This is a genomic window from Prauserella sp. PE36, assembly GCF_003311655.1.
GTDB classification, from domain to species: Bacteria; Actinomycetota; Actinomycetes; order Mycobacteriales; family Pseudonocardiaceae; genus Prauserella_A; species Prauserella_A endophytica.
On the sequence record NZ_QEQT01000087.1, the window covers coordinates 167708 to 224680 of the forward strand.

Annotated in this window: 53 protein-coding genes and 2 pseudogenes (2 of these 55 only partly in view); 38 read left to right on the forward strand and 17 right to left on the reverse strand. The window is 72.4% G+C overall.

The window, feature by feature from the left end:
* From DI005_RS26165 to DI005_RS26215, 11 genes are all read left to right on the forward strand, one after another.
* Nucleotides 1-304, forward strand: partial view of an MATE family efflux transporter gene (locus tag DI005_RS26165; RefSeq protein WP_112267243.1) — the 3' end only. 1013 nt of this gene lie to the left of the window's left edge; 304 of the gene's 1317 nt are visible here — the last part of the coding sequence; its start codon lies beyond the left edge, outside the window; its stop codon occupies nucleotides 302-304.
* A gap of 118 nt (nucleotides 305-422) precedes the next feature.
* Entirely contained in the window at nucleotides 423-1760 is a 1338-nt protein-coding gene (locus tag DI005_RS26170) for a nitrate/nitrite transporter (RefSeq protein WP_112267241.1), read from the forward strand.
* Nucleotides 1761-1790: 30 nt separating this feature from the next.
* Nucleotides 1791-2690, forward strand: a complete 900-nt coding sequence (gene truB / locus DI005_RS26175) for a tRNA pseudouridine(55) synthase TruB (protein WP_228714232.1) — start codon at nucleotides 1791-1793, stop codon at nucleotides 2688-2690.
* Between the two features lie 10 nt (nucleotides 2691-2700).
* Nucleotides 2701-3666 (forward strand): bifunctional riboflavin kinase/FAD synthetase, encoded by a 966-nt coding sequence (locus DI005_RS26180; RefSeq protein ID WP_112268264.1) that lies wholly within the window; start codon nucleotides 2701-2703, stop codon nucleotides 3664-3666.
* 132 nt (nucleotides 3667-3798) lie between these two features.
* The gene (locus DI005_RS26185) at nucleotides 3799-4278 is read left to right on the forward strand and encodes a helix-turn-helix transcriptional regulator (RefSeq protein WP_112267239.1); all 480 of its coding nucleotides are present in this window, start codon (nucleotides 3799-3801) and stop codon (nucleotides 4276-4278) included.
* Nucleotides 4275-4829, forward strand: coding sequence for a 2'-5' RNA ligase family protein (locus DI005_RS26190; protein WP_112267237.1), 555 nt, complete (start codon nucleotides 4275-4277; stop codon nucleotides 4827-4829). The genes DI005_RS26185 and DI005_RS26190 overlap by 4 nt, the downstream gene beginning before the upstream one ends.
* A gap of 84 nt (nucleotides 4830-4913) precedes the next feature.
* Nucleotides 4914-5183, forward strand: a complete 270-nt coding sequence (gene rpsO, locus DI005_RS26195; protein ID WP_110338799.1) for a 30S ribosomal protein S15 — start codon at nucleotides 4914-4916, stop codon at nucleotides 5181-5183.
* Nucleotides 5184-5412: 229 nt separating this feature from the next.
* Complete coding sequence (locus DI005_RS26200; RefSeq protein WP_112267236.1) at nucleotides 5413-7680, forward strand: polyribonucleotide nucleotidyltransferase; 2268 nt, start codon at nucleotides 5413-5415, stop codon at nucleotides 7678-7680.
* Nucleotides 7681-7772: 92 nt separating this feature from the next.
* Nucleotides 7773-9146, forward strand: coding sequence for a pitrilysin family protein (locus tag DI005_RS26205; RefSeq protein WP_113643945.1), 1374 nt, complete (start codon nucleotides 7773-7775; stop codon nucleotides 9144-9146).
* Complete coding sequence (gene dapB / locus DI005_RS26210; protein ID WP_113643946.1) at nucleotides 9143-9898, forward strand: 4-hydroxy-tetrahydrodipicolinate reductase; 756 nt, start codon at nucleotides 9143-9145, stop codon at nucleotides 9896-9898. The genes DI005_RS26205 and dapB overlap by 4 nt, the downstream gene beginning before the upstream one ends.
* Before the next feature lie 7 nt (nucleotides 9899-9905).
* Nucleotides 9906-10355 carry a tetratricopeptide repeat protein gene (locus tag DI005_RS26215; protein WP_113643947.1) on the forward strand — a complete coding sequence of 150 codons (450 nt, stop codon included), beginning with the start codon at nucleotides 9906-9908 and terminating at the stop codon, nucleotides 10353-10355.
* A gap of 107 nt (nucleotides 10356-10462) precedes the next feature.
* Here the strand turns inward: DI005_RS26215 and DI005_RS26220 are convergent, their stop codons facing one another.
* Nucleotides 10463-10978, reverse strand: a complete 516-nt coding sequence (locus DI005_RS26220; protein WP_113643948.1) for a hypothetical protein — start codon at nucleotides 10976-10978, stop codon at nucleotides 10463-10465.
* A gap of 218 nt (nucleotides 10979-11196) precedes the next feature.
* Between DI005_RS26220 and DI005_RS39180 the strand changes: the two are divergent.
* A pseudogene (locus DI005_RS39180) lies at nucleotides 11197-11583 on the forward strand (GtrA family protein); the annotation flags it as partial.
* Between the two features lie 27 nt (nucleotides 11584-11610).
* Here the strand turns inward: DI005_RS39180 and DI005_RS26230 are convergent.
* A complete protein-coding gene (locus DI005_RS26230; protein WP_112267232.1) occupies nucleotides 11611-12171 on the reverse strand; it encodes a GNAT family N-acetyltransferase in 561 nt (186 codons plus the stop codon).
* A gap of 68 nt (nucleotides 12172-12239) precedes the next feature.
* Here DI005_RS26230 and DI005_RS26235 point away from each other — a divergent pair, with 68 nt between their 5' ends.
* Complete coding sequence (locus DI005_RS26235; protein ID WP_369973622.1) at nucleotides 12240-13442, forward strand: winged helix-turn-helix domain-containing protein; 1203 nt, start codon at nucleotides 12240-12242, stop codon at nucleotides 13440-13442.
* On the opposite strand, the gene DI005_RS26240 is transcribed toward DI005_RS26235, so the two are convergent.
* Nucleotides 13432-14814, reverse strand: coding sequence for an MFS transporter (locus DI005_RS26240; protein WP_113643950.1), 1383 nt, complete (start codon nucleotides 14812-14814; stop codon nucleotides 13432-13434). The two genes, DI005_RS26235 and DI005_RS26240, sit on opposite strands and share 11 nt — an antisense overlap.
* A 48-nt stretch (nucleotides 14815-14862) precedes the next feature.
* Nucleotides 14863-17673: a helix-turn-helix transcriptional regulator gene (locus DI005_RS26245; protein WP_158559905.1), complete on the reverse strand. Its 2811-nt coding sequence runs from the start codon at nucleotides 17671-17673 to the stop codon at nucleotides 14863-14865.
* A gap of 151 nt (nucleotides 17674-17824) precedes the next feature.
* Between DI005_RS26245 and DI005_RS38320 the strand changes: the two genes are divergently transcribed.
* Nucleotides 17825-18043: a hypothetical protein gene (locus DI005_RS38320; protein ID WP_158559906.1), complete on the forward strand. Its 219-nt coding sequence runs from the start codon at nucleotides 17825-17827 to the stop codon at nucleotides 18041-18043.
* A gap of 70 nt (nucleotides 18044-18113) precedes the next feature.
* Here the strand turns inward: DI005_RS38320 and DI005_RS26250 are convergent, their stop codons facing one another.
* Both DI005_RS26250 and DI005_RS26255 read right to left on the reverse strand, forming a co-directional pair.
* Nucleotides 18114-19034, reverse strand: coding sequence for a DUF4097 family beta strand repeat-containing protein (locus tag DI005_RS26250; protein ID WP_113643952.1), 921 nt, complete (start codon nucleotides 19032-19034; stop codon nucleotides 18114-18116).
* Nucleotides 19035-19036: 2 nt separating this feature from the next.
* Complete coding sequence (locus tag DI005_RS26255; RefSeq protein WP_113643953.1) at nucleotides 19037-19564, reverse strand: toxin-antitoxin system HicB family antitoxin; 528 nt, start codon at nucleotides 19562-19564, stop codon at nucleotides 19037-19039.
* Nucleotides 19565-19688: 124 nt separating this feature from the next.
* Between DI005_RS26255 and thyX the strand changes: the two genes are divergently transcribed.
* The 5 genes from thyX (at nucleotide 19689) to DI005_RS26280 (ending at nucleotide 25292) form a co-directional block, all read left to right on the forward strand.
* Nucleotides 19689-20441: an FAD-dependent thymidylate synthase gene (thyX, locus tag DI005_RS26260; protein ID WP_112267222.1), complete on the forward strand. Its 753-nt coding sequence runs from the start codon at nucleotides 19689-19691 to the stop codon at nucleotides 20439-20441.
* Between the two features lie 3 nt (nucleotides 20442-20444).
* Nucleotides 20445-20840: an ACT domain-containing protein gene (locus DI005_RS26265; protein WP_113643954.1), complete on the forward strand. Its 396-nt coding sequence runs from the start codon at nucleotides 20445-20447 to the stop codon at nucleotides 20838-20840.
* 58 nt (nucleotides 20841-20898) lie between these two features.
* A complete protein-coding gene (locus DI005_RS26270) occupies nucleotides 20899-22440 on the forward strand; it encodes a serine/threonine-protein kinase (RefSeq protein ID WP_112267217.1) in 1542 nt (513 codons plus the stop codon).
* Nucleotides 22441-22572: 132 nt separating this feature from the next.
* Nucleotides 22573-23598, forward strand: coding sequence for a 4-hydroxy-tetrahydrodipicolinate synthase (gene dapA, locus DI005_RS26275; RefSeq protein WP_112267215.1), 1026 nt, complete (start codon nucleotides 22573-22575; stop codon nucleotides 23596-23598).
* Nucleotides 23595-25292 carry a ribonuclease J gene (locus DI005_RS26280; protein ID WP_112267213.1) on the forward strand — a complete coding sequence of 566 codons (1698 nt, stop codon included), beginning with the start codon at nucleotides 23595-23597 and terminating at the stop codon, nucleotides 25290-25292. The genes dapA and DI005_RS26280 overlap by 4 nt, the downstream gene beginning before the upstream one ends.
* A gap of 198 nt (nucleotides 25293-25490) precedes the next feature.
* Here the strand turns inward: DI005_RS26280 and DI005_RS26285 are convergent, their stop codons facing one another.
* On the reverse strand, nucleotides 25491-26471 hold the full coding sequence (locus DI005_RS26285; protein WP_113643955.1) for a DMT family transporter: 981 nt from the start codon (nucleotides 26469-26471) through the stop codon (nucleotides 25491-25493).
* Nucleotides 26472-26512: 41 nt separating this feature from the next.
* The gene (locus tag DI005_RS26290) at nucleotides 26513-27346 is read right to left on the reverse strand and encodes a 1-acyl-sn-glycerol-3-phosphate acyltransferase (protein WP_112267209.1); all 834 of its coding nucleotides are present in this window, start codon (nucleotides 27344-27346) and stop codon (nucleotides 26513-26515) included.
* A 117-nt stretch (nucleotides 27347-27463) separates the two neighbouring features.
* Between DI005_RS26290 and DI005_RS26295 the strand changes: the two genes are divergently transcribed.
* Nucleotides 27464-29971 (forward strand): DNA translocase FtsK, encoded by a 2508-nt coding sequence (locus tag DI005_RS26295; RefSeq protein ID WP_112267207.1) that lies wholly within the window; start codon nucleotides 27464-27466, stop codon nucleotides 29969-29971.
* A gap of 80 nt (nucleotides 29972-30051) precedes the next feature.
* Here the strand turns inward: DI005_RS26295 and DI005_RS26300 are convergent, their stop codons facing one another.
* Entirely contained in the window at nucleotides 30052-30492 is a 441-nt protein-coding gene (locus tag DI005_RS26300; RefSeq protein WP_112267205.1) for a phospholipase, read from the reverse strand.
* Nucleotides 30493-30597: 105 nt separating this feature from the next.
* Entirely contained in the window at nucleotides 30598-31113 is a 516-nt protein-coding gene (locus DI005_RS26305) for an amino-acid N-acetyltransferase (RefSeq protein WP_112267203.1), read from the reverse strand.
* Between the two features lie 63 nt (nucleotides 31114-31176).
* Here DI005_RS26305 and rimO point away from each other — a divergent pair, with 63 nt between their 5' ends.
* From rimO to DI005_RS26340, 7 genes and pseudogenes are all read left to right on the forward strand, one after another.
* Complete coding sequence (gene rimO, locus DI005_RS26310) at nucleotides 31177-32619, forward strand: 30S ribosomal protein S12 methylthiotransferase RimO (RefSeq protein ID WP_112267201.1); 1443 nt, start codon at nucleotides 31177-31179, stop codon at nucleotides 32617-32619.
* A gap of 80 nt (nucleotides 32620-32699) precedes the next feature.
* The gene (gene pgsA, locus DI005_RS26315; protein ID WP_112268261.1) at nucleotides 32700-33251 is read left to right on the forward strand and encodes a CDP-diacylglycerol--glycerol-3-phosphate 3-phosphatidyltransferase; all 552 of its coding nucleotides are present in this window, start codon (nucleotides 32700-32702) and stop codon (nucleotides 33249-33251) included.
* Nucleotides 33251-33712, forward strand: coding sequence for a CinA family protein (locus DI005_RS26320; protein ID WP_112267199.1), 462 nt, complete (start codon nucleotides 33251-33253; stop codon nucleotides 33710-33712). The genes pgsA and DI005_RS26320 overlap by 1 nt, the downstream gene beginning before the upstream one ends.
* A gap of 94 nt (nucleotides 33713-33806) precedes the next feature.
* Complete coding sequence (locus DI005_RS26325) at nucleotides 33807-34262, forward strand: helix-turn-helix domain-containing protein (protein ID WP_170200628.1); 456 nt, start codon at nucleotides 33807-33809, stop codon at nucleotides 34260-34262.
* A 200-nt stretch (nucleotides 34263-34462) separates the two neighbouring features.
* On the forward strand, nucleotides 34463-35311 hold the full coding sequence (locus DI005_RS26330; protein WP_112267195.1) for a PspA/IM30 family protein: 849 nt from the start codon (nucleotides 34463-34465) through the stop codon (nucleotides 35309-35311).
* Between the two features lie 22 nt (nucleotides 35312-35333).
* Nucleotides 35334-36327, forward strand: a pseudogene (locus DI005_RS26335) (hypothetical protein).
* 202 nt (nucleotides 36328-36529) lie between these two features.
* Nucleotides 36530-37873, forward strand: a complete 1344-nt coding sequence (locus DI005_RS26340) for an amidase (protein ID WP_113643956.1) — start codon at nucleotides 36530-36532, stop codon at nucleotides 37871-37873.
* On the opposite strand, the gene DI005_RS26345 is transcribed toward DI005_RS26340, so the two are convergent.
* From DI005_RS26345 to DI005_RS26355, 3 genes are all read right to left on the reverse strand, one after another.
* A complete protein-coding gene (locus tag DI005_RS26345; RefSeq protein WP_113643957.1) occupies nucleotides 37839-38897 on the reverse strand; it encodes a quinone-dependent dihydroorotate dehydrogenase in 1059 nt (352 codons plus the stop codon). The two genes, DI005_RS26340 and DI005_RS26345, sit on opposite strands and share 35 nt — an antisense overlap.
* Before the next feature lie 576 nt (nucleotides 38898-39473).
* Nucleotides 39474-40277: an Fpg/Nei family DNA glycosylase gene (locus DI005_RS26350; RefSeq protein WP_112267187.1), complete on the reverse strand. Its 804-nt coding sequence runs from the start codon at nucleotides 40275-40277 to the stop codon at nucleotides 39474-39476.
* Between the two features lies 1 nt (nucleotide 40278).
* Nucleotides 40279-41184: a ParA family protein gene (locus DI005_RS26355; RefSeq protein ID WP_112267185.1), complete on the reverse strand. Its 906-nt coding sequence runs from the start codon at nucleotides 41182-41184 to the stop codon at nucleotides 40279-40281.
* 83 nt (nucleotides 41185-41267) lie between these two features.
* Here DI005_RS26355 and DI005_RS26360 point away from each other — a divergent pair, with 83 nt between their 5' ends.
* The 3 genes from DI005_RS26360 to DI005_RS26370 all read left to right on the forward strand — a co-directional run bounded on the left by DI005_RS26360 (nucleotide 41268) and on the right by DI005_RS26370 (nucleotide 43991).
* A complete protein-coding gene (locus DI005_RS26360; protein WP_113643958.1) occupies nucleotides 41268-42029 on the forward strand; it encodes a bifunctional 2-polyprenyl-6-hydroxyphenol methylase/3-demethylubiquinol 3-O-methyltransferase UbiG in 762 nt (253 codons plus the stop codon).
* Nucleotides 42030-42135: 106 nt separating this feature from the next.
* The gene (locus DI005_RS26365; protein ID WP_112267182.1) at nucleotides 42136-43377 is read left to right on the forward strand and encodes a DNA polymerase IV; all 1242 of its coding nucleotides are present in this window, start codon (nucleotides 42136-42138) and stop codon (nucleotides 43375-43377) included.
* Between the two features lie 209 nt (nucleotides 43378-43586).
* Nucleotides 43587-43991: a DUF3040 domain-containing protein gene (locus DI005_RS26370; protein ID WP_113643959.1), complete on the forward strand. Its 405-nt coding sequence runs from the start codon at nucleotides 43587-43589 to the stop codon at nucleotides 43989-43991.
* Nucleotides 43992-44159: 168 nt separating this feature from the next.
* Here the strand turns inward: DI005_RS26370 and DI005_RS26375 are convergent, their stop codons facing one another.
* The 3 genes from DI005_RS26375 to DI005_RS26385 all read right to left on the reverse strand — a co-directional run bounded on the left by DI005_RS26375 (nucleotide 44160) and on the right by DI005_RS26385 (nucleotide 49066).
* A complete protein-coding gene (locus tag DI005_RS26375) occupies nucleotides 44160-46646 on the reverse strand; it encodes a DUF3488 and transglutaminase-like domain-containing protein (protein ID WP_113643960.1) in 2487 nt (828 codons plus the stop codon).
* Nucleotides 46643-47875 (reverse strand): DUF58 domain-containing protein, encoded by a 1233-nt coding sequence (locus DI005_RS26380; protein WP_233520325.1) that lies wholly within the window; start codon nucleotides 47873-47875, stop codon nucleotides 46643-46645. Before DI005_RS26380 ends, DI005_RS26375 begins: the two co-directional genes overlap by 4 nt.
* A gap of 120 nt (nucleotides 47876-47995) precedes the next feature.
* Nucleotides 47996-49066, reverse strand: a complete 1071-nt coding sequence (locus DI005_RS26385) for a MoxR family ATPase (protein ID WP_112267176.1) — start codon at nucleotides 49064-49066, stop codon at nucleotides 47996-47998.
* A 261-nt stretch (nucleotides 49067-49327) separates the two neighbouring features.
* On the opposite strand from DI005_RS26385, the gene DI005_RS26390 reads away from it, so the two are divergent.
* The 8 genes from DI005_RS26390 (at nucleotide 49328) to DI005_RS26425 (ending at nucleotide 56553) form a co-directional block, all read left to right on the forward strand.
* The gene (locus DI005_RS26390; RefSeq protein WP_112267174.1) at nucleotides 49328-49693 is read left to right on the forward strand and encodes a hypothetical protein; all 366 of its coding nucleotides are present in this window, start codon (nucleotides 49328-49330) and stop codon (nucleotides 49691-49693) included.
* 4 nt (nucleotides 49694-49697) lie between these two features.
* On the forward strand, nucleotides 49698-50264 hold the full coding sequence (locus DI005_RS26395) for a DUF3558 family protein (RefSeq protein ID WP_112268260.1): 567 nt from the start codon (nucleotides 49698-49700) through the stop codon (nucleotides 50262-50264).
* Nucleotides 50261-50863, forward strand: a complete 603-nt coding sequence (locus DI005_RS26400) for a PE-PGRS family protein (protein WP_112267172.1) — start codon at nucleotides 50261-50263, stop codon at nucleotides 50861-50863. Before DI005_RS26395 ends, DI005_RS26400 begins: the two co-directional genes overlap by 4 nt.
* A complete protein-coding gene (locus DI005_RS26405) occupies nucleotides 50860-51600 on the forward strand; it encodes an ESX secretion-associated protein EspG (RefSeq protein WP_112267170.1) in 741 nt (246 codons plus the stop codon). Before DI005_RS26400 ends, DI005_RS26405 begins: the two co-directional genes overlap by 4 nt.
* Before the next feature lie 683 nt (nucleotides 51601-52283).
* A complete protein-coding gene (gene mraZ / locus DI005_RS26410; protein ID WP_113643962.1) occupies nucleotides 52284-52715 on the forward strand; it encodes a division/cell wall cluster transcriptional repressor MraZ in 432 nt (143 codons plus the stop codon).
* A gap of 195 nt (nucleotides 52716-52910) precedes the next feature.
* The gene (gene rsmH, locus DI005_RS26415; protein ID WP_113643963.1) at nucleotides 52911-53867 is read left to right on the forward strand and encodes a 16S rRNA (cytosine(1402)-N(4))-methyltransferase RsmH; all 957 of its coding nucleotides are present in this window, start codon (nucleotides 52911-52913) and stop codon (nucleotides 53865-53867) included.
* Nucleotides 53867-54595 (forward strand): hypothetical protein, encoded by a 729-nt coding sequence (locus tag DI005_RS26420; protein ID WP_113643964.1) that lies wholly within the window; start codon nucleotides 53867-53869, stop codon nucleotides 54593-54595. The genes rsmH and DI005_RS26420 overlap by 1 nt, the downstream gene beginning before the upstream one ends.
* Before the next feature lie 35 nt (nucleotides 54596-54630).
* Nucleotides 54631-56553 carry a penicillin-binding protein 2 gene (locus DI005_RS26425; RefSeq protein ID WP_113643965.1) on the forward strand — a complete coding sequence of 641 codons (1923 nt, stop codon included), beginning with the start codon at nucleotides 54631-54633 and terminating at the stop codon, nucleotides 56551-56553.
* 52 nt (nucleotides 56554-56605) lie between these two features.
* Here DI005_RS26425 and DI005_RS26430 read toward each other — a convergent pair whose 3' ends face one another.
* Nucleotides 56606-56973 carry the 3' portion of an ABC transporter permease gene (locus DI005_RS26430; protein WP_112267162.1) on the reverse strand. It continues 448 nt past the right edge of the window, so the window shows 368 of its 816 coding nt (coding positions 449-816); the start codon falls outside the window, past its right edge; the stop codon is at nucleotides 56606-56608.

The window sequence follows — 56973 nt, forward strand, 5'->3', positions numbered from 1 at the left end:
CGGCGTGCTCGGCGAGATGCCCGGTGCGTGGTGGTTCTTCGTCGCGCTGCAGCCCGTCGCCGGCGTGGTGTTCGCGCTCGACGGCGTCCTGCTCGGCGCGGGAGACGCCGCGTTCCTGCGCAACGCCACGCTCGCCAGCGCGATCCTCGGCTTCCTCCCGCTGATCTGGGCCTCGCTCGGCTTCGGCTGGGGACTCGTCGGGATCTGGTCGGGCCTGTCGCTGTTCATGCTGCTGCGGCTCGGGTTCGTGCTCGTGCGCTGGCGCTCTGGCAACTGGGCCGTCGAGGGCGCGGTGCGCGTGTGAGTGTGGCCAATCGCACCGCGCGGGACGGTATGAACGGCCATTGGTTAGCCGATACAAGTAACTGGGACGGCATCCGTCCCTTCCGCCTGTCCGTGATCACGAACACCAAGGGGGTTTCTTGCCGTCCCGGAGTCCGGCGGCCGCGCGAGCCAGCGCGCGGTCGTGGCTGATCTGGTTGACCGCCGCCTTCGTCTACATCCTCGCCGTCTTCCACCGCACCTCGCTCGGGGTCGCGGGACTCGAGGCCGCCGACCGCTTCGGCGTCGGCGCCGCCGCACTCGGCACCTTCACCGTCCTGCAGGTCGGCGTCTACGCCGCCATGCAGATCCCCACCGGAGTGCTCGTCGACCGGTTCGGACCGCGCGCCGTACTGACGGCAGCGCTGCTGTTCCTCGGATCGGGGCAGATCCTGCTCGCCGTCGCCCACACCTACGCGCTCGGGCTGCTCGCCCGCGGCGTGCTCGGCGTCGGCGACGCGCTCACGTTCGTCTCCGTGCTCCGCCTCGCCGCCAACCACTTTCCCGCCCGCCAGTACATGCTCGTCACGGCGTTCACCAGCGCGCTGGGCTTCCTGGGCAACCTCGCCGCGACGCTGCCGCTGACGCTGCTGCTCGCCGGTCCGGGCTGGCTGCCGACGTTCCTCGCCGCCGGGCTCGTGACCGTGCTGTTCGTCGCCGTCGTCCAGTGGCGCGTCCACGACAGCCCGGTCGCGCGCACCACCGAGTCCGAGGCCGTCTCGATGCGCGAGGTCGGCGGGCAGGTCCTCACGGCGCTGCGGGTACCCGGCACCCGGCTCGGCTTCTGGACGCACTTCTCCACGATGTTCAGCCAGAACGTGCTCGTGCTGCTGTGGGGTGTGCCGTTCCTGGTGCAGGGGCAGGGCTACGCCGCCACCACGGCGAGCTCGCTGCTCGTGGTGTTCGTCGCAGGCTCGATGATCGGCGGGCCGCTCGTGGGCGGGCTCATCGGCCGCAGGCCCGAGGCCCGCATGCCGATCGTGCTCGGCTTCCTCGCCGCGTCCGCGGCCACGTGGGCGGTACTGCTGAGCTGGCCCGGCCGCATCCCGCTTGGCGTGCTCGTGCCCGCGTTCGCCGTGCTCTCCTTCGGCGGTCCGGTCTCGACCATCGGCTTCGCGCTGGCCAGGGACTACAACCCGCTGCCCCGCGTTGGCACGGCGACCGGGGTGGTCAACGTCGGCGGCTTCGTCGCCACCACCGTCACCGCGCTGCTCATCGGGGTGCTGCTGGAGGCGACGGGCGGGAACTTCCGGATCGCGCTGCTGTCGGTCGTGGCCGTGCTCGCGGTGGGGACGTGGCGCATGGCCGTGTGGTACCGGCGGGCGCGGGCGGCGGTCTTCGCGGCGCAGGAGCGTGGCGAACCGGTGCCCGTGCGGTTGCGCAGGCGGCCGTGGGACGTGCGCGCGCCCCAGCGGGACCGGGTGGCCGCCCCGGCGTGAGGTGACGGCGTTTCGTTACAGTGTGCTGCCGTGCCCAAACCGCCTCCTCCGCCTCCCGGCCTGCTGATCGTCGACAAGCCCAGCGGGATGACGTCACACGACGTGGTCGCCAGGGCCCGCCGCATCATGGGCACCCGCAAGGTCGGCCACGCCGGCACACTCGACCCGATGGCGACGGGAGTGCTCGTGCTCGGCATCGAGCGCGCCACGAAGCTGCTCGGGCACCTGGCGCTGGACCGCAAGACCTACCTGGCCACGCTCGCCCTCGGCGCGGCGACCACCACCGACGACGTCGAGGGCGAGCCGCTCTCCGAGGCCACTCCCGAGCAGGTCGCGAGCGTCACCGACGAGGCGATCGCGGCGGGGGTGGCCGAGCTCACCGGCGAGATCCAGCAGGTGCCCAGCGCGGTGAGCGCGGTGAAGGTCGACGGCAAGCGCGCCTACGCGCGGGTCCGCGCGGGAGAGGACGTGAACCTCCCGCCGCGCCCCGTCACCGTGTACCGCTTCGACCTGCTCGCCACGCGCCGGGAGACCGGTCGGATCGAGCTCGACGTGATGATCGACTGCTCGTCCGGCACCTATGTGCGGGCACTCGCGCGGGACCTCGGTGCCGGGCTGGGCGTCGGCGGGCACCTCGCGGCACTGCGCCGTACCACGGTCGGACCGTTCACGCTCGCGGCCGCGCGCACGCTGGAGTCGATCGAGGCCGAACCCGGCCTTTCGCTGACGCTGGACGAGGCCGTCGCCGCGGCATTCCCCCGGCGCGACGTCGACGCCGCCACCGCGAGGGCCGTGCGGCACGGGCAGGCCATCCCCGCGGCCGGGATCGCCGGCACCTACGGGGTGTTCGATCCCGGCGGCCACGTGCTCGCGCTCGCCGCCGACGCGCGGGACGTCACCCGCCCGGTCGTCGTGCTCGCCCCGGCATAGGGTGGGCACCGTGCAGCGTTGGCGGGGTTTGACGGACTTGCCCGGTGGCTGGGGGCGGTGCGTCGTCACGATCGGGGTCTTCGACGGGGTGCACCGGGGGCACCAGGCATTGATCAGCAGGACCGTGGAGGCCGCCCGGCAGCGGGACGTGCCGAGCGTGGTGCTGACGTTCGACCCGCATCCGTCCGAGGTGCTGCGCCCCGGCAGCCACCCTGCGCAGCTGACCACGTTGCGGCGCAAGGCGGAGCTGGTCGAGGAGCTGGGCGTCGACGTCTTCGCCGTGCTGCCGTTCACGCCGGAGCTGTCGCGGCTGACCGCCGACGAGTTCGTGCACGAGATCCTCGTCGACAAGCTGCACGCCGCCGCGGTGATCGTGGGCGAGAACTTCACGTTCGGGCACAAGGCCGCCGGCAACGTCGAGACCCTGCGCACGCTCGGCAGGCGGTTCGGCTTCGTGGCGCACGGCGCGCAGCTGCAGGGTCGGACGCTGCCCGGTGACGCGCAGGACGACGGCGAGATCACGTTCTCCTCCACCTACGTGCGCTCGTGCATCGACGCCGGTGACGTCGCCGCCGCGGCCGAGGCGCTCGGCAGGCCGCACCGGCTCGAGGGCATCGTCGTTCGCGGCGACGGGCGGGGGCACGACCTGGGCTATCCCACGGCGAACCTGTCGGCCCCACGCTTCGCCGCGATCCCCGCCGACGGGGTGTACGCGTGCTGGTTCATCCGCTCCACCAAGCCGGACGAGAGGCTGCCCGGTGCCGTGTCGGTGGGCACGAACCCGACGTTCTCGGGACGGGAGCGCACCGTCGAGGCGTTCGTGCTCGACGTCGACGAGGACTTCTACGGCCAGCACGTGGCGCTCGACTTCGTCGCCCGCCTGCGCGGGCAGGTCAGGTTCGACAGCGTCGAGGGGCTCGTCGCGCAGATCGGCGACGACGTGGCCCGCACGCGGGAGCTGCTCGGTATCGCCTGAGCCGCTCCCCGGCCGGGTGCAAATGCGAACGGCTGGTCCATTCCGGCCCGGCCGCCGGACCCGACCTGGCAAGATGCTTTCACGAACCGCCGACGAGGTCTGCACAGAAGTGCCGAGGGGAGCAGGCTGACAGTGGAGGACCACAGGATCGTCCAGCGCAACATCGCGTTGCAGCGTGAGTGGTACGGGGAACCACTCGGTGACCGGGTGCGCAGGCTGGTGGTCGCCTTCGACGTGTCGCAGGCCTATCTCGCGGAGGTGCTGGGCATCAGCGCGCCCATGCTGAGCCAGGTGATGAGCGGTCGCCGCGCCAAGATCGGCAACCCCGTGGTGCTGTCCCGCCTCATCATGCTCGAGCGCAAGGTGCTGACCCCCGAGGTCGCGGCGGGCAGCAAGGAGGCCATCCGGGCCGCGCTCGAGGACGTCAAGACCGCACGGCCCACCGTGAGCAGGGACAACTTCCCCGTGGGGGCGGTTCCCGACGACCAGACCGTGCTCGCCGCACTGCGCGAGGTCGCGGAGGACGAGAGCCTCCTCGACGCCGCCGAGCTGCTGGACGCCGACTTCCCCGCCATCGCCGACCTGCTGCGCAGGGCGGGCAAGTCGGGGTGAGCGAGCCCGGCGTCGCGCGCCTGTTCAGCGCGCTGGTGCCGCCGCAGGAGGTGCTGGCCTCGCTGCGGGCGGAGCTGGCCCGGCACCCGAAGGGGCCCGGTTCGCGGAGACTGCGCTGGGCGGCGCCGGAGAGCTGGCACGTCACGCTCGGCTTCTACGGCCTCGACGACATCGCGGCCAGGACGGACTGGCTTCGGCGGCGGCTGGCCGGCCGCTCGGCCCCGGTCCTCCGGCTGGAAGCCGGGGGCACGTTCCGCGGGGTACTCTGGACAGGGGTACGGGGGAGCGGCCTCGGCGAGCTGGCCGAGGCGGTCAGGCCCGGCGAGAGCGTTCCAGCCGAACAGGCCTTCCACGGTCACCTCACGCTGGCGAGGGGGCACGCACCGGCGGTGCTGGTGGCGTGGGCGCGGCTGCTCGCGGAGTACCGGAGTCCGGAGTGGATCGCGGACGAGGCCGTGCTCATGCGCAGCGACCCGGGCGAACGGGGGCCCGCCTACACCACGGTCGTGCGGTTCCCGCTCGGCCGACCGGTCGACGGGGAGCCCTCCTGATACCCTCGATAGTTGAGTCCGGCTGCGGTCCGTGGCGGCCGAGACTGTCCTTACCTACACGGCACATAACCAAGGAGTATGCGAGTGGCTCTGTCCACCGAGGAGAAGAAGCAGATCCTGTCCGAGTACGGCGTGCACGACTCCGACACCGGATCGCCCGAGGCGCAGGTGGCCCTGCTCACCAAGCGGATCATCGGCCTCACCGAGCACCTCAAGGTGCACAAGCACGACCACCACTCCCGTCGCGGCCTGTTGCTGTTGGTCGGCCGTCGTCGCCGGCTGCTGAACTACGTGATGAAGGTGGACGTCGAGCGGTACCGGTCGCTGATCCAGCGACTCGGCCTCCGCCGCTGACGAGCTCCGAGGGGGAGTGACCCGCCGGGTCGCTCCCCCTCGGTACAAGAAGCAAGAGAAGTACAGGACGGACGCAGCGCGCGCGAGGACGCCACAGCCGGTCCTCGGTAGTGGCTCCCGGGACATCCCCGAGGGCTTCGATCGATGACCGGCCTCGTACCTCGAGCGTCGCCCCCGACGGGTGGGGGCTGTACGCCGTCCGAGAGGTAATACGAGGAGTAATTCACCCATGACAGAAGCAAGCGGCATCACCGTGCACGAATCGGAAGCCGTGATCGACAACGGCCGGTTCGGCAAGCGCACGGTCCGCTTCGAGACGGGCAGGCTGGCCAAGCAGGCCGCCGGCTCGGTCGTCGCCTACCTGGACGACGAGACCATGCTGCTCTCGGCCACCACGGCCTCGAAGCAGCCGAAGGAGCACTTCGACTTCTTCCCGCTGACCGTGGACGTCGAGGAGCGCATGTACGCCGCGGGCCGTATCCCCGGCGCGTTCTTCCGCAGGGAGGGCCGCCCCTCCACCGACGCGGTCCTGACCTGCCGCCTGATCGACCGGCCGCTGCGCCCGTCGTTCGCGGACGGACTGCGCAACGAGATCCAGATCGTCATCACGGTGCAGAGCCTGCACCCCGAGGACCCCTACGACGTGCTCGCGATCAACGCCGCGTCCGCGTCGACCCAGATCGGCGGCCTGCCGTTCTCGGGTCCGATCGGCGGCGTGCGCGTCGCGCTGATCGAGGGCCAGTGGGTCGCGTTCCCGACCTGGGCTCAGCTCGAGAAGGCCACCTTCAACATGGTTGTCGCCGGCCGGATCGTGGGTGACGACGTGGCCATCATGATGGTCGAGGCCGAGGGCACCGAGAACACGCTCGACCTGATCGGCGAGGGCGCCACCGCGCCGACCGAGCAGGTCGTGGGCGAGGGCCTGGCCGCGGCCAAGCCGTTCATCCGCGTGCTGTGCGAGGCGCAGCAGCGGCTCGCCGAGGCGGCCGCCAAGCCGACCGGCGACTTCCCGCTGTTCCCCGCCTACCAGCAGGACGCCTACGACGCCGTCGCCGCCGTGGCGACCGAGGACCTCACCAAGGCGCTGGCCATCGCGGGCAAGCAGGACCGCGACAACGCCACCGACGAGGTCAAGGCCGCCGTGCTGGAGAAGGTCGGCATCGGTGAGGGCGAGGCCTTCGAGGGCCGGGAGAAGGAGGTCGGTGCCGCGTTCCGCGCGCTGACCAAGAAGCTGATCCGCCAGCGCATCCTGCGCGACAAGGTGCGCATCGACGGCCGCGGCATCACCGACATCCGGCAGCTGGCCGCCGAGGTGGCCGTGATCCCGAGGGCGCACGGCTCGGCCCTGTTCGAGCGCGGCGAGACCCAGATCCTGGGTGTCACCACGCTGAACATGCTCCGCATGGAGCAGCAGCTCGACACGCTGTCGCCGGAGACGACCAAGCGCTACCTGCACCACTACAACTTCCCGCCGTTCTCCACGGGCGAGACGGGCCGTGTCGGCACGCCGAAGCGGCGCGAGATCGGCCACGGCATGCTCGCCGAGCGGGCGCTCGTGCCGGTGCTGCCGAAGCGGGACGAGTTCCCCTACGCCATCCGGCAGGTGTCGGAGGCGCTGGGCTCGAACGGCTCCACGTCGATGGGCTCGGTCTGCGCGTCCACGATGAGCCTGTTCAACGCCGGTGTGCCGCTCAAGGCGCCGGTCGCGGGCATCGCGATGGGCCTGGTGTCCGACGAGGTGGACGGCGAGACGCGGTACGTCGCGCTGACCGACATCCTCGGCGCCGAGGACGCCTTCGGTGACATGGACTTCAAGGTCGCGGGCACCAAGGACTTCATCACGGCCCTGCAGCTCGACACCAAGCTCGACGGCATCCCGTCCGACGTGCTGGCCGGTGCCCTCAACCAGGCCAAGGACGCGCGGCTGACGATCCTCGAGGTGATGGCCGAGGCGATCGCCGAGCCGGACGAGATGAGCCCGTACGCGCCGCGCGTGACCAGCGTGAAGATCCCGGTCGACAAGATCGGCGAGGTCATCGGCCCGAAGGGCAAGATGATCAACTCGATCACCGAGGAGACCGGCGCCGACATCTCCATCGAGGACGACGGCACGATCTACGTCGGCGCCGCCGACGGCCCGTCCGCGACCGCCGCGATCGACAAGATCAACGCGATCGCCAACCCGCAGCTGCCGAAGGTCGGCGAGCGCTTCCTCGGCACGGTCGTCAAGACGGCCGCGTTCGGCGCGTTCGTCTCCCTGCTGCCGGGCAAGGACGGCCTCGTGCACATCTCCAAGCTGGGCAACGGCAAGCGGATCGCCAAGGTCGAGGACGTCGTGAACGTCGGCGACAAGCTCCGCGTGGAGATCGCCGACATCGACAACCGCGGCAAGATCAGCCTCGTCCTCGTCAACGACGAGGAGGAGCAGGCCGAGGGCGGCAAGCCGGCCGAGGCCGAGCAGGCCGAGGAGAAGGCCGAGGACACCGCCGCCAAGTAAGGCCCACGCGGTAGCCGAACAACTGTGACGAACGGCCCGTTTCCCGGTTGAGCACGGGAAGCGGGCCGTTCCTCGACGCGAGCAAAGGTTCCATGGCACGAAGGATTCCCGGGCACGAGCAGCCCGTGGGCAGCACCCGCACCCTCGAGTCCGCTTCGGACGGTGCGGGCGGTTCGCTGGTGAGGCGAACCGTGCTGCCGGGAGGGCTGCGGGTGGTCACCGAGAGCGTTCCGGGTGTGCGCTCGGCGACCGTCGGACTGTGGGTCGGCATCGGCTCGCGCGACGAGCAGCCCAGCGTCGCCGGTGCCGCGCACTACCTGGAACACCTGCTGTTCAAGGGAACCGGCTCCAGGGACGCGACTCAGATCGCCGAGGAGATCGACGCGGTGGGCGGCGAGTTCAACGCCTTCACCGCGAAGGAGCACACCTGCTACTACGCGCAGGTGCTCGACGAGGACCTGCCGCTGGCCGTCGACCTGGTGACCGACGTCGTGTTCGACGCGCGCTGCGCGGACTCCGATGTGGACACCGAGCGGAGCGTGGTGCTCGAGGAGATCGCCATGCGCGACGACGACCCCGAGGACCTGCTGCACGACACATTCGTGGAGGCGATCCTCGACGGGCACGCGCTGGGCCGCTCCGTGCTCGGCACCGAGGCGTCGATCACCGGCATGTCGCCCGCCGCGCTGCGCGGCTTCTACAAGCGCCGCTACCGGCTGCCGAAGATGGTGCTCGCCGTGGCGGGCAACGTCGAGCACGGCCGGGTGCTCCGCCTGGTACGCAAGGCGTTGCGCGACCGGCTGTCCGGTTCGGGCACCCCGGTGGCGCCGCGCCAGGGCAGAGCGCGCGTGCGCACGCCGCGCAAGCTCGTGCTGCGTTCCGACGACACCGAGCAGGCCCACGTCATGCTCGGCCTGCCCGCGCTGAGCAGGCACGACGAACGCCGCTTCACGCTCTCGGTGCTCAACGCCGCGCTGGGTGGCGGCATGAGTTCGCGGCTGTTCCAGGAGATCAGGGAACGGCGTGGGCTGGCCTACCAGGTCTACTCGTCGGTGGCCAGCTACGCCGACACCGGCCACCTCGCCGTCTATGCCGGTTGCCAGCCGGAGCGGCTGGGCGAGGTGACCGCAGTGACCCGCCAGGTGCTCGCCAAGGTCGCGGAGGATGGGCTGACCGAGGCCGAGGTGGCTCGCGCGAAGGGCCAGCTGCGCGGCGGTCTCGTGCTCGGCATGGAGGACACGGCGTCCCGGATGACCAGGCTCGGCAAGAACGAGCTCAACTACGGCCACTACCTGAGCGTGACCGACACGGTGGCGCGCATCGACGCGGTGACCGCCGAGGACGTCGCCGCGCTCGCCCGTGCGCTGCTGCGCAGGCCCGGTGGTGGCCCGACGACCGCCGTCGTGGTCGGACCGTACGCTCACGACGACGACCTGCCGAAGGAACTGCACGAGGTGATCGCATGAGTGAGGAACTGATCCGGGTCGGCGTGCTGGGCGCCAGGGGCCGCATGGGCGCGCAGGCCGTCAACGCGGTCGAAGGGGCGGCCGACCTCGAGCTGGTCGCCGCCGTCGACGCCGGGGACGACCTCGCAGCGCTCGTGGACGCCAAGGCCCAGGTGGTCGTGGACTTCACCCACCCGGACGCGGTGATGGACAACCTGCGCTTCGCGATCGACTCGGACATCCACGCGGTCGTCGGCACCACCGGCTTCGACCACGAGCGGCTGGAGACCGTCACCGGCTGGCTCGGCGCTAAGCCCGACCTCGGCGTGCTGATCGCGCCGAACTTCGCCCTCGGCGCGGTGCTGGCGATGCGGTTCGCCCAGCAGGCCGCCCGTTTCTACGCCTCCGCCGAGGTCATCGAGCTGCACCACAACCGCAAGGCCGACGCCCCGTCCGGCACGGCCGCGCACACGGCGCAGCTGATCTCGCAGGCCCGCGCCGACGCCGGGCTCGCACCGGGCAGCGACGCCACCACGTCGGAGCGGCCCGGCGCGCGCGGCGCGAACGTCGACGACGTCCGCGTGCACTCGGTGCGCCTGCCCGGGCTCGTCGCACACGAGGAGATCCTGTTCGGCGCCGAGGGGGAGACCCTCACGATCCGGCACGACTCGATGGACCGCGTGTCGTTCATGCCCGGCGTGCTGCTCGGCGTGCGCGCGGTCCGTTCCCGGCCGGGGCTGACCGTAGGCCTCGAGCACGTGCTGGACCTGTGAGCGCACGGTGAGGGCTCGCAACGTGGCCATCGCGCTCACCGTCGCGGTGGCCGTGTACCTCGTGCTGCTCGCAGGCCGCGCGGTCGCGTTGCTGCGCACGGGGGAGACGGTGCCGGTGCTGCTCGGCGTGGCGGTGCTCGTTCTGCCGCTGCTGGGCGTGTGGATGCTGGTCACCACCTGGCGGTCGGGCAACCAGGTGCAGCGGCTCGCGCGCAGGCTCGACGCCGAGGGTGGCCTTCCCGACGTGTCGGATCTGCCGAGGAGGCCGTCCGGCCGGGTCGACCGCCAGGCGGCCGACGCCTGGTTCGATGAACGGCGGGCCGAGGTGGAGGCCGAGCCGGAGGACTGGCGGCGCTGGTACCGGCTGGCCCACGCCTACGACATCGCCGGCGACCGCCGCCGCGCCCGCGCGACGATGCGCAAGGCGATCGAGCTCGAGGCCGGCGACCGGGCCTAGCGACGGGTCAGACGTGGGCCTCGCGCCACGGCAGCCATGCCTGCAGTGAAGGCCACCATGCCTGCGTTGAACGCAGTGATGGTGGCCTTCACTGCGGTTGGAACGGGTCAGATGAGGTTGGCGAACAGCGCGGGTGACGCGGCGAGCACGCTGAACCGGACGAACCGGCCGAGCAGCCCGGCGCCCACGAATGTCGCCATCCGCATCCGCACGAGGCCGGCCAGCACACTCGTCGCCATGAACGGCGGGAGACCGATGATCGCGCTGATGCCGTAGGTGCCGTTCATCCAGTGCGGATGGCGGTGGCAGCGCTCGCGCAGCGCCTCCAGCCACGCCCGCAGCCGCTTGGTCCGCAGGTGCCAGCGGTAGCGGCGGGCCGATGGTGGGCGCTCGCGGTGGAGCCTGCGGTGCAGCATGTCCGGGAGGCGGATGGACCCGCGCGCGGCGAGGAAGTACAGCAGCTTCCCCGCGATCTGGCCGATCGCCACAGCGGCGCCGACGGCTAGCCACGGGATGCCGTTCTCACTGGTCATGAGCCCGACGACGAACACCTCGATGCTGATGACCGGGACCACGGCGGAGCCGAAAGCAACTCCGAGCGTGAGAGCCAGCCAGGCAAGCACCAAGAGCCTCCAGGAAAAGTGATCGGTTCACGGTAGCGCGAACGTGTGTCGCCCGAGTGAGTTTTGCTTGATCTTCAAGGAGTGCGTGCCCCGGACGCTCACTTGATCGTCAGTGTCCGGAAACCTTGGGCTGGCAACCTAGCGCAGTGTCCACGTCCGCCCCTCGGGACCCCTCCGCCTCCCGGATCGCGCACCGCTTCGCCGTCTTCTGCTCGGCGGTGACGTCCCGGTTGCCCTTCGGTCTCTCCCGGATCGTCCCGCCGACGTTCCTCGGCTTCGCGCTCATCAACAGCGGCACGTTCGGGGTGGACCTGCTCCTGCTCACGCTCCTGCACGGCGGGCTGGAGCTGCCCATCGCCATTTCGGTGAGCGTGGCCTACGCGATCGCGTTCGGGCTGGCGTTCGTGCTCAACCGTACCTTCAACTTCCGCTCGCACGCCCCTGTCGGGCGGCAGGCTGTGCTGTACGCCATCGCGGTGGTGGTCAACTATGTCGCGTTCATCCTCGGCGTGGGCGCGGGGCTCACGGCGCTCGGTCTCGACTACCACCTCGCGCGGCTGCTCGCTGGCGGCTGTGAGGGCGTGTTCATGTACAGCGTGATGCGCTGGGTTGTCTTCCGCGAGCCTCGCGGCTCAGTCGCGGAGCCGAAGGTCGAGCGAACCGGTGAGGCGCAGCTCGCGCACGGTGCGCTCGCCGGTGTCGAGGGTGCGGACGGTGCCGTCGGGATGCCAGCCCACGCCCCGGAAGAACGCCAGTGACGCCGGGTCGGACTGCGCGGCCCAGGTGACGCCGCGCTCGGCTCCGCGCTCGCGCAACCCGGCCGCCGCGGCCGCCAGCAGGCGACCGCCGTGGCCCCGGCGGCCCCAGCGCGGCTCGACGAGCACGGTGGCGATCAGCCCGGTGCGGGCGGCGTCGGCCGGCAGCGTGCCGTCGGCGGCGGCGATCTCCTCCTCCGGTGCCCGGCCGGCGGCGCAGAAGCCGACCGCGAACTCGCCCTCGAGCGCGAGGTAGACGTCGCTGCCGGGGTGCTCGATCGCCTCCAGCCAGTGCTGGGTCAGCTCGTCCGCGTCGAGCATGTCGAGCGCGGCGGGGCCGAGGAGCTCCGCGTACGCCGCGTGCCACGTGACCCGCTGGATGCGGGCGATCTCGGCGGCGTCGGCGATGGTGGCGAGGTGGACCGCGGCGGTGCTCATACCCGCACGCTAGCGGCTCGCGCGGAAAGTGTCGGAGGGTCCTGGCAGCATGGCTGACCGTGAGAACAATGAGCTTGCCCGTGGCACGGCGCACCGCGCTGGCCGCGCAGGGATTCGCGGACCCGCGCCCGCCGGGGCCGCCCACGAGGCGACATCTGGCGCGGGTGCTGTCGCGAGTGCAGCTCATTCAGCTCGACTCGGTGAACGTCGCGGTCAGGGCCCACTACGCGCCGTTGTTCGCGCGGCTCGGCGCGTACGACCCGGCGCTGATCGACGACGCGGCGTGGTCCCACAGCGCGCGCAAGCCGAGGCTGCTCGTGGAGTACTGGGCCCACGAGGCGAGCCTGGTGCCGGTGGGGGACTGGCCGCTGTTGCACTCCGGCGCGAAGCGGCAGGGCTGGTGGCGCAACTACGGCAGGCTCGCCGAGCGGTCGCCGTCGCTGGTCGACGACGTGCTGGCCGTGGTCAAGGAGCTGGGCCCGGTGGGCGCGGGCGCGATCGAGAAGGAGATCGTCGGCGAGTCGGGCCGGACGCCGGGCGCGTGGTGGGACCGCTCGGAGGTGAAGAAGATCTGCGAGTGGCTCTTCGGGATGGGCCAGCTCACCACCGGCACGCGACGCGGCTTCGAACGGCTCTACGACCTCACCGAGCGGGTGGTGCCGCCGGACTTGCTGGCGCACCGGGTCGACGCGGCGGAGGGCGCGCGGCAGCTCGTCGAGCGGTCGGCACGGGCACTGGGCGTGGCGACCGAGACCGATCTGCGGGACTACTACCGGCTCGGGCCCGAGGTGACCAGGCGGGCCGTGGCGGAGCTCGCCGAGGAGGGCACGCTGGAGCCGGTGCGCGTGCAGTCGTGGCGGCAGCAGGCGTACCGGCACGCCGCCGCGAAGGCGCCGAGGGCGATCACCGGGCGGGCGCTGCTGTGCCCGTTCGACCCGCTGATCTGGGAACGGGCGCGCACCGAGCGGCTGTTCGGCTTCCGGTACCGCATCGAGATCTACGTGCCCGAGCCCCAGCGGGTCCACGGCTACTACGTGTTCCCGTTCCTGCTCGACGGCGAGCTCGTCGCACGCGTGGACCTCAAGGCCGACCGTGCGGCCGGCGTGCTGCGCGTGCCGGGCGCGTTCGCCGAGCCGGGCGCCGACCACGCGCGGGTCGCCGCCGAGCTGGCCGCCGAGCTCTCGCTGATGGCCGGCTGGCTTGGGCTCGGCGGCGTCGAGGTGGGGGAGCGGGGTGATCTCGCGACGACACTGGGGAAGCTCACGCGCTGACGACACGCCGGTCACGCTGCCGGAGTGACCACGCGGTGGCGGTGGTGGCGACGACGGCCCCGGCCGCGACGACGGTCATGCCCGCGGTGAACCCGCCCGCCGCGCCGGGCACGCTCGTCCACAGCATGGCGCCGAGCGCGGGACCGAGGGCGAAGCCGAGCGTCCGCAGCAGCGCGCTGATGCCGCTGGAGGTGCCCATCAGCTCGGGTGGGGTGTGGGCCAGCACCGTGGCCGCGTTGGGGCCGGCGAACAGCCCGTTGCCGACGCCGACCAGCGCCAGCCGCAACGCCAGGTCGAGGCCGCTCGTGTCGCCGTCGGTGAACAGCAGGCTGACGGTGCCCGCCAGCACCACGACCGTGCCTGCGAAGGCCACGGGCCGGTTGCCGACGCGGTCGGCCAGCACCCCGGCGATGGGTGAGGACACGGCCATGCCCGCGGAGAGGGCGAGCAGCACCACGCCGATCTTCGCTGGCGAGGCCTGCCGCACCTCGGTGAGGAAGTAGGGCACGAGGAAGTTCAGCGCGCCCACGCCCGTGAGAATCAGCGGCAGGGCGAGGAACGGCAGCCGCAGCGTGCGCCGGGTCAGCAGCCCGCGGACCGGCCGGGACTCCGGCAGCCGGGCGTACGCGGCGAGCGCCACGACCGTGACAGCGCCGAGCAGCACGGGAAGTGCGGCACCCGCCGAGCGTCCGAGCAGGTCGAGCGTCAGGAACAGGGCGGTCCCGGCCAGGCCGAGCACGAACGTTTCGCGAGCGAACCGCAGGTCCGGCCTCGGCAGGCCCTCGCGACCGGGCAGCCGGGAGGGGATGGCCCGCACGCCCGCCCACACGGCGGCCAGCACGATCGGCACGTTGAGCAGGAACACCGAGCGCCAGCCGTAGGCGTCGGCGAGCAGGCCGCCCAGCGCGGGGCCCGCGACGCCGCTGAGCGGGATGAGCGTGAGCACGATGCTCATCGCCCGTGCCCGGTGCTGGGGACGGACCGACGCCGCCACGATCGGCATCGCGACGACGTTGACGAGGCTGCCGAACACGCCCTGCACGGCGCGGCCGAGCAGCAGCACGCCCATCGTCGGGGCCACGGCGATCAGCACGCTCGCGACCCCGAAACCGGAGACCGCCAGCACGAACGCCGGCAGCGGCCCCGCGCGGTCGAGCCAGCGCCCGGCCGGCACGCTCAAGGCGAACAGCGGCAGGGAGTAGGCGAGCAGCACCCACTGGGTGAGCGCCGGTTCGGCGCCGAGGTCGGCACCGAGTGCGGGCAGGGCGACCGCGACCACGGTCATGTCGAGTGCCACGAGCACCACGCCAAGGGAGACGGCGGCGACGGCGCTCCAGCGGGTGCGTGGTTCGGTGGTGGGTGTCTCGGCCATGACCCGAGCGTCGGGCTAAGGTGCCCGCCCGCGCATGAGGCACGAGCCCTATTCCGGCGTGCCGAGCAGACCGTGCCGGTGGGCGGTGGCCGCGGCCTCGACGCGGTTGGCGACGCCGAGCTTGCCGAGGATGTTCGACACGTGCACGCTCGCCGTCTTCGGTGAGATGAACAGCCGCTCGCCGATCTCGCGGTTGCTCAGGCCTTCGGCCACGAGCCGCAGGATGTCCAGCTCGCGCGCGGTCAGGCCGAATCGGGGCTGCTCGCCGGTGCCGTCCTCGCCGGGAAGGCCGATCCGGGCTCGCCTGGCCAGCGCCGTGACAGCGTCGTGTAGCGGCCGGGCGCCGAGGGCCTCGGTCAGCTCTGCGGCTCTGCGCAACGGGACCACCGCCGCGTCGCGCCCGGCACCCGTGGCCAGCCGAGCCTCGGCCAGACCCAGGAGCGCTGTCGCCAGGTGCAGCGGGTGGCCGAGCGGTTCCCACGCCGCCACCGCGGTCTCCCACAGCGCCTGGTCGGGCTGCTGCTGGGCCCGCGCCGCCTCGGCCTCGAACGTGCGCGCCTCCGCCGCCTGGACCGGTCCGGCGATCCGGGTGCCGGCCGCCTGGCCGATCAGCGTCCCGAGGAGCGCGAGGTCTCCGGCCGCGCCCGCCACGCGCGCGCCGACCACCAGCAGCGGCCACGTGAAGCGGGACGAGACCGCGAGATGGGGGAACTCCAGCGCGGGCGGGACGATCTTCGCCGCCTCGGCGGGCTCACCACGGGCGAGAGCCAGCTCGGCCTCGAGCCGGGGCACGAGCAACAGTGTCGGCGGCGGCGCCGACCCGGTGCTGTGCGCCTTCGCCCGTGCGGCGAGATCGGCCGCGGTGTCGAGCTCGCCGCGGTGCAGCGCGAGGTAGGCCTTGTAGGCCAGCAGGTTCGTGTGGGTGGTGCCCTGCTGGGTGAGCTCCATAGCGTGGTCGAGCGACTCGGCCGCCTCGGCCCAGCGCCCGGCCAGCAGCAGGGTGCCGATCAGGTCGACGGCGTGCTCGGGCCCCGCCGACCGCGCGAGCCCGGCCTGGTGCGCGGCGGCCAGTCCGCGGCGGGCGACCTCCTCGGACTCGGCGAGCCTGCCGTAGGCCTGGAGCAGGTGCGCCTCGAACCGCAGTGACCGCAGCCGGACCCCGTCCGCGCCCGCGCTCTCCGCCAGCGCGCGGGCCTTGGCCAGCAGCGGCAGCTGGCCGTCGAGGTCACCGATCCGGGCGGCGAGCACCGCGAGCGTGATCAGGGCTGAGGCCTCGGTGGCGTCGTCGCCCGCCGCGCTGGCCTCCTCCCGCGCGAGCTCGGCCGCGTGCCGCGCCTCGTCGGGCAGCGGCACCACGAGCAGGTGCTCGGCGAGCGAGTTCAGCAGGGCGCCGCGAGCCGGATGCCCGGCCGGGAGGAGGCGGACCGCGGCGTGGTGGTCGTCGAGCGCGCCGCCCGTGCCGAGCCGTCCGCGCAGCCGGGCGCGCAGGTCGAGCAGCAGGGCCACGCGGGCGGCGTGCGTGCCGCGGTCGAGCTCGGCGAGTGCGGCGGTGGCGAGCCGCTCGCCGCGTTCCGGCTCCCCGGCCAGCGCGGCGGCGTGGGCGGCGTGTTCCAGCACCGCCGCCCGGTCGTGGCCGATGCGCTCGGCGCCGTCCGAGACGTCGGGCCAGAGTTCGAGGACGCGTTCGAGCATGCGGAGCTCCTCCGCGTGGGCCAGCGACCGGCGGGCGGAGCCGGCCGCCTCCCACGCGGCGGCGAGCGCGCCGGGTGCGTCGCCCGCGGCGGAGAGGTGGTGGGCCAGCCGCGAGTGCGCGCCGGGAACGCCGGCCAGCACCGCGGCGTAGCGGGCGTGCAGGGCGACCCGTTCGCCCGGCAGCAGGCTCGCGTGGACGGCGTCGCGGATCAGCGCGTGCCGGAACACGTAGTCGTCGCCGTCGACGAGCAGCGTCCCGGCGTCGACGGCGGCGCGGACAGCGTCGGTGACGTCGCCGTGGTGCACGGCGGCCAGCACGGAGTGCGGCACCCTGGCCCCGCCGACGGCGGCGGCCCGCAGCACCTCCCGCCCCGCCTTCGGCAGTTGCTCGACGCCCGCGAGCAGCAGGTCCTCCAGCGAGGCCGGAACCGTGGTCCCCGGACCGCTGTCGACCAGCGCCTCGACGAAGAGCGGGTTGCCGTCGCTGCGCGCGATGATCCCCCGCAGCGACTCCGGATCGGGCTCGTGGCCGAGGATTCCGCGGACCTGGGCGACGACGGCTGCGTTGGTCAGCCTCCGCAGCTCCAGCCGCTCCACCCACGGCACGCGGCCGAGGCCCGCGAGCAGCGCGCGCACCGGGTGGGCGCGGCCGAGCTCGTCGGAGCGGTGGGTGACGAGCAGGAGCGTCCCGGGGGCGGCTCGCTGGTTGCGCACAAGGAAGTCGATGAGGTCGCGGCTGGAGCGGTCGGCCCAGTGGATGTCCTCGAGGACGAGCACCACGGGCCGCGCTGCCGCGAGCCGGGCCAGAAGCGCGAGCAGCCCCTCGAACAGGCGCAGGCGCGCGTCGTCGCCGGAGCGCGGGGCGGGGGCGAGCAGCAGCGGGGCGAGCGTCTCTCGCTCGGTGCCGGTGAGCTCGCCGGGCAGTCCGCGGAGCGCGGCGACGAACGGGGCGAACGGCAGGCCGTCACCCGAGACGTCGAGGCAGCCGCCGGACAGGACGAGCACGTTCCCTGGGCCGGTGCGGAGGAACTCCTCGACCAGGCGGGACTTGCCGACGCCCGCCTCGCCTCCGATCAGGACCGTGGCCGGGTCGCCCGCCGTCGCGATGGCGAACGCCGCGGCGAGCCGGGCGGATTCCTCGCGGCGGCCCGCGAAGACGGGGCTCACGACCTGACTGCACATGACCACGCCGAGCGTAGCGCCGCCGCGGCGTGGTGACGGCTCCTTTCGCGCCCCGGCTGGATGGGAGCGAGGGAGCTTTACTCCCGTTTTCCGGCAGTGAAGCTCCCTCGCTCCCGCTTTGGGGAACCTGGTGCGGGTGGTCGCGAGCCGGTCGTCTTGCGCCGCCTGGCTCGGCCTGAGCACGCCCGGCGAGGGCCTCCTGGCCGCGATCATGGAGCGCGAGCGCGAGGCGGGCGCGCTCGGCAGGCAGCGCGTCGTCTTGCGGGCGCTGGTGTCCAACACGGTGCGGGCGACGAGAGGAACGGTCACGCGCTCGGGCGCACCCGGCGCACGCGCCTTCCCGTCCGTCTCGTGAACAGGACCCTCGAACGCTGAGCGGCGGCCCGGCCGTCACGCCGGGCCGCCGCTTCCTCACCCCCGGCCGGTCAGCTGGCCGCCTTGGTGATCATGGCGTCGCCGGAGCCGGTGCGGGCGCGGATCGTCAGCGGCACCGCGCCCTCCGGCGGCGTGTCCGCCACGTCGAGCTCGCTCGACACCCGGCCCGCGCCCGAGGACAGGTCGATCTCGGCCGCGACCCCGCCGCGGACGCCGATGCGGACGTCGCCCGAGCCCGTGATCGCCTCGATCGAGCCCGCCGCCGCGTCGGCGACGGACAGGTCGCCGCTGCTGGTCCGGATCAGCACCTCGCCGGCCACCTCGCCGAGCCACACGTCGCCCGTGCCGGTGGCCAGCGTCGCGGGACCCGGCAGGGACCTCGCCTCGACGTCACCGCTGCCCGAGCGCAGCTGCAGTCCCGCGGGCAACGGCCCGAGCTTCACCGCGCCGCTGCCCGTGCGCACGGTCGCCGCTCCCTCGGCGCCCTCCAGGTCCACCGCACCCGAGCCGGTGGAGACGTCGACCCGTCCCGCGGTGCCGGTCGCGGTCACGTTCGCGGTACCCGTGCGGACGTTCAGGTGCGAGCCCTCCGGCGCATGCACGGTCACCGCGAGCGGGGTGTTGCGCAGCGGCAGCGGTCTGGGCCCCTTCACCACGAGCCGGTTGCCGGTCTTCTCGATGCGGCTCTGCTCCACCGCGTCGCTCGGCGAGCCGGTGAGGTCGGCGCCGAACGCGCCTCCGAACTGGCCCCCGAAGCGCTCCCCGACCCAGCTCAGCAGGCTCGACACGCCCTCGGTCCACGGCGCCTGCGCGGACGGGTCGTGCCGGATCTCGACGAGGACGTCGCCGTCCCCGAGGCGGACGTCCACGCGGCCCACCGTCACGTCGAGGTCCAGCTCCAGCGGGCCCTCGGCGTCGAACGTCTGGCTGCGCACCAGCTCCTCGGGCGCGTCCTGTGGTTGCTCGGTCATGGTCATCCCTCCACCCAGCCGTGGAGGTGGGACCGGCTACCGCCGCCGCGGTGCTTCGGCCCGGTCCACTGCTGGTGCTGGTGGGTGCCCTGCAGGGCACCCTGTACGGCCTGCGAGACGAACGTGTTGAGCGAGACCCCCTGCGCCGCGGCCGCTTGCTCGGCCTGCGACTTGATCTGCTCGAACAGCCGCAGCGTCATGCGGCTGATGTCCCCGGTGTCGGCGGACGGCGGCGTAGGTGGCGCCGGCGGGGGAGGTGGCGTGCCGGGGGCACGGGGCGACTCCGGCCCGGTCCCGGTGACGACCACGCGCACGTCGCGGCCGTCGAGCCGGACCTCCACCACCTGGTCCGGCAGGTTGGCGGTGACCTCGGCGGCGAGGTCGGCCAGTGCGTTCATCAGCGTCAGCCTCGCGGCGGGCTCCAGCGCCGCCGCCAGCACGGCCGCCGCGCGCTGCGTCTGTTCGTCGCCAGCGGAGGCCGCGGTGCTCAGGTCCTCCCGGAGGCGGTCGAGGTACGGCGTCAAATCCATGACACCACTATGACGCCACTTCTGACATCACGCAACTGTCGCCGTGGCGTCTGGTGACGTCAACCGGGATTGTCGGGCGCGGGAGATACGCTGCCCGCAGTCGCAGAGGTGGAGGGAGTCGGACGTGGCCGAGACGGTGTCACCCACGGTGAGGTTGATCGCGAAGACGGAGTTCTTCCCGCCGGAGGACGTGCCGTGGTCGACGGACGCGGACGGCGGGCAGGCGCTCGCCGAATTCGCGGGCAGGGCGTGCTACCAGTCGTGGAAGAAGCCCAACCCGAAGACCGCGACCAACGCCGGGTACATCGACCACATCATCGAGGTCGGTCACCTCTCGGTGCTGGAGCACGGTTCGGTGAGCTTCTACATCACCGGGATCTCGCGCTCGCTCACCCACGAGCTGATCCGGCACCGGCACTTCTCGTACTCGCAGCTGTCGCAGCGCTACGTGCCCGAGCGCGACGCGGCCTTCGTGGAGCCCGACGTGATCGCCGAGGACCCGGAGCTGCACGACAAGTTCGTCGCCGCCGCGCAGGCGAGCGTGGACGCCTACACCGAGCTGCTCGCCGGGCTCGAGCAGAAGTTCGCCGACGCGCCCAGCGCCACGCTGCGCCGCAAGCAGGCGCGCCAGGCCGCCCGCTCGGTGCTGCCCAACGCCACCGAGACGCGGATCGTCGTCACCGGCAACTACCGCGCCTGGCGGCACTTCATCGCCATGCGCGCCACCGAGCACGCCGACGTCGAGATCCGGGCGCTCGCCGTGGAATGCCTGCGGCAGCTGCAGAAGGCGGCGGAAAACGTCTTCGCCGACTTCACGATCTCGACCCTGCCGGACGGCACCGAGGTCGCCTCGAGCCCGAAGGTCCTCGAGGGCTGACGGGTGCGCCGTCTCGTGATCGACATCCAGCCGGGCGAGTACGCCGTCGCCCGGCTGGACGCGGCGGCGGCACTGCCGTCGCAGCTGCTCGACCCCATCGACGGCGAACTGGTCTCGCTCACCCGCACCGCCACCGAGCTGTCGGTGGTGTGCCCGGCCGCGGTCGCGCCCCAGGACGCCGAGGTGGAGGCGGACTGGCGGCTGCTGACCGTGCGCGGGCCGCTCGCGTTCACGCTCACCGGCATCATCGCCGCGCTCTCCAGCGAACTCGCCGCGGCCGGGGTCGCGCTGTTCAGCCTGTCCACCTTCGAAACCGACCACGTGCTCGTCAAGGCGCCGGACCTCGGCCGCGCCGTGATCGCGCTCAAAGCCGCAGGGCACGAGGTTCACGGAGTCTGACACCCCGTGATCGGCCGCCCGCTAACATCTGGGCGCACACGACGAGGGGACACAAGCGGTGACCGACGAGCAGCTCCGGCAGACCCAGACCACGCAGGCGACCGCGGTGCCGCGCGTCATCGCCGGCCGGTACCGCCTGCTGAGCGAGCTGGGCCGCGGCGGGATGGGCGTCGTGCACCGCGCCGAGGACACCGTGATCGGCAGGCACGTCGCGATCAAGGAGCTGCGTCTGCCCGACGGCGCCGAGGACGCCGGCGTCTTCCAGGAGCGGGTGCTGCGCGAGGTGCGCACCGGCGGGAAGCTCAACGACCCCGCCGTGGTCACGGTGTACGACGTGATCGGCGAGGGTGACTCCACGTTCATCGTCATGGAGCTCGTCGAGGCGCCCACGCTGTCGGACGTGATCAGGTCACAGGGACCACTGCCGCCGCACCAGGTGGCCGCGATCGGCGACCAGGTGCTCTCGGCGCTGCAGGCCGCGCACACCGCCGGGATCGTCCACCGCGACGTCAAGCCGGGCAACATCATGGTCGGCGCGAACGGGCGCGTGAAGCTCACCGACTTCGGCATCGCGCAGGCCGTCGACGACCCCCGGCTCACCACCAGCGGCATGCTCGTCGGCTCGCCCGCGTTCATGGCCCCCGAGCGGGTCGCGGGCCGCGAGGCGCTGCCGGCCTCGGACCTGTGGTCGCTCGGCGCCTCGCTGTTCTTCGCTGTGGAGGGCTCGCTGCCCTTCGAACGCTCGACCACGGCGGCGACCCTGCACGCGATCATGCACGACGTGCCGTTCCTGACCCACGCGCAGGGACCGCTCGCGTCGGCGATCATGGGCATGCTGATCTCCACGCCCGAGGCCCGCATCACCGCCGAACAGGCTCGCGGACTGCTGGGCATGGCCGCGCAGCAGCCCGGCTACGCGCCGTCGACCCCGCCCGGCGGGCAGCACACCGCGCTCTACCCGAACGGCGGCCAGCCGCCGACCATGATGGGCCCGCCAACGGCCTTCGCCCAGCAGCGGCCCCCGGTGCGCAAGGGCAAGCGCAAGGGTCTGCTCGTCGGCGGGACGGTGGCGGCCGTCGCCCTGCTCGCGGGCGGTTTCTTCCTCGGCAAGCCCGTGTGGAGCCCCTCGGTCGACGAGGCGATGGCGCCGACCCTGACCTACGGCGAGGGCGGCGACATCGAGAGCTACTACTTCGACGGCAGCTCGTACTGGTGCGTGAACAGCCCGATCGGCGCCGGCCGCTCGATCAGCAGCCAGAACTGGGTGGACTGCGAGGACGAGGAGCACGACGCCCAGTTGTACGAGAGCTCGTATCCCGTGGGGCTCTCCGACGAGGAGGGCGCTGACGCGGCCGACTATCCCGGCCCCGAGCGGCTGAACGCGTTCGCCGAGGCCAAGTGCGCGGTGGCCTTCTACTCCAACCGCATCCGGCCGGAGGCACGGTCCTCCCTCAAGTACCAGGCGGTGGTTCCGTCCCGGGCCGAGTGGGCGAAGCCGCCGGAGGACAGCACCAGCGACCCGGTGCGCTACATCTACTGCTTCGTCGTCGGCGCGAACGACGGCCGGCTCAACGGTTATCAGACCAACCAGGTCAACTAGACCAGGAGGAATTCCCGTCCCGGACCGGTGAGACGGGCGATCCTCCGCCTGCCGTCGCGATCCGCGTCGCAGGGCCCTCGATCGGCGCGGTCGGCGCACTCACCGGGGGCCTGAGGAGGTACCGTCAGCAGCATGTCGATCGCACCGTCCACCCCGCCGACCGCCGCGCCGGGCAGACCCTTCGGCCGGGTGCTCACCGCCATGGTCACCCCGTTCGACGCCGAGGGTGCCCTCGACCTGAAGCGGGCGCAGGAGCTCGCCGTGCACCTGCTGGAGCTGGGTAACGACGGGCTCGTCCTCAACGGCACCACGGGCGAGAGTCCCACCACGACCGACGCCGAGAAGGCCGACCTGATCAGGGCCGTCGTGGAGGCCGTCGGCGACCGCGCCACCGTGATCGCGGGCGCCGGGACCTACAACACCGCCCACAGCGTCGAGCTGGCCCAGGCCGCCGAAAAGGCCGGAGCCCACGGCGTGCTCGTGGTGACCCCGTACTACTCCCGCCCGACCCAGGCCGGGTTGTACGCCCACTTCTCGGCCGTCGCCGACGCGACCGAGCTGCCGATGATGCTCTACGACATCCCGCCTCGCTCGATCGTGCCCATCGAGGTGGACACGCTGCGGCGGCTCGCCGAGCACCCGCGCATCGTGGCCGTCAAGGACGCCAAGGGTGACCTGCTCGCCGGCAGCGAGGTCATCGCCAACACGCACCTCGCGTACTACTCCGGCGACGACGCGCTGAACCTGCCGTGGCTGTCCGTGGGCGCGGCAGGCGTGGTGAGCGTGATCGGCCACGTCGTGGCGGGCCGGATCCGCGCGATGATCGAGGCCTACGAGGACGGCGACACGTCCACCGCGCGCACCAACCACCGCGGCATGCTCGCCGTGTACCGGGCGTTCTCCCGCGTCGGCGGCGTGGTGTTCAGCAAGACCGCCCTGCGGCTGCGCGGCTACGACGTCGGCGAGCCGCGCCTGCCGATCGTGCCCGCCGTCGAAGAGCAGATCCAGGCGATCGCTGCCGACCTCACCGCGGCCGGCGTCCCGCTGGAGGCGCACCCGACGAGCGACTGGGCCGGCTCGCGCGTCGCGCAGGCCGACTCGGCGGCGGCGTACGTCGCACCGACCACACACACGAGCGTTGGGACCATTCATCGGTGACGGAACTGGTATCTGGACCCGGACCGAACAACGCACCACCGCCGCTGCCGGAGGGCGGCCTGCGTGTCGTCGCGCTGGGCGGCATCGGCGAGGTCGGGCGCAACATGACCGTCTTCGAGTACGACGGCAGGTTGCTGGTCGTCGACTGCGGCGTGCTGTTCCCCGAGGACGCCCAGCCCGGCGTGGACCTGATCCTGCCCGATTTCAGGGCGATCGAGGACCGGCTCGACGACATCGAGGCGCTCGTGCTCACCCACGGTCACGAGGACCACATCGGCGCTGTCCCGTTCCTGCTGCGCCTGCGGCCCGACCTGCCGGTGTACGGCTCGAGGTTCACGCTCGCGCTGCTGGCGGCCAAGTGCAAGGAGCACAAGCAGCGCCCGCAGCTGGTGGAGGTCACCGAGAGCGAGCGGCGCACGGTCGGGGCGTTCGACCTGGAGTTCTTCGCGGTCAACCACTCGATCCCCGACGCACTGGCCGTCGCCATCCGCACGCCGGCGGGGCTGGTGCTGCACACCGGTGACATCAAGCTCGACCAGCTGCCGCTCGACGGCAGGCTCACCGACCTCGCGGGGTTCTCGCGGCTCGGCGACGAGGGCGTGGACCTGCTGTGCGTCGACTCGACCAACGCCGAGGTGCCCGGGTTCGTGACGCCCGAGCGCGACATCGGGCCCGTGCTCGACGACGTGATCGCGCGGGTGCGCCAGCGCGTGATCGTCGCGTGCTTCGCCAGCCACGTCCACCGCGTCCAGCAGGTGCTCGACGCCGCGGTGCGGCACGGCAGGCGGGTGGCCTTCGTCGGCAGGTCGATGGTCCGCAACATGGACATCGCGGCCGAGCTGGGCCTGCTGAACATCCCGGAGGGCCTGCTGATCAGCCTCGACGAGGCCGTGAACCTTCCCGAGACCAAGGTGCTGTTCGTGTCCACGGGCTCGCAGGGGGAGCCGTTGTCGGCGCTGTCGCGCATGGCGCGGGGCGAGCACCGGCAGATCTCCATCCGCTCGGGAGACACGGTGGTGCTGGCCAGCTCGCTGATCCCCGGCAACGAGAACGCCGTTTTCGGCGTGATCAACGGGTTGGTGCGGCTCGGCGCCGACGTCGTGCACCAGGGCAACGCCAAGGTGCACGTGTCGGGGCACGCCTCGGCCGGTGAGCTGCTGTTCCTCTACAACGCCATCCGGCCGAGCAACGTCATGCCGGTGCACGGCGAATGGCGGCACCTGCGCGCCAACGGTGCGCTCGCGGTGCGCACCGGAGTGGCGCCGGAGAACGTGGTGCTCGCCGAGGACGGAGTCGTCGTGGACCTCGTCGACGGCAAGGCCACCACCACCGGGCGCGTCGAGGTCGGCTACGTGTACGTCGACGGGCTCTCCGTCGGCGATGTCGGCGAGTCGACGCTGTCCGACCGGCTCATCCTCGGCGAGGGCGGCTTCATCGCGATCAACGTGGCCGTGGACTCGGCGACGGGCCGGGCGGTGAGCCCTCCGACCGTGTCCGGGCGCGGGTTCTCCGACGACCCGAAGGCGCTCGACGCCGCGGTATCGCTCGTGGAGATGGAGCTCTCGCGCACGGAGATCGAGGGCATCACCGACACCCACCGCATCGCGCAGGCGGTGCGCAGGGTCGTCGGCCGGTGGGTGGCCGACACCTACCGGCGGCGGCCGATGATCGTGCCCACGGTCATCTCCGTCTGACGGCGAGCAGCGCCAGCCCCACGGTCGCGAGCTGCACCAGCAGGGCGCGGCGGGCGCGGCGCTGCTCGGCACGGGTCGGATTGTTCATGGTGACCTCCCCAGTCGGTCGTCGTCCTTGCCTGTCTTGCCTGTCCTGCCTTGCCTTGGAAGTCTCGCGGGCGCGGCCGGTTGCGCGCCTCCCTCGCGGGTGCCGCCGGGCTAGCTCTCGAGAGGGAGCGGCTCGCCCGCCGTGGGCTGCTGTTTGCCCGGCGAGGTGAGCTGCACCAGGAGCGCGCCACCGAGCAGCACGGCCGCGCCGAGCAGCTGGACCCAGGTCAGCGCCTCGTCCAGCAGCAGCCACGCCGCTGCGGTGGCCACGAGCGGCTCCACCAGCGCCAGCACGCTGGCAGCCGCGACCGGGAGGTGGCGTAGCGACGAGATGCCCGCGAGGTAGGCGAGCACGGTGGAGACCAGGGCCACCGCCAGCAGTAGCGCCCACACCGGGGGCCGCCACGGGCCCAGCTCGGCCGGGCTCGCCAGCACCGAGGCGGGCAGCGTCCACGGCGGCGAGACCACGCACACCGCGACGGCGCCGATGACCATGCCCCACGTGACCATGCCGAGCGGGTGGTGGTTGGCCACGCCGTGCTCGCCGAGCAGGAAGTAGGCCGCCGAGCACAGGGCCGCCCCCACGCCCGCGAGCAGGCCAATCGCGTCGAGCCGCAGGCCCTCGCCGACGCGGGCCACCATCGCCAGCCCCCCGAGCGCGAGCGCGATGCCGATCCACATCGGCCACGGCAGCCGCACCCTGCGCACGAAGCGCACCCACAGCGCCACCAGCACGGGCGAGCTGAACTCCAGCAGGATCGCGACGCCGATGGGGATGCGGGACGCGGAGATGAAGTAGAACAGCTGCACGCCCGCGACCCCGAGCAACCCGTACCCGAGCAGCAGCCGCCACTGGCCCTTCGGCACGCGCAGCAGGCTCGGCCGCACCAGCGCCACCCCCGCGAGCAGCACCACCGCGGCCAGCCCGATCCGGGCGGTCGCCACCTGCTCGGGCGCGAGGCCCGCGAGCATCGCGGGCTTGCCGATCACCCCGGAGCTGCCGAAAGACAGCGAGGCCAGCAGGAGCAGTGCGGTCCCGCGGCCACGGCGGGCCACGAAGGTGGTGGAGCTGGCGGAGACATCGGCGGACACACCCGGACCTTAAGACGGGGAACCGACAGATTTCGCCTGGTTTACGGCGTCGGTGACGGCCGCCACGGGCTGCGGGTGTCGGTGGGCCGCGTGGGGTCGAAGAACCGCGGGACGTCCGGCTCGTCCCGGCGCAGGGGGACGAGACCGTCGGTGATGGCGCGCATGATGGCCGCGTGCGCCTTCACGGCGTCGCCCGGCCTGCTCGCCGCGAACTCCGAGAGGTCGACGGGAGCGCCGAAGTGGACCTTGAACGTCGGCCTGCGCAGCGGCGAGGTGAGGCCCGAGCGCAGCAGCGGCAGCACGTCGGCGACGCCCTCGACCCGCTCCGTTCCCCAGTAGACCGCCTCGTGGGCGCCCCACTGGGAGATCGGCACCACGGGCACGCCGGAGGCCAGCGCGAGCCGCGCGGCACCGGTCTTGCCCCGCTCCGGCCACAACCCGGCGTCGTGGCTGATGCGGCCCTCGGGGTAGACGATGATCGGCGCGCGCGTGGTGCGCATCGCCTCGACGGCGTGGGCGAACTGCTCCACCGCCGACGCCGAACCCCGGTCGACCCGCAGGTGACCGCTCGCCTTGAGCGCGGGGCCGAGCACCGGCGCGTCCAGCAGCCCGCCCGCGAGCAGGAACCGAGGGGCGACGCCGATGCGCCTGCACGCCGCCATGAGCACGAACGCGTCGAAGACGCCGATGTGATTGGCCGCCATGAGCAGCGGCCTGCCGCGCAGGGAGCGGGGCACGGCACCGGTCACGCGCAGCTTGCCGGCCAGCCGGACCACGCGCTGGTCGATCGCGAGCATCGCCCGCCAGATCGCCGGCGTCGCGCCGTCCCGGTCGGGGCGTGTCGTCGTGTTCTCCTCGGGGTGCAGGGCCACCATGGGGTGAAGGATGTCACGGGTGTGACACGTGGTTGCGAGCGCCTCTCACCGGAAATGTTTCGCGGGTGGCGTGAGTGGCACATGTGATTGCCGTGGCGTGGCGGTTACCGTAGAGACATGGCGAGCGGGTCGGTGACAAAGGGGAGAAGCACCGCACGTGGCGGCAGCAGAGGCAAGGCGCCCGCGAAGGGCGCGAGCCGGTCGCGGCCGTCGTCCTCGTCGCGCTCGCGCCCCTCGGTCCGCAAGCCGCCGCCCCGCAAGAGCAGAGGCTCGTCCGGTGGCGCGTTCGCCAAGACCGTCCGGGGCGGCTGGAACCTGCTCGCCAAGGGCATCGGCGGCCTCGCCCGCGCGGTCGGCCGCACCCGCGAGCTGGAACCCGAGCACCGCAGGGACGGACTCGCGCTCGGCCTGATCGCGCTCGGTCTCGTCACCGCCGTCGGCGTCTTCTGGCGCGCGGCGGGTCCGATCGGCGAATGGGTCACCGTCGGCATGCGCAGCGTCTTCGGCGCCGGTGCCGTCGCGGTCCCGCTGGCGCTCGTGGTGTCCGCCGTCGCGCTGATGCGCTCCGAGGCGAAACCGGAGACCAGGCCGCGAATGGTCGTCGGCACGCTGTTGGTGACCCTGTCGATCCTCGGCCTGCTGCACCTGTTCAACGCCCGCCCGCAGGAGCACGGCGACCAGATGTACGCGGGCGGCTGGCTCGGCTGGTTCTCCGGAGACCTACTGGCCCGCGGCGTGACGATCTGGGTGGCCGTGCCGCTGCTGATCCTCACGCTGGCGTTCGGCGTGCTCGTGTTCACCGCGACGCCGGTGCGCGAGATCCCGCGCCGCCTCCGCGAGTGGGGTGTCGACCCCGCCGACCTCGAAGAGGAGGAGAACCAGCGGCAGGCCCGGCACGATCCGGTGGCCGAGGCCGACCCCGCGTCGGTGCGGCTGCGCAAGCCCTCCCGGCGCCGCCAGGCCAGCGCGGACACCAGCGCCGAGGACCCGAGCCTGTTCGACGACCTGACCGCCTCGCCCGTCCCGGACCCCGCGCCGAAGCCCAAGGCGGCCGAGGTGCCGGAGCGCAAGCCCCGGAGCAAGCCCGAGCAGCCCGCGCTCGCCGTGACCCGCGCCGTCGAGGGCGACTACACGCTGCCCTCGCCGGAGCTGCTGACGCTCGGCGAGGCCCCGAAGGCCCGCAGCAAGGCCAACGACGCCATGATCGAGGCGATCACGGGCGTGCTCGAGCAGTTCAATGTGGACGCTCAGGTCACCGGGTTCACCCGTGGCCCCACGGTGACCCGCTACGAGGTGGAGCTCGGCCCCGGCGTCAAGGTCGAGAAGATCACCGCGCTCACCAAGAACATCGCCTACGCCGTCGCGACCGACAACGTGCGCCTGCTCGCGCCGATCCCCGGCAAGTCGGCCGTCGGCATCGAGGTGCCCAACTCCGACCGCGAGATGGTGCGCCTCGGCGATGTGCTGCGCTCGGCCAAGGCCGCCAAGGACAACCACCCGATGGTGATCGGCCTCGGCAAGGACATCGAGGGACACTTCGTCACCGCGAACCTGACCAAGATGCCGCACCTGCTCGTGGCGGGCTCCACCGGCTCCGGTAAGTCGAGCTTCGTCAACTCCATGCTGGTGTCGCTGCTCGCGCGGGCGACGCCGGAGGAGTGCCGGATGATCCTGATCGACCCGAAGATGGTCGAGCTGACGCCGTACGAGGGCATCCCGCACCTCATCACGCCCATCATCACGCAGCCGAAGAAGGCCGCCGCCGCGCTTGCCTGGCTCGTGGAGGAGATGGAGCAGCGCTACCAGGACATGCAGGCCAACCGGGTGCGCCACATCGACGACTTCAACAAGAAGGTGCGCTCCGGCGAGATCACCGCTCCGCCCGGCAGCGAGCGCGAGTACCGGCCCTACCCCTACATCATGGCGATCGTCGACGAGCTCGCCGACCTCATGATGACCGCGCCGCGTGACGTCGAGGACGCGATCGTGCGCATCACGCAGAAGGCCCGTGCCGCGGGGATCCACCTCGTGCTCGCCACCCAGCGGCCGTCGGTGGACGTCGTCACCGGCCTCATCAAGACCAACGTACCGTCGCGGCTGGCGTTCGCCACGTCGTCGCTCACCGACTCGCGCGTCATCCTCGACCAGCCGGGCGCCGAGAAGCTCATCGGCATGGGCGACGCGCTGTACCTGCCGATGGGCGCGGGCAAGCCGACCCGCGTGCAGGGCTCGTTCGTCAGCGACGAGGAGATCGCGGCGATCGTCAACTTCACCAAGGAGCAGGCTGAGCCCGAGTACACCGACGGTGTCACCGCGGCGAAGGCAGGCGAGAAGAAGGAGATCGACGCCGACATCGGCGACGACCTCGACGTGCTGCTGCAGGCCGCCGAGCTCGTGGTCACCTCGCAGTTCGGGTCCACCTCGATGCTGCAGCGCAAGCTGCGCGTCGGCTTCGCCAAGGCGGGCAGGCTCATGGACCTGCTGGAGACCCGGGGAGTGGTGGGCCCGTCGGAGGGGTCGAAGGCGCGCGACGTGCTGGTCAAGCCCGAGGACCTGCCCGGAACGCTGGCCCTCATCCGAGGCGGCGACCCCGGCCCCGCCGACGACGACGAGGACCTGGACTAGCCAGAGTGCCCATCTGCAGTGAAGGCCACCTTCACTGCGTTGAACGCAGTGAAGGTGGCCCTCACTGCAGGGGCGGGGGGTCAGCTGGCGCCGAACTTGCGGACCGCCTGGTAGTAGGTCCACGCGGCGCCGTCGCATTGCCAGCGACCCGCGCAGATCGTCTTCATGTCGCTGTAGAAGTTGTCGTCGATCGCCTTGCGGTTCGCTTCGGTGAACCGGCTCTGCCTCTTGTAGTTGCGGTAGCCGAAGTCGTGCCGGTGGCAGGCGGGGGTGAAGTCGTAGCCCAGCGGCCTGTCCGGTGACCACGAGCACGCGTCCGAGGACCAGTCGAGCACGTCGGCATGCGGTGCCGTGGCGCGCGTGGTGCCGAACTGCGACAGGGACAGCTCGAACAGGTACTCGTCGGTCACCTCCCGGACGTCGACGGCGGGCGCCGTTCCCGCGCCGACGAACAGGGCGGCGGCGACGGCGGTGGATCCGACGGCGCCACGGAGAGTGCGGCGCAGGACTGACGTGGCCATGGCAGGCTCCCTCGCTGAGCAGGCAGGAAACAGGCTTGATCAGCTTCGGGTGCCGCCGGTTGCCGCCACCACCTCCGAAGGTGGGAACAGTGGGTGAATTACCGACTACGCACCGGTGGGCGCGGTCAGGTCAAGGAGCATGCGCGTGTTGCCGAGAGTGTTGGGCTTGACGAACGGCAGGTCCAGGAACTCCGCGACGCCGGTGTCGAGCGAGCGGCGCATCTCCTCGTAGACCTCGCGCGGGACGGGCGTGCCGTGGATCTCCCGGAACCCGTGCTTGGCGAAGAACTCCGTCTCGAACGTCAGCACGAAGATCCGCGGCACCCCCAGCTCCCTCGCCAGCTCCACGAGCCTGCCGACCAGCAGGTGCCCGAGGCCCCTGCCGCGCATCGAGCGCTCCACGGCGACCGTGCGGATCTCGGCGAGGTCCTCCCACAGCACGTGCAGGGCGCCGCAGCCGACGATCTCGCCGGCCAGCTCGGCGACCCAGAACTCCTGCATGTCCTCGTAGAGGGTCACGAGCTCCTTCTCGAGGAGCACCTTGCCCGCGTCGGAGTCGACCAGCGCCTTGATCTTGCGAACGTCCGCGACGCGCGCGCGGCGAATGAGCGGGGACTCCACCCTCCAGACGCTAGCGGGCGGGCTCCGCACCACCGACCAGGGTCTCCTCGTTACCCTGGTCGGGTGTCTTCCGCTGATTCCTCGCCTGGCCGCCGCGTCTCCCTGCTGACCCTCGGCTGCGCCCGCAACGAGGTCGACTCCGAGGAGCTCGCGGGCAGGCTCGCCGCGGGCGGCTGGGAGCTCTCCGCCGACCCCGAGGCCAGCGACGTCGTCGTGGTCAACACGTGCGGCTTCGTGGAGGCGGCCAAGAAGGACTCGGTGGACACCCTGCTCGCGGCGGCGGACACGGGCGCCAAGGTGGTCGCGGTCGGCTGCATGGCCGAGCGCTACGGCCGCGAGCTGGCCGACAACCTGCCAGAGGCCGACGCGGTGCTCGGCTTCGACCACTACCCGCAGCTGGCGGAACGGCTCGCCGACATCGCCGAGGGCCGCTCGATCGCCTCGCACACGCCCGCCGACCGCAGGACCCTGCTGCCGATCAGCCCTGTCGAGCGGCCCGCCGCGGCCGAGCAGGTCGCCGTGCCCGGCCACGCCGGGTGGGGCCCACGCGTGCTGCGCTCCCGGCTCGACGACTCGCCGGTCGCCGCGCTGAAGATCGCGTCCGGCTGCGACCGGCGCTGCTCGTTCTGCGCCATCCCGTCGTTCCGCGGGTCCTTCGTGTCCCGCCACCCCGACGAGATCGTCGCGGAGGCCGAGTGGCTCGCCACCCAGGGCGCGCGCGAGCTGTTCCTCGTCAGCGAGAACTCCACGTCCTACGGCAAGGATCTCGGCCGCGAGCTCGGCGGCACCCGTGCGCTGGAGGGTCTGCTGCCGCGGCTGGCCGCCGTCGCCGGCATCGACCGCGTGCGCGTGTCGTACCTGCAGCCCGCCGAGACCCGGCCCGACCTCGTGAAGGTCATCGCGACCACGCCGGGCGTCGCCGACTACTTCGACCTGTCCTTCCAGCACTCCAGCGAGGCCGTGCTGCGCCGCATGCGGCGCTTCGGCTCCACGGACTCGTTCCTGGCGCTCATCGACCAGATCCGCGAGTACACGCCCGAGGCGGGCATCCGCACCAACGTGATCGTCGGCTTCCCCGGCGAGACCGAGGCCGACGTCGCGGAGCTGGAGCGCTTCCTCACCGGCGCGCGGCTGGACGCCGTGGGCGTGTTCGGCTACTCCGACGAGGACGGCACCGAGGCCGAGGGCTTCGACGGCAAGCTCGACGAGGCGACCATCGCCGAGCGCGTCGGCCGGGTGTCCGCGCTGGTCGAGGAGCTCACCGCCCAGCGTGCCGAGGACCGGATCGGCACGGTGGTCGAGGTGCTCGTGGAGACCATCGCCGACGAGGCCGACGAGGTCACCGGCCGCGCCGCGCACCAGGCGCCCGAGGTGGACGGCGAGTGCGTCGTGCTGGACGCCGGTAGCTGCAAGGCCGGCGAGCTGCTCCGCTGCGAGGTGGTGGACAGCGCGGGCGTCGACCTGATCGTCCGGCCACTCGAGCCGGTCGCGGACAGGGCGCCGTGAGCGCCGAGGCCGGCGGCGCCGATCGGGACGCCGAGGTCGGCGGCACCGCCGACGTCGCGTCCACCCCGGCGGTCGCGAACGTGCCGACGCTCAACGTCGCCAACCTGCTGACCCTGTCGCGGCTGGTCCTCGTCCCCCTGTTCGTCCTCGCGCTGTTCACGGCCGACGGCACCGACCCGGCGTGGCGCTATGTCGCCACGGCCGTGTTCGCCGTCGCCGCCCTCACCGACCGGGTCGACGGCTGGGTCGCACGCAGGTACAGCCTGATCACCGACTTCGGCAAGATCGCCGACCCGATCGCCGACAAGGCGCTCATCGGCGCCGCGCTGGTCGGGCTGAGTGTGCTCGGCGAGCTGCCGTGGTGGGTCACGATCGTCATCGCCGTCCGAGAGCTGGGCGTCACACTGCTGCGATTCTGGGTCATCCGGCACGGCGTGATCCCGGCGAGCCGGGGCGGCAAGGCCAAGACGCTGGCCCAGAGCGTCGCGATCGGCGCCTACCTGCTCCCGCTCGGGGCGTGGGCGGACCCGGTGTGCTGGGGGCTCATGGGCATCGCGCTCGTGCTCACGGTCGCCACCGGCCTCGACTACGTGGTCAGGGCGCTGCGGCTGCGTGCGGGAAGCTCGCGCTGATGGAGGCGCGGGAGCTGGTCGCCGCGCTGATCCGGCGCGGGCAGACCGTCGCGACCGCCGAGTCGCTGACGGCCGGCCTGGTGTGCGCCACGCTGACCGAGGTACCGGGTTCGAGCGCGACCGTGCGCGGCGGGCTGATCGTCTACGCCACGGATCTCAAGCGGACGCTCGCCGGGGTGGACGGGGCACTGCTGGCCGAGCACGGCGCCGTGCACCCGGAGGTCGCCGCGCAGCTCGCCCGGGGCGCGCGCGAACGGTGCGGCGCCGACTGGGGCGTGGGGCTCACCGGGGTCGCCGGGCCCGATCCGCAGGACGGGGTGGCGCCCGGCACCGTGCACCTCGCGGTGGCGGGCGAAGGGGTGCTCGATGCGCGTACGCTGCGGATGTCCGGTGACCGCGACGCCGTGCGAAGGGCGTCGGTGACCGCCGCGCTGGGCCTGCTCGGGGAACAACTGGGTTGATCCACGCGTTCGCCCTTGGCGGACGCACGTGTCAACACCTGCGTTCTGTCGGCTGGTCTCGGTAACGTGGTCAGTAGCTGAAGGGAGGCGCGTGATGACCGTGCTGTTGCGCGAGGCGATCGGTGATCGGCTCCGTCATGCCCGCACCACCAAGCGCCGGACGCTGCGCGACATCTCCCGCGCCGCCAAGGTCAGCCTCGGTTACCTCTCGGAGGTCGAGCGGGGCCAGAAGGAAGCGTCGAGCGAGCTGCTCGCGTCCATCTGCGAGGCGCTGGACCTGCCGCTCGGTGAGCTGCTGCACAACGTCGCCGCGGACGTGTCCGCGCTGGACAAGGTCGACACGGCCGCCATGGGCCAGCCCGGCGAGCCGGTGGAGCCCGCCGAGCGCGGGGATCGCGCGAGCGCCAAGGCCACGAGCTCGGACAGCGGGTTCGAGGGCGGCCGGATCGTGGCGAACGTCGGCGGCAACGACCTCGCCGACCTGCGGCTCTCCCCGACGCTGCGGACCACCATCCACCCGCCGAAGTCCAAGGCCGTCCTCGCCGCGTGACCTGCGGAACGGGCGGCATCCGGACCGTGCCCCGGGTCGGGTCAGGGCCATCCCTGAATTCCCCCGGGGTCGCCTGGAACCACGGCCGTTGACCTGACACGATGGAACCCAACACCGGGGGTCGCACGTTGCCAGGACACGGCGAACGGTGACAGCACCGGATCAACAGCTCGTGGGACGTGAGAAGGCAGGCGGAGGAGATGGCCAACCCTTTCGTGAAGTTCTGGAAGTACCTCATGGCGGCGTTCTCGTCGAAGGTTGACGAGTACGCCGACCCGAAGGTGCAGATCCAGCAGGCCATCGAGGAGGCGCAGCGCAACCACCAGGCGCTCTCCCAGCAGGCGGCTTCGGTGATCGGCAACCAGCGGCAGCTGGAGATGAAGCTCAACCGGCAGCTCGGTGAGGTCGAGAAGCTGCAGTCCTCCACCCGCCAGGCGCTCGTCCTCGCCGACGAGGCGCGCGCGAAGGGCGACGAGAAGAAGGCGCAGGAGTTCGAGACCGCCGCCGAGGGCTTCGCCGCCCAGCTCGTCACCGCCGAGCAGAGTATCGAGGACCTCAAGACGCTGCACGACCAGTCGCTGCAGGCGGCGGCGCAGGCCAAGCAGGCCGTCGAGCGCAACGCCTCGATGCTGCAGCAGAAGCTGGCGGAGCGCACCAAGCTGCTCTCGCAGCTGGAGCAGGCGAAGATGCAGGAGCAGGTGTCGGCTTCGCTCACGCAGATGACCGAGCTGGCCGCGCCGGGCAACACGCCGTCGCTCGACGAGATCCGCGACAAGATCGAGAAGCGCTACACCACCGCGCTCGGCTCGGCGGAGCTCGCGCAGAACTCCGTGCAGGGCCGCATGCTCGAGGTGCAGCACTCCACGACGCAGCTGGCCGGGCACAACCGCCTCGAGCAGATCCGCGCGTCGATGAAGGGCGAGTCGGTGGCCCAGGTGACCGACGGCTCCGCGTCGTCCGGTTCGGCGGCACCGGCGTCCTCGGGCTCGGATGTCCAGAAGGAGATCCAGGCGCGGGTCGAGGCCGAGCGCCAGAAGAACCAGGCCTGAGCGGCAAGGCCGGGCTGGGATCATGGCCGCGGGATCGGGCAAGTCGGGCAGGCGGGACTTCAGCCAGCTGAACGCCAAGCTGGAGAAGCACATCGAGCGGTTGCCCGACTACGCCCAGAAGGCGCAGGAGAAGCTCCAGAAGTACCTTCCGCCGCAGCAGCAGGACCAGTCCCGCGACGGCGGCGAGGAGCGGGAGAGCGCTCCACAGGAGCCGACGCGGCCGTCCAAGCCGACGCGTTCGGCGGACGCGCCGCTGCTGCCTCGTGAGGTGGCGGCGATCGCCGACATGCGCGACAAGTGGACGCGCTGGAACGAGCCGTCCGCCAAGCTGGAGCGCCGCAAGCGCAGGACCTCCAAGGCGCTCACCCTCTGGACCATCATCACGCTGCTGAGCGTGCTGTGGGCCGTCGGTGGCTTCTACGGCGTCACGGGCGGCGAGGAGGGCTTCGTCGGCGCCTTCGGCGGCCTCACCAGCGCCGTGATCTTCGGCGTACTGGCGGTACGGTCCGGCGTGAAGCTCCGCCAGCTCAACCGCACCGAGGTGCCCGCGGTGGCTTCCACCAAGCCACCGCGGCTGCCCTCGGCGAACTCCGCCGCGCGCAAGCCGATGGAGCGGCNGGCTCGCGGAGAGCGAGGCGACGCTCGCCGAGTTGCTGGGCCAGCTGGCCTCACCCGCGCACGGCGCCCCGGCATCGGTGCCCGAGCTGTCCGTCGAGGACGCGCGGAACACCGCCGCCGAGGCCTCGGCGACCCTGCGGGCGCTCGCGGGCCGGATCCAGTCGATCGAGCGCGCGAGGGCCTCCGCGCCCGCGAGCGAGCGGCAGCCGCTGGACTCCGCCATCCGCACGCTGGCCGAGCAGCTCGACGACGGCGTCGAGGGCTACGGCGGGCTCGTCGCCGCGGCCGGCCGCGCGGTCGCCGCCAGCAGCGGGGGCGTGCAGCCCGCCAAGGAGGCGCTCACCGACGCCACCGACCGCCTCGCCGGGCTCGCGCTGGCGCTGCGCGACCTGTCCTGACGACGCTTCCGCCCCGACGGGGAATCGCCGCCGGAATGGCGGAGGCGTAACCACGGGAAATAGTCGGGTAACGCCGCCGACACGATTCCGGAAACGCCTCTTCCTAGCCTCGGACGGTAACCGCACCGAGAACGGCCCGGATTGATTTCATCCGGACGTGGGTAATCGTGGTTGCCTGGGCGTCGGCGGAAAGGACAGCGGCGTGAACCCGTTTCTCACCGAGGAAGAGACCGTGTCGTTTCCGCCGGTCAGTTCCTATCAGCGGGCCATCGCGGCCTTCGAGGCACTCGCCCGTTCCGGCGGTTCCGCGCCGTGGCTGAGTGTCCGTTCCCGGGAGGACGTTCTCGTCGACGCGAAAGCCGTGGACGAACGCCTGCGTGCCGGTGAGTCGCCGGCCCTGGCGGGTGTTCTCGTGGGCATCGGCGACGATCCCGTGCTCGCCCAGCGGCTCGCGCGGGCCGGGGCGGTGGTGCTCGGTACCGCCGACCCGGTGGGAGTCTCCGCCGCGCCCGCGCTCGACGTGCTGGACGCGGCCCTCTGCACCGGGCTGCCCGCCGACTGCCGTGGCCTGGTGGCCCTGCGCCCCACGCGGGGTCTCGTGCCTGGGCACTCGGGGCTGACCGTGCTGGCCCCTGACGTCGAGCGGGGCCAGCTCGTGCTCGCGGCGCTGACCGGGCCCGACGAGAGCGACCCGGCGAGCCGGGAGTGGCCCGCCTCGGTGCGGCTGAGCGCGGGGGAGCACCCGCGCATCGCGGTGCCCTCCCGCGCCGATCTCGCCGCGCTGTCCACGGTGGATCGCTCCTCGTTCGCGGTCACCGTCGACACTCTGCGTGCCGCGGGAGCCGTCGTGGAGGAGATCCCGCTCGCCGAGCGAGCGCGGGAGTGGGCCGAGCGTCCCGCCACGATCCTGCGCGGCCACGATGCCCTGTGCCTGCCCACCACCGGTACCACGCCGTCACCCGCCGAGCTCACGAGCACCCTCGACACGGCGGCCGTGGTGTTCCCCGACGGGCGCGCGGGCGGCGCCGTCGTGGTCACCAGGGCGTTCGACGACCAGGTGGGCATCGACGTGGTCGGCCTGCTCAGCGGCATCCAGGCCGACACGCCGTACCCGTCAACGGGGATCGGGCTGATCGTGTTCGGCGCCTACCTGCGCGGCCAGCCGCGCAACGGCGAGCTCACCGGCGTGGGCGCGCGGTTCACCGGGTTCGTCGAGACGGCGCCGCGCTATCGCATGGTCGCGTTGCCGGGCACGCCGCCGCAGCCGGGCGTCCTGCGCGCGGAGCGGGACGGCGCGGCCCTGCTCGCCGAGCGGTGGCTGATCTCCCCCGCCGGGCTCGGAGAGTTCCTCGCCGGGCTGCCTGCGCCGCTGACGCTCGGCAGCGTGGAGCTCGAGGACGGGGCGCACGCGGTCGCGGTGTTGTGTGACGCGGTCGCCGCCGCGGAAGGCACCGACATCACGTCGTACCGCTGCTGGCGCGCCTACCTGCGCTATCTGAGCACACAGCGGCCTACCGTGCCGGCTCCCCGGCCAGCGTCCGGTTGATCCGCCGGACCAGCCCGGGGCCGTGCAGCGCGAACGCCGTGTAGACCTGCACGAGGCTCGCGCCCGCGTCGAGCATGCGCCGCGCGTCCTCCGGCCCGGAGATCCCGCCGACCCCGATCACGGGCAGCCGGTCGCCCGTCTCCTCGCGCACGAAGCGCACGACCTCCCTGGCTCGCTCGGCGAGCGGCCGGCCCGACAGCCCGCCCGCCTCCTCGGCCACGCGCGCGTCGGCGGGGGCGAGGCCCTCCCGGCCGAGCGTGGTGTTGGTGGCGATGATCCCGGCGACGTCGTGCTCGAGGCACACCTCCAGCAGCTCGGCCAGCGCCTCGCGGGTGAGGTCGGGGGCGACCTTCACCAGCAGCGGGGCCGCGGTCGTGCCCGCCTCCTCGGCGAGTGTCGCCGCCGTGCCCCTCAGCTCGGCGAGCAGCTCGGCGAGCGCCGAACGGTCCTGCAGCTCCCGCAGCCCCGGCGTGTTCGGCGAGCTGACGTTGATGGCGACGTAGTCGGCGTAGGGGTGCAGTGCCCGCAGGGACGCCCGGTAGTCCTCGACGGCGTCCTCCAGCGGGGTCACCTTGGACTTGCCGATGCTGATGCCCAGCGGGACGCGGGGTTTGCCGCCCTCGGCGAGCCTCCGTGCCAGCGCCTCGGCGCCTGCGTTGTTGAAGCCCATCCGGTTGATCACGGCGTCGCTGGCGGCGAGGGTGAACAGCCGGGGCTTGGGGTTGCCGGGCTGGGCGAGCCGCGTGACGGTGCCGACCTCGACGAAGCCGAATCCGAGCGCCGGCCAGGCGTGCAGCGCGCGGCCGTCCTTGTCCATCCCGGCGGCGAGGCCGACCCGGTTGGGGAAGCGGATCCCGAACACGGTCACGGGGGCGTCGACGGCGTACACGCGGTGCAGGGCGGCCAGCGCGGGCCGCACGGCGCCGAGCCTGCCCAGCGCGCGCACCGTGCGCTCGTGCACGACCTCGGGATCGGACTTGGCGAGCCGGTAGAGCGCCGGCCGCGCGATCTTGTCGAAGAGCACGCGACCATGCTGCCTGATCGCGCTGCGGGGCCGGACAGGCCCCGGAGAGTGAGCCGCAAGTGAAAGAGCCCCCTGCGCGACTCCCGAACGTCGTCAGCCGTTCGGGCCCGGGTCGGACCGGAACCCGGAAGCGACAGGGGGCCGGTGACTGCCTGGTATTCACTGCCAGGCACACGTACTTCGGGCGGGCACCGCGCTCGCGGTCAGCCTGCCCAGGTGGTCCGTGTGCTGCCCGTCAGCGGACAGCCACCTCACGAGTCCTGTAGCTATTCAACTTCGGACCACCTCCTTTCTCGTGTGCCACAACGCTAAGCGAGGCAACCCTTGCCCGGCAACAGGTTTTCCCGTGTCGCACGCGACGCCGTCGATCGCGGCCGGTAGCGCGTCCGGGCGGGTATCCTGGAGGAACGCCGCGCGCAGGCCCAGCGTCGTGGCCACCGAGAGGTACTCCCGTTCAGCGTGTGTCCGGTGCGGACGTTCGGCGTGGGACACGCCACGAGTGCGATGGGAGCGAGGTCGGCGCGCCGCCGGTCAAGGCCGTGGGGCCGGCAGCTCGCAGGTCGGCACGACGCCGGGCTAACGCGCGGGGGCGGGTCCGCGCTGGCAGTTCGGGCAGTACCACGTCGGCCTGCCCTGCACGCCCGCTCCCTGCGTGGCGACGCGAACCCGGCCTCCACAGCGAAAACAGCCCTGCCGGGTGCGCTCGTACACCCAGTTGCGCCTGCCGCGCGCTGTCTCGCCGGTGGTGCTCTGGTCGTAGCGCCAGGCGTTGGCACGCAACAGTTTCCGCGCCAGCGCCACCGTCTCGGCGGGGTCGACCTCGGAGACGGGCGTCCACGGTGTGACGCCGAGCAGGAAGCAGATCTCGCACTTGTACAGATTGCCGACCCCGGCCATCACCCGCTGGTCCAGCAGCGCGAGCCCGAGCTCCAGCTCGGGCCGGGAAGCCAGTGTCCGCGCGGCGATCGCCGCGTGCTCGTCCGTCCACTCCGGATCGAGCAGGTCCGGTCCGAGATGTCCCACGAGCCGCCGTTCCTCGTCTGTCGGCAGCAGTACGAGGTCGTGCACGCGGAAGCCGACCGCCTCGGTGGTCTCGGTGGTCAGCACCACGCGCGCGTGGTGCGCGGGCATGTTCCACCGCGCGCCGCGCGCGAACACCCGCCACGAGCCGTCCATCTTGAGGTGGCTGTGCAGGCTCAGCTCTCCGGAGAAGCGGAGGAACAGGTGCTTGCCGACGGTGCGCACGCCGAGCACGTCGTGTCCGGAGAGGTCCGTGGTCGCCAGTGCGGGATGCCGGAAGTCGGTGCGCGTGAGCCGTTGCCCGGCGAGTGCCCGTTCGAGCTTCTTCCCGGTGAGGAAGACGGTGTCGCCCTCGGGCATCTCAGCCGATCTCGCGCTCGGCGAGCTCGCGCAGCACGGGGAACTGCGAGGTGGTCTCGTTCTGCGAGGGCTCGGCGGGAGTTGAGGCGGGCTCGGGCTCCTCGTCGGCCAGCCGGTGCCTGCCCGCGCGGCTCGACCGCAGGATCTTGGCGAGCACCATGTTGAACGTCAGCGCGATCTCCTGCGCGCCCGGCGACTTCCACTCGTGGATCGGCACGCACGCGCCCTGCGCCTGCTGGATCGCCAGCCGGTCGGGGATCGCCGTCGGCATCACGAGCCTGCCGAACGACTCGCGCAGCTCCTGCACGCGGTACTGGTGCTCGTAGGAGCGCACCCGCAGGCGGTTCACCAGTACGCCCGCGGGCCGCAGCCGGGGGTTGTGCTCCGCGCGGATCGCCTCGATGGCCTCCAGCGCCCGTTCAGCGCCCGAGACGGCGTACATCGTGGGCTCGGTGACCAGCAGCGCGCTGTCCGCGGCCATGAGCGCCGAGCGGGTCAGCCTGCCCAGCGAGGGCGGGCAGTCCAGGATCGCCAGCTGGTACGGGTCGCCCGGCGGCGACGCGGTCAGCTCGTCGAGCGCCCGGGCGAGGTTGTCCATCCGGCGGCTGTCCGGGCCGGGCTCGTTGAGCAGCTCCAGGTCCTCGGAGCTGACGAGGACGTCGAGCTCGTCGCTCCAGCCGCTCGGCGCAAGGGCCTGCCTGATCACCGCGAGCCGGGGGGTCTCCAGCACATCGGTGAGCGTCGCCTCGGTCATCGGCGGGTCCAGCGTCGCGGTGGCGTTGCCCTGTGGGTCGAGGTCCGCCACGAGCGCCCTCGCGCCCCTGCGGAGCGCAGCCGAGGCAATACCCAGCGCAACCGTCGTTTTGCCGACGCCTCCCTTGAGGCTCAGTACGGCCACCGTGTGCACGCCTGCGAGCGTAGTCGTATCCGGAGCGCGATCGTGGCCGGTCGAGGTGAGTGCGCCCGAGCGGCCCAACTACGCTGCCGACCATGCGAACGGAGACGTCGGCCGGGCACACCTCAGCTGCGGTCCGGAAGGTGCTGGAGGCGGAGCTGCGCGCGGCGCGTGACCGGGGCGCTGCCGAGCCGCGCGTGATCGACGTGGGCGGAGGCAGCGGGGTCTGGGCGGTCCCGTTCGCGGACGAGGGCTGCCTCGTGACCGTCGTGGAGCCCAACCCGAACGCGCTGGCCACGCTGGAACGCAGGGCAGCCGAGGTGGGCGTGTCCGACCGGATCACGGTGGTGGCCGACGACTCGGACGCGCTCGGCGCCCGCGTGCCCGCCGGTTCCGCGGATCTCGTGCTCGCGCACGGGCTGCTCGAGGTGGTCGACGACCCGGCGGTGACGATCTCGGCGCTCGCCGCGGTGGTGGCGCCGGGCGGGGCGGTCTCGGTGCTGGTCGCCAACCGGCACGCCGCCGCGCTGCACCGCGCGCTGGCGGGCAGGCTCGCCGAGGCCCGCAAGCTGCTGACCGACCCCGACGGCGTGCTCACCGACGACGCGGAGACCCTGCTGCGCCGGTTCGACACGACCGGGCTGGAGGCCCTGCTCGCGGGTGCCGGCCTCGAGGTCGCCCAGTTGCAGGGCGACGGCGTGGTGTCCGACGTGGTGCACAGCCTCTCCGCCGAGCCGGTGAACGCGGTCGCGTCGTGGGAGCAGGACGTGGCGGACTTCGAGGCCCTCGCCGCTGGCACGCCGCCGCTGCGCGACATCGCGAGCAGGTTGCACGCGCTGGCGCGGCGCCCCGCCTAGGTTCCCGGCGATCCCGTCGCGCCGCGTCCACGCCGATCTCGGCTCGCGACGGCGGAGGATCGTGGGACACGACCTGAATGTCGGTGGGTCCGGCTAGCCTGCCCGCATGGGACGAAACGCGGCGCTGCCCGCGGGGTTCGAGCGGTTCCGCGCCACGGGGGAGACCACACCGGACGACACCGGCTGCGGTGTGCTGCATGTCGACATGGACGCCTTCTTCGCGGCCGTCGAGCTGCGGAGCAGGCCGGAGCTGGCCGAACGGCCGGTGATCGTCGCGGGCGCGGGCCCGCGCTCGGTGGTGCTGTCGGCGAACTACCCGGCGCGCCGCTACGGCGTGCGCTCCGCGATGCCGGTGGGCGCGGCGCGGCGGCTGTGCCCGCAGGCGGTGTGGATCCCGCCGAGCCGGGGCGCCTACAGCGAGGTCTCCCGCGGTGTCATGGCGATCTTCCGGGAGCTGACGCCGCTCGTGGAGCCGCTGAGCCTGGACGAGGCGTTCCTGGACGTGAGCGGGGCGCTGCGGCGGCTCGCGACCACCCCGGCGGGAATCGGGGCGCTCATCCGCGAACGGGTGGCCGCCGAGCACGGGATCACGTGCTCGGTCGGGGTCGCGCGGGCCAAGTTCGTCGCCAAGCTCGCCTCCGGCATGGCCAAGCCCGACGGGATGCTCGTGGTGCCCGCGGCCCAGACGCTGGACTTCCTGCACCCGCTGCCGGTGTCGGCGTTGTGGGGCGTGGGCAAGAAGACCGAGGAGAACCTGCGCAGACACGGGTTGGACACGATCGCCGACGTCGCGAAGGCCCCGCTCGACCGCCTGCGGCGCAGCCTCGGCTCCGCGCTCGGTGAGCACCTCCACGCGCTCGCCAACGGCCGGGACGACCGGGCCGTCGTGCCGGAGTCCGAGGAGAAGTCGATCGGCGCCGAGCACACCTTCGACACCGACCAGCACGACAGCGCGCTGCTCAACCGGGAGCTGCTGCGGTTGTCCGAGCGGGTCGCGGCCACGCTCAGGGCGAAGGGCGTGCGCGGGCGCACCGTGTCGATCAAGGTCCGGTTCGCCGACTTCAGGACGATCACCAGGGCGCGGACGCTGCTCTCGGCAACCGACGTCGCCCGCGAGATCCACGCCACGGCGGCCGCGCTGCTGGCCGAGGCGTCGTCGGGCGCGGCGGTGCGGCTCATCGGCGTGCGCGTCGAGGGGCTCGCCGCGGAGGGCGCGGGGGAGCAGCTGAGCCTCGAGGCACCCGCCCCGCGCTGGCGGGAGGCGGAAATCGCCGCCGACGTCGCCCGGTCCAAGTTCGGCGCGGGGGCCATCCGGCCTGCGTCGCTGTTGTCACCCGAAGAGGGGTGACCTTCGTCGCCTTCACCCGGGTGGATGGCCCCAGCCGGGCTTTTGGTGCAAATCTCTCCATGGTTGATGCGAGATCGGGTAGTCGTCGGAGCGCGGGGCTCGTATCCTGGTGGGGACACCCCGAACGGGGGGTCGTTGGGTCCACGACGTTGCGAAGGTCCGGCGCCCACCAGTGGGGTCGGAGACAACGCTGTGCCGGAGGAGGAAAGATGCCACTCTCCGAGCATGAGCAGCGGCTGCTCGATCAGATCGAGCGCGAGCTCTATGCCGAGGACCCCAAGTTCGCATCCACGGTACGTGGCGCCAAGATGCGTCGCCCCACGCGCCGCAGGCGCATCCAGGGCATCGCCCTGTTCGCGGTGGGCGTCGCGCTGCTGGTGCTCGGCGTCGTGGTGCCCTTCCGGGTCGCCGAGATTCCGTTGATCAGCGTGCTCGGGTTCCTCGTGATGTTCTTTGGGGTTCTGCTTGCCGTCACTGCCATGCGAGCCCGGGGGGAGCCGGGTGAGAAGGACGCCAAGAGCGCGGGCAGCGGGGGTGGCGGCAAACCGACGCGCCGCAGCTCCTTCACCCAGCGCATGGAAGAACGCTTCCGGCAGCGTTTCGAGGACCGTTAGCTCCGCTCGCACAGCGTTGACGTAAGCAGGGTGCCGCGCTCGCGGCACCCTGCTTACGCGTGTACGCACCCACTCGCTCCGTGCCCGCTCCATGCCCACAGTCCCCCAAGGCCACCTTTGTTGCGTTCAACGCAACAAAGGTGGCCTTGGGGGACAGTCAGCCGTGCGTCAGCGGGGGGTGCCGCGGCGGAAGAGCGAGCGGGGGAAGAGCCTGCCCCGCCACGACATCGGCGCCGTGCGGTGCAGGCCCTCGCGCAGGCTCTGGAACGCGCGCGCGAACTCCGGATCGTTCTCGCCGGCGGCCGGGCTGTACCAGGACCGCTCCACGACGCCCACCACCGTCCGCAGGTCGTTCTTGCCCCGCTCGTCGAGATGGTGTCGCTGCGCCACCTTCTGCGCCGCCAGGCGCACCGTGTCGCTCTTCGGGATCTCGATGCCCCGGTCGGCGCACTCGTCGAGCAGTTCGTCCCACGCCGCGTTCGCCGCGGTCGGTTCCCTGGCCTCGATCGTCTGCAGGCGCCGTCTGCGCCGGAGCTCCCGGAGCAGCGACGGCGTGAGCCCCAGACCCGCCAGCACGAGCAGGGTGAGCCCCGCCGCCCAGTGCCACTGCCACGCGAGCAGCAGCAGGGACAACAGCCAGAACGCGCCCGCGACGGGGGCGAGCCAGCCCGGCACCGGCTTGCCCGCCGGCGCGTGCCGTCCACCCGTCAGCCGCCTGCCGAGCACCAGCACCGCGGCCGTCAGCAGCATTGCCAGCACCGCCGACACGAGCGTGCCCCAGCCCGACCACGACGGCGCCGCGTAGAACGGCTTCTCGGTCTGGCCCTCGCCGCCCTGCGCCTGCGGCTCCGGCAGCTGGTTCTGCGGGGCCTGCTGGCTCGACTGGGCGGTCGGCACGTCGTCCTGCGCCGACGGGGTCGGTTCGCTCTGGGTGTCCTCGGGCGCCAGGTACGGCGGGACGTAGCCGCGGCCGTCCGACAGCGGTGTCGGGTCGAAGCTGACCCAGCCACGGTCGCCGAAGTAGACCTCCACCCACGCGTGCGCGTCCTGTGAGGTGATCGTGCGTCCGTTGTCCGTCGGGTAGCCGGTGGTGAACCCGATCGCCACGCGCGACGGGATCCCGATCGCCCGCAGCATCACGGCCATCGACGACGCGTACTGCTCGCAGAAGCCGCGCTTGCCGTTGAGCACGAAGTCGGCGAGCGCGTCGGGATCGCTCACCGGCGCCGTCTGCGTGTCGTAGACGAAGCCGTTCTCGGCGCTGAAGTAGCGCCAGATCGCCTCGGCCTTGTCGAAGTTGTTGGTGGCGTTGGCGGTGAGCTGCTGAGCGAGCTCGGTGACGCGCGGGTCGACCTCGTCCGCGGTGGTGTAGACCGGTGGCAGCTCCTCGGTCTGCGGATCGGTGACCCGCAGCTCCGCCTTGGACGGCTCCTCGAGCGACGCGATCTCGACGTACGGCGCCGGCCGTTGCCTGCGCTCGCGGAAGATCGTGCCGCTCGTGCGGTCGTAGTACCAGCCCTCGGAGATGTTGCGCAGCCCGCGTGGCGCGCCGTAGGTCGGCAGCCACAGGTCGAACCAGTTCACCGGCTCGATCCGGATCTCCCGGCTCTCGCCGGTGCCGTCGTCGCCGGGGGCCGCGGGCAGCGGGCCGTTCGCGGGCACACCCGGCGGCATCGGGCCGTCGGGCAAGCCCCAGCCCTGACCGGGCCGGTACGTGTCGAGCGTGAACGCCCGCAGCAGCCGCCGGTCGTCGCCGAGGCCCCGCACGCGGAACAGCTCGACGTTGGAACCCTGGTCGAGCATCCCGCGCAGCGACGTGAACGGGTTGACGCCCAGCCCGCCTGGCACGTTCTGGCCGCCGGAGGACGAGCCCGGAAGGCTGCCCTGAGTGCCGATGGCGGTGACGGTGGAGCCGGCCACGAGCCCCACGACGAGCGACGCGGCCACAACGGCGACCGGCGCGGAGGCGGAACCGGGGGAGGCGCCGAGCCCCGGTGTGGTGCGGTTGCGCCAGGTGCGGTGCCGGTGGCTGCCGTCGGCGGCGAGCAGCGCGGCGAAGGCGGCGGCGCCGAACGCGAACGTCCACCACGGCAGCAGGTCGCCGGCCAGCGCCGAGGGCACCGCGTAGACGCAGAGCAGGATCAGCCCGGTCGCGGCCGGTGCCGAGGCCGACACCGCCAGCGTGTCGACCAGGATCGCCACGAGCCCGATCGCGATCGTGACCAGGCAGAGGATCGGTGTGGTCGCCTCCACGGGCGGCAGCCCGGTGCGGATCTGTTCGAACGCCGCGACCAGCACGTCGTTCAGCTCGACGAGTGCCGTGGGCCCCGGGATGATCGCCAGCAGCCCGGTGCGGGTGAACACGCCGGTGACGAGGAACAGCAGCACCAGCAGCTGCGCGATGCCGACGAGCGGCGCAGGGGCGCGCAGGGTCCGCAGCGCCAGTCCGGTGCACGCGACGAGCAGCGTCACGACGATGAGGTAGCCCAGCCACGAAAGGCCCTGGATCACGCCCGTGAGCGAGGTCGCCGCGCTGACCGTGGCCAGCCCCGCCAGCGCGGGGGTGAGCACCGTGTGCGCCGACAGAGACTGCTGCGGCTCCGACGGCGGTGTGGGCGGCGGAGCGTGCGGCCGGGGCGGGGCGGTCGCCGTCATGCGGGGCCGCCGATCAGGGACGCGCCGGGGGAGACGGTCCGGCACAGCTCCGACCACACCTGCGGCATGGACGTGCGGGGCGTCGCGATCACCACGCCCCAGCCCGCGGCCCGCAGCAGCGCGGCCGACTCGTCCGTGGCCGCGGCCCGGTGCTCGGGAGCGCTCACGCCGCTCGTCCACGCGGGAGTGTCGAGCAGCACGGCGAGGCTGCGGGTGCCGCGCGGCCGGTACTTCGTGAGCTCGTGCACCGAGTCGTTGCTGATGGTGCCCAGCACGGCGATGAGCTCCTGCCCTTGTGCCGGGTCGAAGCCCGTGGTCAGGTCGCGCTCGTGCGCGGGCTGCAGTGCCGCGAGCGCGTCGAGCACGACGTTGTCGTGGTTCGGCCCGCCGCCGCCAGGGGTGTCGGCGAGCATGCGGCCGTGCTCGCTCACCAGCCGGACGCGGTGCCCGGCGCGGCCGAGGTGCAGGCACGCGCTCGCCGCGAACTCCACCGCCCACTCCAGGCTCGCGGCCGGCCCGGTGCCGTGGTGGGCCGCCGCCCTGTGGTCGAGCAGCACCGTCGTGCCGCCGCGCCACGGCCGCTCCTCGACCCGCACCATCATCTCGTCGCGCCGGGCGGTCGAACGCCAGTGGACCTTGCGCAGGTCGTCACCCTGCCGGTACTGCCGCACGATCACGTCGGTCTCGCCCTGGCCGGCGTGGAGCCGGATGCTGCCGTCGTCGCCGGAGCCGATCCCCGCGCCGATCGGGAGCCCCCACAGCCGCACCACCCTGGGCACGACGATGAGCCGCGAGTGCGAGATCAGCTCGCGCTCGAACTCGCAGAGCCCGAACGGGTCGGTGATCGTCGCCCGCAACGGGCCGATCTGCTGGACTCCGCGCAGCGCGGGCTGCACCGGGTAACGCAGCGCCACGGACCGGTGCTGGGGCAGGCGCTCCACCACGAACCGGGGCCGCGCCCCGAGCGCGTACGGGATGCCGTCCTCGAGTAGCACGTCGCCAGCGGGCAGGTGCCCGCTGCGCCAGATGTCGAGCTGCACCTCGCCGTGCCCGCCGACGGGAACGCGCTCGGGCAGCAGCGTGCGCGACGCGCCGATCCGCACCTTCGACGCGGAGGCCAGCAGCGCCACGAACAGGGGAAGCGCGATCACGAACACGGCGACCCGCAGCAGGTCGCGCTCGTTGAGCACGGCCGAGCACACGGCGGCCGCGACCCCGGCGGCCAGCAGACACCGGCCCCTCGTGGTGAGGCCGGAGAGCGTGCGCCAGGGGGCCTGTCGCTTCGGCGTGCGCGACCGCTGAGGATCGTCGGGAGATGACCTGGTCACGGTGTTCGTCCGGGTTCTGGGCTAGCGGTGGCCCAGCCCGTTGCCGCCGTGCGGGACGGGCACCCGGTGCAGGACGCCCCGGATCACGTCGGTCGCGGAGCGGCGTGCGGCGTGGGCCTCCGTGGTGAGTACGAGCCGGTGGGCGAGCACCGGGATGGCGACCGCGTGCAGGTCGTCCGGCACCACGTACTCGCGGCCGGACAGCGCGGCCTGCGCGCGGGCGGCGCGGACGAGCTGCAATGTCGCGCGCGGCGACGCGCCGAGCCGCAGCTCCGGCACCTGGCGCGTGGCGGCGGCCAGCTCGACGGCGTACTGCCGCACCTCGGGCGCGATGTGCATCTTCCGCACCGTCTCGATGAGGCGGTGCACGGTCGCGCCGTCGGACACCGGCTCAAGCTGGTCGAGCGGGTTCTGGCCGGCGTGCTCGTCGACCATCGCGAGCTCGGCCTTGGGGTCGGGGTAACCGATCGAGACGCGGGCGGTGAACCGGTCGCGCTGCGCCTCGGGCAGGGCGTAGGTGCCCTCCATCTCGATCGGGTTCTGGGTGGCGATCACCATGAACGGCTCATCGAGGTGGTAGGTGGTGGTGTCCACCGTGACCTGCCGCTCCTCCATGCACTCCAGCAGGGCCGACTGCGTCTTCGGCGAGGCGCGGTTGATCTCGTCGCCCACCACGATGTTGGCGAACACCGGGCCGGGCCGGAACTCGAAGTCGGCGGCCTGCCGGTTGTAGATCGAGACGCCGGTGATGTCGCTGGGCAGCAGGTCCGGCGTGAACTGGACGCGGCTCACCGTGCAGTCGATCGAGCGGGCCAGCGCCTTAGCGAGCGAGGTCTTTCCGACGCCCGGCACGTCCTCGACCAGCAGGTGCCCCTCCGCGAGCAGCGTCACCAACGCGATGCGGACGACCTCGGGCTTGCCGACGAGCACCCGCTCGACGTTGGCCGCGATGCGCCGGACGGTCTCGTGCAGCTCATCGAGCCCGGCCGGCCCCTGCCCGTTGACATGCAAGCCGTCTGGGTACCGCACGTGTTCGGTGGTCTGCTCGCCGTTCAGCTCGGCGGTGGCGGCAGACTGCGCTCTCGACGTCACACGACCTCCTGTGCCAATACCCTCGCGCGCGCCACGAACGTGTGGTCATCATTCGTGGGACTGGGCGTTGTTCTCGCCCTCGACAAGCCTCCCACGAAGTGTGTCAAACGCGGGCGAACTCCATGATTCAACCCTGCGGTCACGCATGGTCACCAGCGCCGTTGGCCCGATCAGGTGAGCAGGGCCGACGCGTCCCGATGACCCTCGGTTCTGACCTATGCTCCGAACCGGAACCAGGCGACTACGGAGAGGCGCAACGCGATGACCGACCTGGACATGGCGGCCCCGAGGGTGTCGCCGGTGCCGGCGGAGGCGTTCGCCGTGTCACCGGAACTGGCGGGCGACGCCTTCAAGCGGCTCAGCGAGCTGCAGGACGTCGTGGGACAGCTGGTGCGGCAGGCCAAGGTGCTCGGCCGGTCGGTTCCGCTCGGCGCGGGGTACGCCGGTGAGGTCGGCGACTTCATGGCCGAGTACGGCCTCGGCGGGGAGGACTCCGCCGCCGACTCGCTGACCCGCTTCGGCAGGGAACTGGAGGACCTCAAGGCGCAGATCACCGTGGCGCTCGAGCGTTACCAGACCGAGGACGAGGCCGCGGCCGACGGCGTGGACTGCGTGGGTGGCGGCTGACCGAATGCGTGTCCCCGGCTCCCTTCTTTCCCTTGTCCCCCTTGTACTCCTCGCGGCCGCGTGCGGCAGGGTCGCTGGCGAACCCGCGCAGACCGACGGCGTTTCAACGCTGGCGCCGACGTCCACGCCGTCGTCCACGCCGTCCATGTCGCCCACGCAGCCCGCCGCGCTCGACCCCTGCGGCCTGCTGTCCCCGGCGGAGCGCTCCACCGCGGGACTGACGACGACGGGCGAGCAGAAGTCCCTCGGCGGCGCACGGGCCTGCGACTACACCGAACCGGGCTCCTACGGCGTGACGATCACCATCGACGAGACCTCCGGCCTCGCCGCACTGCGGACCGGGCAGGAGGGCACGGCCGAGCAGGTGCGCATCGGCGCCCACGACGCGCTGCGCGTGGCCGACCACGAGGCCGACGACGGCACGTGTGCCGTGCTGCTGGGCACCGGCGAGTCGGCCAGCGTGCACGTGGACGTCACCAACACCAACTTCACCGGCACCGCCGAGGCGTGCACGCGGGCGGACACGGTGGCCGGGCTGATCGAGCCGAAACTGCCGGGAGGGCTGTCATGAGCGGGCGCGCGATACCGGGCACCGGCCGCCGCTACGAGTGGTACAGCCACGAGGCGCTCAAGGCCGAGGTCGAGTCGGGCAACGAACCCGCCGAGGCCGGCGAGATCGGCCGTGAGTGGGCCGAGCTGGCCGGCGCGCTGCGGGATGCGGGTGACGCGCTCGCAGGCATGTCCGCGGGCAGCGAGGAGGCGTGGAGCGGCCCCGGCGGGGACGCTCTGCGCGCGGTGCTGGGCAAGGCGGCGGGCTGGTCCCAGGAGGCCGCGGCCGTGTCGGCGTCGCTGGGGGAGGCCGTGGGCAGCCAGGCCGAGGCCGCCGCGCGGGCGCGGGCGGAGATGCCGGAGCCGGTGTCGTACGACCCCGCGGGCATGATCCGCGACGCCGTCGCCACCGGCGACCTCGCCGCGCTCGCCGGGCTTTCCGACACGCTGTCGGCCCGCCGGGAGGAGGCCGAGGCCGCGCGACAGAAGGCGATCGACGTCCTCTACGCGCGCGACGCCGCGCTGCGGGCGGCCGTGCCGTCCTCGTCGTTCACCGCGCCGCCCCCGTTGACGGGAGGCGGGGGACACCGGGGTCAGCAGGGAAAGCCGGTCCCGATGTGATTCGCGTATCCGCCTCGGCGTTCGACATCCTCTGGTCCGATCTCGGCCACGGTGCCCCGCCGGCGCCGCTGCTCGTGCCGAGCGTCGGGCGCACCGACACCGAGCGCCGCGACATCCGCCGTGCCGTGCACGAGAACCTCGCCGAGCGCGGGCTCCTCCCCGGCGGCGAGCCCGACGGACAGCTGCTCGACCGGCTCGAACTGCTGGCGGGCGCGTCGGTGTACGTCGAGTGCGAGGCGCTGCTTGACCTCGCGGAGCCGGAGCCGGTGCGGGCCGTGGCCGCCGCGCGCGGCAGGCGGGGTGTGCTCGCCGTGCAGCCGCGGCAGACCATCGGCCTGGCGGCCATCGGCGAGGGCGAGCTGTTCTCCGCCGCCGTCGGGGTGCTGCCCGAACTGGAACCGGGACCGGGCTACGGCGTGAGCCTGCCCGCGTCCGTGCTGGGTCCGGCGGCGCAGGACCCGGTGTACGGGAAGGCCGCGGGCTCGGCTGCCTACGAGAAGCAGCTGCGCGAGGTGCTCGCGATCCAGGCGCGGCCCGTGCTGGGCGCGGGCCAGTTCTCGGTGCGGGTGCGCGAAGGGCACCGGCTGCGCAGGCTCGGCGGTGTGAGCTGGTTCGTCACCGATGTCGGCGCCTACCTCGGGACGGTCGCGCCGGGCCGGGGCGACGAGGACTGGATGAGCGTGGCACCCGCCGACCGCGAGCGCCTCGCCGCGCGGCTCGCGGACCTGGTGGCGTAGTCGTCGGTCGCCTCAGGACCCGAATCCGGCGGGCCCTACGCGAGTGCCCGCTCCAGGCCGGTCGGCAGCTGCTCGGCCAGGGCCCCAGCTGGTCCAGCCCGGCCCGGCCCAGCGTGTCGACCGTCAGCAGCGTCGCCGGACGTCGTCGTCCCGGCGGGTGGCGTGCCTCGCCCGGCGCGCAGGCGGTCATGGCCAGTGCCGCGGCGCAGAGGGCTGCCGATGAGCTGGGCAGCAGTCCTGCCCCGTGGCCCCTCGGGGCGGATGGGCACTCCGTAACGTGGCGGGATGCTACGGACGGTGAACCTGGCCGTGGCCATTCTCCGGCGCGGTGTCTGCGGACTCTGCCCGATGCGAGGACGTCACCCACCTCCCTCCACCACTGCTCCCCACCGCCCCCACTTTCCGCCACGGGCGGGCTCTCGAGGGCATTGACGGGGTCGCGGCACACGTGTTCCCTCACCCGCGGCGGCGATCTCCCCCCACCGCACCCCACTCGGGCCCCACCGCAGTGACCTGCGTAAACGCCGCGTGAAAGTCCACGATCGAGCTGTTTCGGCGTTGACTGTGGTGAAAAGTGGGGTACGGTGGTGGCCAGTGGGGCGGAAGGGAAGCCTCGTGGCCGATCTCGGCGGAATCCGCGGGCACGTGGGTTCGGCGCTGGTCGGTAGGGGAGGTGGTGGCCGATGTTCCTCGGCACCCACACCCCGAAGCTGGACGACAAGGGGCGGCTCACGCTGCCCGCGAAGTTCCGTGACGCGCTGGCGGGTGGGCTGATGATCACCAAGGGACAGGATCATTGCCTGTACGTCTTCCCGCGCGCGGAGTTCGAGCAGATGGCCCGCAAGGTGGCCGAGGCGCCTTTCACGAACGAGTCGGTGCGTGCCTACCAGCGGTATCTGTTCGCGGGCACCGACGAGCAACGCCCTGACGGGCAGGGGCGCATCGCGATCGCGTCCGAGCTCCGGCGCTATGCCGGGCTCAACAAGGTATGCGTGGTGATCGGCGCGATCACCAGGCTGGAGATCTGGGACGCCCAAGCGTGGCAGGGCTACCTGGAGGAGCACGAGGACAGCTACGCCAAGGCGCAGGAGGAGATCCTGCCCGGCGTGTTCTAGCGGCGGCAGGCCGGACACCCGCGTGGTCTCCAGGTGCGGGTATCCCCGGCCGTGCCGGCGGAACGAGGGAGTTCCGGCGCGGATGCCGTCAGGCTGCGGCCCTGATGCACCTTCCCCGGTATCAGGTCCGCAACCTGACGGCATCCGCACCGGACGAGGACAACGGGGCGGGTGAGGCGAAAGGGGGCGGGGCCCGTGAACGACGGCACCGCGCACCTCCCCGTCCTGCTCGACCGCGTCCTCGAGCTGTTCGAGCCCGCGCTCTCCGACCGCGAGGCCGTGCTCGTCGACACGACGCTCGGGCTCGGTGGGCACGCCGACGCGCTGCTGACGGCCCATCCGGCGCTGCGCCTGATCGGGCTGGACCGCGATCCCAACGCACTCGAGCGCTCTCGCGAGCGGCTCGCCCGGCACGGCGACCGCGTGAAGTTCGTCCACGCCGTCTACGACCGGCTGCCGGAGGTCCTCGAGGAGCACGGGCTGTCGCATGTGGACGGTGTACTGATGGACCTGGGGGTGTCCTCGATGCAGCTCGACCTCGCCGAACGGGGGTTCGCGTACGCGCGCGACGCGCCGCTCGACATGCGCATGGACCCGACGTCCGGGCGCACCGCCGCCGACGTGCTCAACACCTACCCGCTCGCCGACCTCACGCGGATCCTGCGCGACTACGGCGAGGAGCGCTTCGCCCACCGCATCGCCAAGGCCGTGATCGCGGAGCGGGAGAAGGAGCCGTTCGAGCGCAGCGAACGGCTCGTCCGGCTGCTCTACGACACCGTGCCCGCGCCGAGCAGGCGCACGGGAGGGCATCCCGCCAAGCGCACGTTCCAGGCGCTGCGCATCGAGGTCAACGGCGAGCTGGACACGCTGAGGGCCGCCGTGCCCTCGGCGATCGACGCGCTCGCGCCCGGCGGGCGGATCGTCGTCGAGTCCTATCACTCGCTGGAGGACCGCATCGTGAAGCGCGCGTTCGCGGAGAAGGCGTCCTCGCGCACGCCGGAGGGTCTCCCGGTGGAGCTGCCTGGCCACGGCCCCGAGCTGCGCCTGCTGACTCGCGGTGCCGAGAAGGCCGACGAGCGGGAGATCGAACACAACGCGCGAGCGGCCTCGGTGCGGCTGCGCGCCGCCGAACGGATTGGAGCGGATGCCTGATGACCGCGCCGGCACGCACACGTACACGCACACGCACCCAGTCCGCGTCCCGTACCCGGCAGCGCATGCGCGCCACCACGACGGCGGTCCCCGAGGCTCCCGAGGTCGGCGGCGCGCCGAGGCGGCGCAGTTCGGCGGCTGAGCGCGCCTACGCGCGGCGCGCCCAGCGAGCACGGGAGTTGCGGCGTGAGGCCGCCCCCGAGGATGGCGGGCCGCGCCCGCGGCTGCGCCTGCGCTGGCCGCGTTCGCGCGCGTCCTTCGTGCTGCTGCTGATGGCGCTGATGGCCGCGGGTGTGGCGACCACGCTGGGACTGTCCACACAGGCCATCGCCGACTCCTACCGGCTCGAGGAGCTGCGGCAGGGCAACGCCAACCTCGCCGAGTACTCGGAGCAGCTACAGCGTGAGGTGGCGAGCGCGGAGTCGCCGTCCTCGCTCGCCGAGCGTGCCAAGGCGCTCGGCATGGTGCCCGGCGGCAACCCGGCGCGCATCGTCGTGAACGAGGACGGCTCGATCCGCGTCGTCGGCGAGCCCACCAAGGCCACCGCGCCCGCGCCGCCCCCCGCCCCGGAACCCGAGCCGGAACCCGACCCGGCCTCCGCCGGTCCGCGGCCGGGCCAGCAAGGGCAGCAGGGGCAGCAGGGGCAGAGCCCGGACGAGGGCCGGGACCAGCAGGCAGGGCAGGACCAGGGCACCGGCGGGCAGGCGGAGAACGCCGCGGCCGGCTAGCCGCAGGAGGAGCAGGCGACGACCGGAGGGGATTGATGCCAGGTCAGGCACGATCGCGAGGAGGAGCCCGTAGGGGCGGCACGCGCCGCACCTACTCGGCCAGGGCGCGCAGAGGGGGCGCGCCCGTTATCGACGGCGGTAACCGAGGGCGCTTCGTCGTCGGCCGGATCTTCCTGGTCGTCCTGCTCGTGGCGGCGGGCCTCAAGCTCGTGCAGGTGCAGGGTTTCCAGGCCGAGGCACTGTCGGCGAAGGCGGAGCGGCAGCGCACGACCACCATCGACATCCCGGCCCAGCGTGGGTCCATTGTGGACCGCAATGGGCAGGAGCTGGCGTTCAGCGTGGAGACGCGCATGCTGTGGGCGAACCTGCGGCTGATGCGCAAGACGTGGGACGAGTTCGCGCGCGAGAACCCCGAGTCGGGCGAGAACTACCGCACGCGGGTCGCCGAGATCGCGAAGTTCATCGCCGCCAAGCTGCCGGACAAGACCACCGAGTCCGAGCTGCTGGCCGACTTCCACAAGGACGCCAGCTTCACCTATCTCGTCGACGGCGTCGAGCCGTCGATCGCCGACGAGATCAAGGCGAAGTACCCGGAGATCGGCTACGAGAAGCGGGCGAAGCGGGAGTACCCCGGAGGAGAGCTGGCCTCGAACCTCGTCGGTTACGCGAACTGGCGCACCGACGACCCGGACGTGTCCAAGCACAACATCCACGGACTATCCGGCCTGGAGAACATGCGCGACAGCGACCTGGCCGGCACGCCGGGGCGGCAGATCGTCGACACCGCGCAGGGCAACGACAACGTCGTGATCCCCGGCACCGAACGGGATCTGCAGCCGGCCACCCCGGGCTCGGACCTGGAGCTGACGATCGACTCCGACCTGCAGTACGACCTGCAGAACAAGCTCGCGGAGTACGTCCGGGCCTCCGACGCGCAGGGCGGCAGCGCGATCGTCATGGACGCCAAAACCGGCGAGGTCTACGCGCTCGCCAACGACAAGACGCTGGATCCGAACGCGGGTTCGCTCGACCCGGAGCTGATGAACAACACCGCGGTCACCACCCCGTTCGAACCGGGCTCGGTGAACAAGATCGTCACCGCGGCGGCGGCCATCGAACACGGCATCGTGGAGCCGGACTCGGTCTTGCAGGTCCCGGGCTCGATCGAGGTCGCCGACCATGTCGTACACGACGCGTGGGACCACGGGACCCAGCCGTTCACGGCCACCGGCATCTTCGCGAAGTCGTCCAACGTCGGCACGCTCATGCTCGCCGAGGAACTCGGGCCGGACCGGTACCTGGACATGCTGCGGAAGTTCGGGCTCGGCCAGCGCACCGGCATCGGCCTGCCCGGCGAGAGCCCCGGTTACGTGCCGCCGCGCAGCCAGTGGTCGGGCACGACGTTCGGCAACCTGCCGATCGGACAGGGCCTGTCGATGACCGTCGTGCAGATGGCGAGCATGTATCAGGCGATCGCGAACGGCGGCGTGCGCGTGGAGCCGAGGATCGTGAGCGCGAAGATCACGCCGGACGGCACGCGGGTGCCCGAGCCGAAGCCGAAGTCGTCGCGGGTGGTGAGCACCGAGACCGCCAACACGGTCAAGGACATGCTCCGGGCGGTGACGCAGGACGGCGACACCTACCACCGGGGCACCGCTCCGCAGGCGGCGCTGGAGGGCTACCAGATCTCCGGTAAGACCGGCACGGGCCAGCAGGTGGACCCCGAGACGGGCGCCTACAGCAACCACCTCTACAACATCACCTTCGCCGGCATGCTGCCCGCCGACGACCCCCGGTTCGTGGTGGGCATCCGGCTCGACGCGCCCGACACGACGTTGCCGGAGGGCTCCTCGGCGGCGCCGTTGTTCCACGAGATCGCCTCGTACCTGGCGCAGCGCTACCAGTTGCCGCTGTCGGACGAGCAGGCTCCGGTCGTGCCCCTGATCCAGTCCGGCTGAACGAAGGGAACGGCCCGGCATCCCCGAGGAATGCCGGGCCGTTCCCGAATCCCTACAGTCCCGCGGTGCGGAAGCGGCGGATCGACAGCGGGACGAACACCGCCAGCAGCAGCACGCACCAGCCGACGGTGGCGAGCACCGGGTTGGCGATGGGCCACGCGACGTCGCCGACGGGCAGCCCGGGATTGCCGAACAGCTGACGGCAGGCCGCCGTCGCCGCGCTCACGGGGTTCCAGTCGGCGATCGCCTGCAGGATGGCCGGCATGCCATCGGTGGGCACGAAGATGTTGGAGATCATCGTGACCGGCATGATCAGCGGGCCGATCCTCGCCGCGGTCTCCTCGTTCTTCGCCAGCGAGCCGAGGAACACGCCGAGCCACGACACGGCGTACTGCAGCAGCAGGAGCAGCCCGAACCCGG

Bases quoted from the DNA above. Each gene is read 5' to 3' on its own strand.
- DI005_RS26200 (WP_112267236.1), top strand. From the start codon at position 5,413: ATGACAGAAGCAAGCGGCATCACCGTGCACGAATCGGAAGCCGTGATC.
- DI005_RS26205 (WP_113643945.1), top strand. From the start codon at position 7,773: ATGGCACGAAGGATTCCCGGGCACGAGCAGCCCGTGGGCAGCACCCGC.
- dapB (WP_113643946.1), top strand. From the start codon at position 9,143: ATGAGTGAGGAACTGATCCGGGTCGGCGTGCTGGGCGCCAGGGGCCGC.
- DI005_RS26230 (WP_112267232.1), bottom strand. From the start codon at position 12,171: ATGAGCACCGCCGCGGTCCACCTCGCCACCATCGCCGACGCCGCCGAG.
- DI005_RS26235 (WP_369973622.1), top strand. From the start codon at position 12,240: ATGAGCTTGCCCGTGGCACGGCGCACCGCGCTGGCCGCGCAGGGATTC.
- DI005_RS26240 (WP_113643950.1), bottom strand. From the start codon at position 14,814: ATGGCCGAGACACCCACCACCGAACCACGCACCCGCTGGAGCGCCGTC.
- DI005_RS26250 (WP_113643952.1), bottom strand. From the start codon at position 19,034: ATGACCGAGCAACCACAGGACGCGCCCGAGGAGCTGGTGCGCAGCCAG.
- DI005_RS26255 (WP_113643953.1), bottom strand. From the start codon at position 19,564: ATGGATTTGACGCCGTACCTCGACCGCCTCCGGGAGGACCTGAGCACC.
- dapA (WP_112267215.1), top strand. From the start codon at position 22,573: ATGTCGATCGCACCGTCCACCCCGCCGACCGCCGCGCCGGGCAGACCC.
- DI005_RS26290 (WP_112267209.1), bottom strand. From the start codon at position 27,346: ATGGTGGCCCTGCACCCCGAGGAGAACACGACGACACGCCCCGACCGG.
- DI005_RS26295 (WP_112267207.1), top strand. From the start codon at position 27,464: ATGGCGAGCGGGTCGGTGACAAAGGGGAGAAGCACCGCACGTGGCGGC.
- DI005_RS26300 (WP_112267205.1), bottom strand. From the start codon at position 30,492: ATGGCCACGTCAGTCCTGCGCCGCACTCTCCGTGGCGCCGTCGGATCC.
- DI005_RS26320 (WP_112267199.1), top strand. From the start codon at position 33,251: ATGGAGGCGCGGGAGCTGGTCGCCGCGCTGATCCGGCGCGGGCAGACC.
- DI005_RS26325 (WP_170200628.1), top strand. From the start codon at position 33,807: ATGACCGTGCTGTTGCGCGAGGCGATCGGTGATCGGCTCCGTCATGCC.
- DI005_RS26330 (WP_112267195.1), top strand. From the start codon at position 34,463: ATGGCCAACCCTTTCGTGAAGTTCTGGAAGTACCTCATGGCGGCGTTC.
- DI005_RS26350 (WP_112267187.1), bottom strand. From the start codon at position 40,277: ATGCCCGAGGGCGACACCGTCTTCCTCACCGGGAAGAAGCTCGAACGG.
- DI005_RS26360 (WP_113643958.1), top strand. From the start codon at position 41,268: ATGCGAACGGAGACGTCGGCCGGGCACACCTCAGCTGCGGTCCGGAAG.
- DI005_RS26365 (WP_112267182.1), top strand. From the start codon at position 42,136: ATGGGACGAAACGCGGCGCTGCCCGCGGGGTTCGAGCGGTTCCGCGCC.
- DI005_RS26370 (WP_113643959.1), top strand. From the start codon at position 43,587: ATGCCACTCTCCGAGCATGAGCAGCGGCTGCTCGATCAGATCGAGCGC.
- DI005_RS26375 (WP_113643960.1), bottom strand. From the start codon at position 46,646: ATGACGGCGACCGCCCCGCCCCGGCCGCACGCTCCGCCGCCCACACCG.
- DI005_RS26390 (WP_112267174.1), top strand. From the start codon at position 49,328: ATGACCGACCTGGACATGGCGGCCCCGAGGGTGTCGCCGGTGCCGGCG.
- DI005_RS26395 (WP_112268260.1), top strand. From the start codon at position 49,698: ATGCGTGTCCCCGGCTCCCTTCTTTCCCTTGTCCCCCTTGTACTCCTC.
- DI005_RS26400 (WP_112267172.1), top strand. From the start codon at position 50,261: ATGAGCGGGCGCGCGATACCGGGCACCGGCCGCCGCTACGAGTGGTAC.
- mraZ (WP_113643962.1), top strand. From the start codon at position 52,284: ATGTTCCTCGGCACCCACACCCCGAAGCTGGACGACAAGGGGCGGCTC.
- DI005_RS26420 (WP_113643964.1), top strand. From the start codon at position 53,867: ATGACCGCGCCGGCACGCACACGTACACGCACACGCACCCAGTCCGCG.
- DI005_RS26425 (WP_113643965.1), top strand. From the start codon at position 54,631: ATGCCAGGTCAGGCACGATCGCGAGGAGGAGCCCGTAGGGGCGGCACG.